The 57,671-nt window shown below is 50.0% G+C and carries 49 protein-coding genes and 1 pseudogene (1 of these 50 running past the window's edge); 27 read left to right on the forward strand and 23 right to left on the reverse strand.

Annotation, left to right across the window (positions count from 1 at the left end; translation table 11 throughout):
- Window positions 1-252 precede the first annotated feature (252 nt).
- Both COW20_00130 and COW20_00135 read left to right on the forward strand, forming a co-directional pair.
- Window positions 253-1,182: a hypothetical protein gene (locus tag COW20_00130; GenBank protein PIW51086.1), complete on the forward strand. Its 930-nt coding sequence runs from the start codon at window positions 253-255 to the stop codon at window positions 1,180-1,182.
- On the forward strand, window positions 1,034-1,612 hold the full coding sequence (locus COW20_00135) for an acyl-CoA thioesterase (protein PIW51087.1): 579 nt from the start codon (window positions 1,034-1,036) through the stop codon (window positions 1,610-1,612). The genes COW20_00130 and COW20_00135 overlap by 149 nt, the downstream gene beginning before the upstream one ends.
- 5 nt (window positions 1,613-1,617) lie before the next feature.
- Here the strand turns inward: COW20_00135 and COW20_00140 are convergent, their stop codons facing one another.
- From COW20_00140 to COW20_00155, 4 genes are read right to left on the reverse strand one after another with little or no spacing between them, the layout of a single operon-like run.
- Complete coding sequence (locus tag COW20_00140) at window positions 1,618-1,842, reverse strand: type II toxin-antitoxin system HicB family antitoxin (protein PIW51088.1); 225 nt, start codon at window positions 1,840-1,842, stop codon at window positions 1,618-1,620.
- Window positions 1,839-2,078, reverse strand: coding sequence for a hypothetical protein (locus COW20_00145; GenBank protein PIW51089.1), 240 nt, complete (start codon window positions 2,076-2,078; stop codon window positions 1,839-1,841). The genes COW20_00140 and COW20_00145 overlap by 4 nt, the downstream gene beginning before the upstream one ends.
- Window positions 2,075-4,276, reverse strand: a complete 2,202-nt coding sequence (locus COW20_00150; GenBank protein ID PIW51090.1) for a methylmalonyl-CoA mutase — start codon at window positions 4,274-4,276, stop codon at window positions 2,075-2,077. The genes COW20_00145 and COW20_00150 overlap by 4 nt, the downstream gene beginning before the upstream one ends.
- On the reverse strand, window positions 4,273-6,303 hold the full coding sequence (locus COW20_00155) for a hypothetical protein (protein ID PIW51091.1): 2,031 nt from the start codon (window positions 6,301-6,303) through the stop codon (window positions 4,273-4,275). The genes COW20_00150 and COW20_00155 overlap by 4 nt, the downstream gene beginning before the upstream one ends.
- Window positions 6,304-6,409: 106 nt before the next feature.
- Here COW20_00155 and COW20_00160 point away from each other — a divergent pair, with 106 nt between their 5' ends.
- The 9 genes from COW20_00160 to COW20_00200 all read left to right on the forward strand — a co-directional run bounded on the left by COW20_00160 (window position 6,410) and on the right by COW20_00200 (window position 14,506).
- Complete coding sequence (locus COW20_00160; GenBank protein PIW51092.1) at window positions 6,410-7,351, forward strand: hypothetical protein; 942 nt, start codon at window positions 6,410-6,412, stop codon at window positions 7,349-7,351.
- A 73-nt stretch (window positions 7,352-7,424) separates the two neighbouring features.
- Complete coding sequence (locus tag COW20_00165; protein ID PIW51093.1) at window positions 7,425-7,766, forward strand: hypothetical protein; 342 nt, start codon at window positions 7,425-7,427, stop codon at window positions 7,764-7,766.
- Between the two features lie 19 nt (window positions 7,767-7,785).
- Window positions 7,786-8,220: a hypothetical protein gene (locus COW20_00170; GenBank protein ID PIW51094.1), complete on the forward strand. Its 435-nt coding sequence runs from the start codon at window positions 7,786-7,788 to the stop codon at window positions 8,218-8,220.
- 84 nt (window positions 8,221-8,304) lie between these two features.
- Window positions 8,305-9,024, forward strand: coding sequence for a hypothetical protein (locus tag COW20_00175; protein PIW51095.1), 720 nt, complete (start codon window positions 8,305-8,307; stop codon window positions 9,022-9,024).
- A 37-nt stretch (window positions 9,025-9,061) separates the two neighbouring features.
- Window positions 9,062-9,415 carry a hypothetical protein gene (locus tag COW20_00180; GenBank protein PIW51096.1) on the forward strand — a complete coding sequence of 118 codons (354 nt, stop codon included), beginning with the start codon at window positions 9,062-9,064 and terminating at the stop codon, window positions 9,413-9,415.
- A gap of 4 nt (window positions 9,416-9,419) precedes the next feature.
- A complete protein-coding gene (locus COW20_00185; GenBank protein ID PIW51097.1) occupies window positions 9,420-11,642 on the forward strand; it encodes a formate dehydrogenase in 2,223 nt (740 codons plus the stop codon).
- A 147-nt stretch (window positions 11,643-11,789) separates the two neighbouring features.
- A complete protein-coding gene (locus COW20_00190; protein ID PIW51098.1) occupies window positions 11,790-12,650 on the forward strand; it encodes a formate dehydrogenase family accessory protein FdhD in 861 nt (286 codons plus the stop codon).
- A gap of 48 nt (window positions 12,651-12,698) precedes the next feature.
- A complete protein-coding gene (locus COW20_00195; protein ID PIW51099.1) occupies window positions 12,699-13,346 on the forward strand; it encodes a hypothetical protein in 648 nt (215 codons plus the stop codon).
- Window positions 13,346-14,506: a hypothetical protein gene (locus COW20_00200; protein PIW51100.1), complete on the forward strand. Its 1,161-nt coding sequence runs from the start codon at window positions 13,346-13,348 to the stop codon at window positions 14,504-14,506. The genes COW20_00195 and COW20_00200 overlap by 1 nt, the downstream gene beginning before the upstream one ends.
- Before the next feature lie 15 nt (window positions 14,507-14,521).
- On the opposite strand, the gene COW20_00205 is transcribed toward COW20_00200, so the two are convergent.
- Together COW20_00205 and COW20_00210 are read right to left on the reverse strand one after the other, a co-directional pair.
- Window positions 14,522-14,947 carry a hypothetical protein gene (locus COW20_00205; protein PIW51101.1) on the reverse strand — a complete coding sequence of 142 codons (426 nt, stop codon included), beginning with the start codon at window positions 14,945-14,947 and terminating at the stop codon, window positions 14,522-14,524.
- The gene (locus tag COW20_00210) at window positions 14,947-16,569 is read right to left on the reverse strand and encodes a glucose-6-phosphate isomerase (protein ID PIW51140.1); all 1,623 of its coding nucleotides are present in this window, start codon (window positions 16,567-16,569) and stop codon (window positions 14,947-14,949) included. The genes COW20_00205 and COW20_00210 overlap by 1 nt, the downstream gene beginning before the upstream one ends.
- Before the next feature lie 1,536 nt (window positions 16,570-18,105).
- On the opposite strand from COW20_00210, the pseudogene COW20_00215 reads away from it, so the two are divergent.
- From COW20_00215 to COW20_00245, 7 genes and pseudogenes are all read left to right on the forward strand, one after another.
- Window positions 18,106-18,189 (forward strand): annotated as a pseudogene (locus tag COW20_00215) (PEP-CTERM sorting domain-containing protein).
- Window positions 18,190-18,884: 695 nt separating this feature from the next.
- Window positions 18,885-19,550 (forward strand): hypothetical protein, encoded by a 666-nt coding sequence (locus COW20_00220; GenBank protein PIW51102.1) that lies wholly within the window; start codon window positions 18,885-18,887, stop codon window positions 19,548-19,550.
- A 21-nt stretch (window positions 19,551-19,571) separates the two neighbouring features.
- Window positions 19,572-20,018 carry a hypothetical protein gene (locus COW20_00225; protein ID PIW51103.1) on the forward strand — a complete coding sequence of 149 codons (447 nt, stop codon included), beginning with the start codon at window positions 19,572-19,574 and terminating at the stop codon, window positions 20,016-20,018.
- Window positions 20,019-20,256: 238 nt separating this feature from the next.
- Window positions 20,257-20,796 (forward strand): hypothetical protein, encoded by a 540-nt coding sequence (locus COW20_00230; protein PIW51104.1) that lies wholly within the window; start codon window positions 20,257-20,259, stop codon window positions 20,794-20,796.
- Window positions 20,797-21,203: 407 nt separating this feature from the next.
- Window positions 21,204-22,520 (forward strand): hypothetical protein, encoded by a 1,317-nt coding sequence (locus tag COW20_00235; GenBank protein ID PIW51105.1) that lies wholly within the window; start codon window positions 21,204-21,206, stop codon window positions 22,518-22,520.
- On the forward strand, window positions 22,521-25,721 hold the full coding sequence (locus COW20_00240; GenBank protein PIW51106.1) for a hypothetical protein: 3,201 nt from the start codon (window positions 22,521-22,523) through the stop codon (window positions 25,719-25,721).
- 75 nt (window positions 25,722-25,796) lie between these two features.
- Complete coding sequence (locus COW20_00245; GenBank protein PIW51107.1) at window positions 25,797-27,917, forward strand: elongation factor G; 2,121 nt, start codon at window positions 25,797-25,799, stop codon at window positions 27,915-27,917.
- 58 nt (window positions 27,918-27,975) lie between these two features.
- Here COW20_00245 and COW20_00250 read toward each other — a convergent pair whose 3' ends face one another.
- The 5 genes from COW20_00250 to COW20_00270 form a co-directional block, all read right to left on the reverse strand.
- Window positions 27,976-29,988: a hypothetical protein gene (locus COW20_00250; GenBank protein PIW51108.1), complete on the reverse strand. Its 2,013-nt coding sequence runs from the start codon at window positions 29,986-29,988 to the stop codon at window positions 27,976-27,978.
- Between the two features lie 47 nt (window positions 29,989-30,035).
- Complete coding sequence (locus tag COW20_00255; protein PIW51109.1) at window positions 30,036-31,172, reverse strand: hypothetical protein; 1,137 nt, start codon at window positions 31,170-31,172, stop codon at window positions 30,036-30,038.
- A 3-nt stretch (window positions 31,173-31,175) separates the two neighbouring features.
- Entirely contained in the window at window positions 31,176-32,381 is a 1,206-nt protein-coding gene (locus COW20_00260; protein PIW51110.1) for a hypothetical protein, read from the reverse strand.
- Entirely contained in the window at window positions 32,378-33,535 is a 1,158-nt protein-coding gene (gene rpoD, locus COW20_00265) for an RNA polymerase sigma factor RpoD (GenBank protein PIW51141.1), read from the reverse strand. Before rpoD ends, COW20_00260 begins: the two co-directional genes overlap by 4 nt.
- Window positions 33,536-33,837: 302 nt before the next feature.
- The gene (locus COW20_00270; protein ID PIW51111.1) at window positions 33,838-35,688 is read right to left on the reverse strand and encodes a DNA primase; all 1,851 of its coding nucleotides are present in this window, start codon (window positions 35,686-35,688) and stop codon (window positions 33,838-33,840) included.
- Window positions 35,689-35,772: 84 nt separating this feature from the next.
- Here COW20_00270 and COW20_00275 point away from each other — a divergent pair, with 84 nt between their 5' ends.
- Window positions 35,773-36,519 carry a 2,3-diphosphoglycerate-dependent phosphoglycerate mutase gene (locus tag COW20_00275; protein ID PIW51112.1) on the forward strand — a complete coding sequence of 249 codons (747 nt, stop codon included), beginning with the start codon at window positions 35,773-35,775 and terminating at the stop codon, window positions 36,517-36,519.
- Window position 36,520: 1 nt separating this feature from the next.
- Here the strand turns inward: COW20_00275 and COW20_00280 are convergent, their stop codons facing one another.
- From COW20_00280 to COW20_00320, 9 genes are all read right to left on the reverse strand, one after another.
- Window positions 36,521-38,113: a hypothetical protein gene (locus COW20_00280; GenBank protein ID PIW51113.1), complete on the reverse strand. Its 1,593-nt coding sequence runs from the start codon at window positions 38,111-38,113 to the stop codon at window positions 36,521-36,523.
- A 65-nt stretch (window positions 38,114-38,178) separates the two neighbouring features.
- Window positions 38,179-39,318: an aminotransferase gene (locus COW20_00285; protein ID PIW51114.1), complete on the reverse strand. Its 1,140-nt coding sequence runs from the start codon at window positions 39,316-39,318 to the stop codon at window positions 38,179-38,181.
- A 65-nt stretch (window positions 39,319-39,383) separates the two neighbouring features.
- A complete protein-coding gene (locus tag COW20_00290) occupies window positions 39,384-39,854 on the reverse strand; it encodes a 50S ribosomal protein L17 (protein ID PIW51115.1) in 471 nt (156 codons plus the stop codon).
- A gap of 8 nt (window positions 39,855-39,862) precedes the next feature.
- Window positions 39,863-40,852 (reverse strand): DNA-directed RNA polymerase subunit alpha, encoded by a 990-nt coding sequence (locus tag COW20_00295; GenBank protein ID PIW51116.1) that lies wholly within the window; start codon window positions 40,850-40,852, stop codon window positions 39,863-39,865.
- Window positions 40,853-40,900: 48 nt separating this feature from the next.
- Window positions 40,901-41,299, reverse strand: coding sequence for a 30S ribosomal protein S11 (locus COW20_00300; GenBank protein PIW51117.1), 399 nt, complete (start codon window positions 41,297-41,299; stop codon window positions 40,901-40,903).
- 15 nt (window positions 41,300-41,314) lie between these two features.
- Complete coding sequence (locus tag COW20_00305; GenBank protein PIW51118.1) at window positions 41,315-41,683, reverse strand: 30S ribosomal protein S13; 369 nt, start codon at window positions 41,681-41,683, stop codon at window positions 41,315-41,317.
- 41 nt (window positions 41,684-41,724) lie between these two features.
- Window positions 41,725-41,838 carry a 50S ribosomal protein L36 gene (locus COW20_00310; GenBank protein ID PIW51119.1) on the reverse strand — a complete coding sequence of 38 codons (114 nt, stop codon included), beginning with the start codon at window positions 41,836-41,838 and terminating at the stop codon, window positions 41,725-41,727.
- A 14-nt stretch (window positions 41,839-41,852) separates the two neighbouring features.
- Window positions 41,853-42,071: a translation initiation factor IF-1 gene (locus tag COW20_00315; GenBank protein PIW51120.1), complete on the reverse strand. Its 219-nt coding sequence runs from the start codon at window positions 42,069-42,071 to the stop codon at window positions 41,853-41,855.
- Window positions 42,072-42,301: 230 nt separating this feature from the next.
- Window positions 42,302-43,162, reverse strand: a complete 861-nt coding sequence (locus COW20_00320; GenBank protein PIW51121.1) for a hypothetical protein — start codon at window positions 43,160-43,162, stop codon at window positions 42,302-42,304.
- Window positions 43,163-43,209: 47 nt separating this feature from the next.
- Between COW20_00320 and COW20_00325 the strand changes: the two genes are divergently transcribed.
- The 5 genes from COW20_00325 to COW20_00345 all read left to right on the forward strand — a co-directional run bounded on the left by COW20_00325 (window position 43,210) and on the right by COW20_00345 (window position 49,979).
- A complete protein-coding gene (locus COW20_00325) occupies window positions 43,210-44,673 on the forward strand; it encodes a hypothetical protein (protein PIW51122.1) in 1,464 nt (487 codons plus the stop codon).
- Window positions 44,674-44,761: 88 nt separating this feature from the next.
- Window positions 44,762-47,053 (forward strand): hypothetical protein, encoded by a 2,292-nt coding sequence (locus tag COW20_00330; protein PIW51123.1) that lies wholly within the window; start codon window positions 44,762-44,764, stop codon window positions 47,051-47,053.
- 50 nt (window positions 47,054-47,103) lie between these two features.
- Window positions 47,104-48,567 carry a glutamate--tRNA ligase gene (locus COW20_00335; GenBank protein PIW51124.1) on the forward strand — a complete coding sequence of 488 codons (1,464 nt, stop codon included), beginning with the start codon at window positions 47,104-47,106 and terminating at the stop codon, window positions 48,565-48,567.
- A gap of 15 nt (window positions 48,568-48,582) precedes the next feature.
- The gene (locus COW20_00340; protein ID PIW51125.1) at window positions 48,583-49,533 is read left to right on the forward strand and encodes a peptide ABC transporter permease; all 951 of its coding nucleotides are present in this window, start codon (window positions 48,583-48,585) and stop codon (window positions 49,531-49,533) included.
- Window positions 49,534-49,544: 11 nt separating this feature from the next.
- Window positions 49,545-49,979, forward strand: coding sequence for a hypothetical protein (locus tag COW20_00345; GenBank protein ID PIW51126.1), 435 nt, complete (start codon window positions 49,545-49,547; stop codon window positions 49,977-49,979).
- A gap of 258 nt (window positions 49,980-50,237) precedes the next feature.
- Here the strand turns inward: COW20_00345 and COW20_00350 are convergent, their stop codons facing one another.
- Together COW20_00350 and COW20_00355 are read right to left on the reverse strand one after the other, a co-directional pair.
- Window positions 50,238-53,096, reverse strand: coding sequence for a hypothetical protein (locus COW20_00350; protein PIW51127.1), 2,859 nt, complete (start codon window positions 53,094-53,096; stop codon window positions 50,238-50,240).
- 163 nt (window positions 53,097-53,259) lie between these two features.
- Entirely contained in the window at window positions 53,260-53,631 is a 372-nt protein-coding gene (locus COW20_00355) for a hypothetical protein (GenBank protein PIW51128.1), read from the reverse strand.
- A gap of 112 nt (window positions 53,632-53,743) precedes the next feature.
- Here COW20_00355 and COW20_00360 point away from each other — a divergent pair, with 112 nt between their 5' ends.
- Genes COW20_00360 through COW20_00370 form a run of 3 tightly spaced genes read left to right on the forward strand, consistent with a single transcriptional unit; the run spans window position 53,744 to window position 57,108 of the window.
- Entirely contained in the window at window positions 53,744-54,004 is a 261-nt protein-coding gene (locus COW20_00360) for a hypothetical protein (GenBank protein ID PIW51129.1), read from the forward strand.
- A gap of 34 nt (window positions 54,005-54,038) precedes the next feature.
- Window positions 54,039-55,499 (forward strand): Asp-tRNA(Asn)/Glu-tRNA(Gln) amidotransferase GatCAB subunit B, encoded by a 1,461-nt coding sequence (locus COW20_00365; protein PIW51130.1) that lies wholly within the window; start codon window positions 54,039-54,041, stop codon window positions 55,497-55,499.
- Between the two features lies 1 nt (window position 55,500).
- Window positions 55,501-57,108 carry a hypothetical protein gene (locus COW20_00370; protein PIW51131.1) on the forward strand — a complete coding sequence of 536 codons (1,608 nt, stop codon included), beginning with the start codon at window positions 55,501-55,503 and terminating at the stop codon, window positions 57,106-57,108.
- Here COW20_00370 and COW20_00375 read toward each other — a convergent pair.
- On the reverse strand, window positions 57,085-57,671 hold the 3' portion of the coding sequence (locus tag COW20_00375) for a hypothetical protein (protein PIW51132.1). It continues 223 nt past the right edge of the window; only the last 587 of its 810 coding nucleotides appear in the window; the start codon falls outside the window, past its right edge — the gene reads right to left on this strand; its stop codon occupies window positions 57,085-57,087. The genes COW20_00370 and COW20_00375 overlap by 24 nt on opposite strands.

Genomic DNA, 57,671 nt, shown 5'->3' on the forward strand with positions numbered 1-57,671 from the left:
TTAAAGGGCTGTATGTCAACCAGCCTATTGTAGCGACTCAAGGGAACATCTCCTTTGGTTAGTTACAAGCTCTGGCCTTTAGGCCGGGGTCGTTGACTCTATGCCCCCCAAAAACTCAATTCCATTGAAAATCCCGAGGAGACCCCTTTTCTGGGTAAAGTTTAGCCCAGCCCTCTGCAAAACGCAAAACCCTGTAATAAAATCCCGGCCAGCACGTATAATAAGAGCTGAAATCCGTGCCCAGGAAAAGCCATGGTTCAAGTCAACCGCGTTCAGCAGACACAACCCACCCAAGCACCCGGCAGGGTTCAGGGCAAGCATCGCCAGGACAGCCCCGAGCCAGGGGTGATCTATGGACAGGTTCATCGCTCAGAGGGTGATCCCGAAGAGACGATTCAGGCCATTTTGCATTTTGCCCGTGAAAAGGTTCAGGAAAAACGGGGCGGTAAAGAGGGCAAGCAAGGCAAGAAAAAAAAGCAAGCGCAGAAAAAGAAACAGGCTGCCCGTTTTGATCCTGAAAAGACGTATATGATTGCCAGCCCTGTGCAGGAAACGCTGGTGCAACCCCGCCAGAATGGCTGTGCGCCGACCTGTCTGGCCATGTTGCTGCGCAAATACGGTCTGGTTCAGTCTGCCCGTGAGGGTTATGCCCGGATCGAAGCCCTGCGCACAGAAGGGGCTGAGCATCTCAACGATGTTGGGCTCAGTCTGGAGGCGATTTCAGATTATGCCCAGCAGGCCGGGCTGAAATCACGGGTGCAAAGGGGCTATAGTTTTCTCTCGCAGTTGGAAGGGCTTTTGCGCAGTCTGAACCGGGGGGCCACGCCGATTGCTTCGATTCAGTTGCCCGGCATGGGCAGCATGCGCCATGCGGTGCTGATTGTGGGCCTAACCCAGCACCAGGTCACGATTGTTGACCCGGCCCGCAGCGAGATTCAGCAGATGGCGATTGAAGATTTTCAGATTGCCTGGCAAAAAGAAGACAAAACCCAAGCCGGGGTGGGGCTTGCGTATATCGAAGTCTGGGGTGAGAATGCCCGCGGCGAGGTGCTGGAGCAGGTCATGGGCTGGGACAGTCTGCTCGAAGAATTTACCCGTGACGCCACGCTTTTTTCTGAAATCGCGACAGGCCGTAAAGACAGCCGTTTTGCGCCAGCGGTGGTACAATTCTTTGATGACTGAAGCCCTGCATACCGTTGAATTCTTAATTTATGAAACTTGGCTGGATACCTTCGGCCATGTCAACCATGCCAAATACCTCGAACTCTATGAACAGGCCCGTTGGGACTGGCTCAGTGTTTACAATATCAGCACCGAAACGATTCAGCGCACGGCGATTGGCCCTGTGATTCTTGAGGTCAAGGTGCGCTATCTGCGAGAACTCAAAGCCCGTGAGCATATTCGCATTACCACCCGCCTGGATCGCTTTCAAAAGAAAACCTTTCAAATCAGCCAGCAGATGCACCGCCTTGAAGATCAGGCTTTGGCCTCTGAGCTGGAGCTGACGGGTGGGATTCTCGACCTCAAAGCCCGCAAGCTGATAACCCCACCACCGGAATGGCGTGAGGCTTTGCGTTTGAAATTAGAAGACGACGAAAATAGCGCCTTTTAATCCGCTTAATCTACCCTGAAGTCTGCTTTGGCAGGTCGGGGTTCTGGAATCGGTTTGCCTTCGACCCGTGCGGCTTCCAGCCAGGCTGCCATGGCCCGTTCGACTTCATCCAGTGCTTCGCGGGGGGTGCTGCCAAAGGCCGAGCAAAAGGCCAAATCGGGCACTTGGGCAATATAGCCGTGGTCGGCCTCACTGTAAACAATCGTAATCGTATAGCGCTGTGCTTTCATACTTCCTCCAACTGGTATTTTTGCACCAGATAGAGAATCTGGCGAAGTTGCCAGGACTTGACCTTGCCATCGGCATTTTGCAGGCTGAGCAGTTCACGCACCTTGTCGTGGGCATAAATAAAATGCAGGCGGCTGAGGCTGACCTGACGAAAACCCAATTGGCCGATCAGGCGTTGAACTTCATTAAAGCTCAGCTCCTGCCCATGCTGAAGCTGTTGAAAAATAGGCTGACTCATGCTTCTTCCTCTGTGGGCCCAAAACGGGCCTGAATAATTTCCATCATCTGGGCGGCGGCTTCAGGAATCGAGGTGCCCGGGCCAAAAATAGCCGCTGCTCCCTGTTCATACAGCGTGGCATAGTCCTGAGCGGGTATCACGCCCCCACATACCACGATAATATCATCCCGGCCCAATTTTTCAAGTTCGGCGATCAATTGGGGCAGCAGGGTTTTGTGTCCGCCGGCCAGCGAACTCATGCCCACCACATGCACATCATTGTCCACAGCCTGACGGGCGGTTTCTTCGGGCGTTTGAAAGAGGGGGCCGACATCCACATCAAAGCCCATATCGGCATAGGCTGTGGCGATGACTTTGGCGCCCCGGTCGTGGCCATCCTGCCCCAGTTTGGCCACCAGAATCCGAGGTTGCCTGCCTTCGCCGGCGGCAAAGGCCTGGGTGAGGGCACGTACCGAGGCCACGCTGGCATTGCCTTCCTGGGCGTATTCCTTGCCATAAACCCCTGAAATCAGGCGGTTGCGGGCCTGAAAACGGCCCCAGACCTTTTCCAGGGCCTCTGAAATTTCGCCCAGGGTGGCGCGGGCGCGGGCGGCTTCAACTGCCAGGGCGAGCAGATTGCCCTGGCCTGTTTCGGCACTTTGGGTTAAGGCTGCCAAACAGTTTTCCACCCGTGCGGGATCCCGGTTTGCTTTGACCTGGGCCAGGCGTTGAAGCTGGGCTTCGCGTACGGCGCTATTGTCTACTTCCAGAATCGCGAGGCTGGCTTCTTTTTCCAGACGCCAACGGTTCACGCCGACAATCGTTTCCTGACCGGAGTCTATCCGGGCCTGGCGACGGGCGGCGGCTTCTTCAATCCGCATTTTGGGAATGCCCTCTTCCAGGGCGCGGGTCATGCCGCCATAGGATTCTACCTCTTTGAGATGTTCCCAGCCTTTTTCAATCAGGGCAGTTGTCAAATGCTCAAGCAGCCAGGAGCCCCCCAGGGGATCAATCACGCGGCAGATGCCGGTTTCTTCCTGCAGATAGAGCTGGGTATTGCGGGCAATCCGGGCTGAGAAATCGGTGGGCAGGGCTATCGCCTCATCAAGGGAATTGGTGTGCAGCGACTGGGTATGCCCCAATGCTGCTGCCAGGGCCTCCATGCAGGTGCGCACGACATTGTTGAAGGGGTCTTGTTCTGTCAGGGTCCAGCCTGAAGTCTGGGAATGGGTGCGCAGTGCCAGCGATTTGGGGTTTTGCGGCTGAAAGGGTTTGAGCAGACTGGCCCAAAGCACGCGGGCGGCGCGCATTTTGGCGATTTCCATAAAGGTATTCATGCCCTGGGCCCAGAAAAAGGAGAGACGGGGGGCAAAGGCATCAATCTGCATACCGGCTGCGATGCCTGTGCGCACGTATTCCAACCCATCGGCCAGGGTATAGGCCATCTCCAGATCGGCTGTCGCTCCCGCTTCCTGCATATGGTAGCCCGAAATGCTGATGCTGTTGAATTTGGGCATATATTCAGAGGTGTGTTTGAAAATGTCCGCAATGATGCGCATCGAGGGTTGGGGCGGATAGATATAGGTATTGCGTACCATGTATTCTTTCAAAATATCGTTCTGAATCGTGCCACTGAGCTGTTCCTGGCTCACGCCCTGCTCTTCAGCCGCCACGATATAAAAGGCCATGATCGGCAGCACGGCCCCGTTCATGGTCATCGAAACCGACATCTGATCGAGGGGAATTTCAGCAAAGAGGATTTTCATATCCTCTACGCTGTCAATGGCGACCCCCGCCTTGCCAACATCGCCCACCACGCGGGGGTGATCGGAATCGTAACCCCGGTGGGTGGCCAGGTCAAAGGCGACCGAAAGCCCTTTTTGGCCAGCGGCCAGATTGCGGCGGTAAAAGGCATTGCTCTCTTCAGCGGTGGAAAAACCGGCATATTGGCGCACGGTCCAGGGCCGCAGGGTATACATCGAGCCATAGGGCCCGCGCAGATAGGGGGGCAGGCCGGAAAGATAGCCCAAATGCTGGCAATTTTGCAGATCGGCTTGGGTATAGAGGGGCTTGAGGGGAATCTGTTCGAGGGTTTCCCAGGTTTTTTCAGCGGGGCTTTGGCCCGTTTCCGCCTGAAACTGTGCAGCCCAGTCTTCAGACGGGGTTGTGGCCCCAAAGAGGGGTATTTGCGTGAAATCAGGGTGTTGAAAGCGGCTCATGCGGGAACCCCCAAAAGATCAAGAATCGCGTTGAGTGTGGCGGGTAAATCTGCGCCCAGATAAATAAATTCTCGAATTCCGCTGGCCTGGTGGGCTGCCACCTGCTCCTTGGGATAGCCTGCCAGCAGAAGTGGCTGAGACCATCCCGCTTCGACACAGGCCGCGAAAACAGCGGGTACGATTTCGGGATAATCGGCATCAGCAGAACAGAGGACGGCCGCTGCAACCGGGGCCTGGCTCCAGGCTTGAACGGCTTCCTGGGCACTGGCAAAGGCCTCGGCCAGAATCACCTTCAACCCAGCCACCTCTAAAAAGCCTTGGGCGAAGTCTGCACGGGGTTTCCAGGCTTTGAGCGGGCCGAAGGGCAAGAGCAGAATCTGTGGGGGCTCGGGCAGGGCCTCAACCCGGGCGCGTAGTTTTTCAAAAGCTGCTGCGGCACGGTAAACGGGCAAGGCTTCAATTGCTGGCTCCTGAGCTGTTTCAGTCTGCATCAGCACGTTGCTGAGGGTGGCGATATCGGCTCCCCTGCGAATCGATTGTTTTAATGCTTGGGCGAAATCTTTGGTCTCAGGTTGAAAACCAGCGGGCATCCAGGCCGGAGCCCGAGGGGGGCGCGGCCCAGGCTCGGGGGGCGCAGGCAGCAGATGCAGCTCTGTTTCTGTTGCCAGGGGGGCGTATTGACTGGTCCCCACTAGGCTTTTTTTGCGTTTGGCAAAATCCTGCTGGCGTTGGCTGCGGGTTTCGGCGATCCAGCTTTGGGGCAGGCCTGTGGCCAAGGCTGGCATCAGACCGCCTTTTTGCTCCAGGGTTTGGAACAGGCCCCAGGCCTTTTCGGCCAGTTCTGTACTCAGGCTTTCCAGGGCATAGGCTCCCCCTGCGGGATCGATCAGGCGGGCCAGATTGCTTTCTTCACGCAGAATCAACTGCAGATTGCGGGCCTGGCGGCGGGCAAAGCTATCGGGCAGGCCCAGGGGCGCGTTGAAGCAGGCGGTGGATAAACTGTTAACACCGCCCAAAACGGCGCAGAAGGCCTGGCTGGTTACGCGCAGCATATTGACATACGGATCTGTTTTGCTCAGGCTGAGCTGTGAGCTGCTGGCGTGCAGCCAGAGCTGACCACTCAGGCCATAGGCCTGTAAAACCCGCTGCCAAAGCAGACGCAGCGCCCGGATTTTGGCCAGTTCGATTAAGAAGTCCGAGCCCGTTTCAAGGGTCCAGTGCAGGTGGGGAACCAGGCTTTCAGGGGAAATACCACGCTGATCCATCTCGCGCAGATAGGTCACGGCACTGCCGATCAGGCAGGCCAACTCCTGGCTGGCGGAGGCGCCTGCGCGGTGCCAGACCCGGCCATCGAGAGCCAGACTTTTGAGTTGCGGGGCGGTTTGCATCAGTTCCCGTATGCCCCAGGCGCTGCGATCGAGAATGCTGCTCAGGGGGGCACTCAGCTGGCCTTGGGCTGCCCAATCGGCGAGCGGGTCTTCGAGCAGGCCGCCGCGTAAGCTTTGGGGCTCTATGCCTTCTGCTTCCCAATAGCCCAGAAACAGACTTAAATTTGCCAGCGCAGGTGCTTGGCTGCGCACAAACAGTGGGGTTTGCGCGATGGGCAAATCGCGAAAGGCGGTTTGCAGGTCGCTGAGTTCTTCAAGTACCAGGCTGGGGCGTGTCGCATTCGGGCTGATTTCCAGCCAGAGGGCATCCAGCCCTTGGGGCAAATCTTCACGGGCAGAAGCGTTCCAGGTTTCAGGGCTGGGGTGAGGAATTTCCTGGCAGACCCACCAAGGCTGCAGCAGATAGCCGGCAGCCCGCTCACCTCGGCGGTGCAGGCCACTGGCGGGGGTCTGTTCAAGTTGGGGGGGGAGATCTGCGGCCCGGTAGATTGGCTTGATCGTCAGATCTTCATAGGTTTTTTTATGCAGTTTTTCAAAGGCCAGACCTTTGAGTTCTTTTTCGACCAGGGCTTGCCAGGCGCTGAATTCATGCCGGGGAAAAAGGGCGGGCAGATCGAGGTTCTCGCTGAGAGCTGTCATGGCGGATTCCCTTTCGGTGGACTTCTTTCCCAGTATAGCGAAATTGGCTTGAAATTGTACGCAAAACCATTGTACAAGAGGGGCCGAGGCTGTTAAACTCCCTGAATTGGAAAGGTGGCTTTTCGTGTCTGAAATCTATTCATGTCCTCAGTGTCAGCGTGTGGTTTTACCGGGTGATCAATTCTGTGCCGGTTGTGGCTGTGCCTTGACCTCAGAAGCCCCAGAACAGATTCAACCCAGCGAAACCCCCGAAGAAAGTTTTTGGAAACGTTTTCCTCTCTCCCCGCTGCAATCAGCCTTGAATCGGCCCTGGCTGATTATTTCTGTTTCTGCCTTGGGCGTCTTGATCTTGGGCTATCTGGCTGTTTTTCGCCCCTGGCAGGCGGTTGAGCCTTTGCCTCTTGCCAGTGCCTCTGCTTCACCCAGTGTTTCTGAAAGTCCTGTGGTTGCAGATGCTGCGGCTTTGCTGACAGCGGTTCCATCCCCTGCTCCAGAGTTGTGGCGCATCAAAGAAGGATTGGTGAATATCCGTTCGACGCCTTCTCTACAGGGCGAGGTCTTGGCTCGTGTCAAACAGGGAGCAAGCTATCCTGCGACAGGTCAAACCGCAGATCAGCAAGGCCATCATTGGATCGAACTGAAACTGGAACAGGGCACGGGTTGGGTCAGCTCCACGCTTCTAGAGGCGGTGCCTCGTGTCGCGGTCTCTGCCAGCCCCTTGAAAGCTCAAGCTTCTGCCTTGCCTGAAAAAATTACCCCCCCTGGGCGCTTGCTGAACCATGAGAAACTGGGAGGCTGGATGCTCGCCAAACCTGAGGATCGGCAGCGCACAGCTTTGGCCATGACCCGTCTGATGTTCCCGGATGAAGTGGCAGAAAGACAGAAAAAAAGAGCACTTTTATTGGAAACCTGTATTTCAGGCAGTGGCGAAGATACCAAGATCAACCACCATGATGTGGCTGAAATTGCTGCAATTTGTGCCCTGCTTTTGGGCTGGCAGGAAGAAAGCAAAGCGGCAGGCAGCGCTTCCTCTAAAAATCCCCAATAAAAGATCGTGTAGCCCGCATAAAAAAAGATTGACTTGGGTATAACTGAAGTATGACGCGTGAGGGAGTAATCACATGCTGGACTTTCAGGCCTTGGCCTCAGCCCGACAGGAAGTCGGAGTGCGTGACGAAGAACGTCAACGCCGTTCAGCAGAGCTGTATCAAAAGGCTTTGCTGATTTTAGCTGATTTTCAGCGCAAACAGGGAATTCAGAAATCTTTGCTCAAGCAAGCGGCCAATCTGCTGCATGAGTCATTGCTTTTGAATAACCAAAATCCTTATGCCTATTTGTGCATGAGTTATATTTTCTTTGTTCTCAATGATTTGCCCCGTACTCGCCGTTATTTGAATGCCGCCCGTAAACTCAGCCCCCATTTGCCCGAAGCGGGACTCTTACAAAAATGTCTTGCATCCTGAAGGAGACCTTAATTTTACAATGCTAAATTTTCCAAAATTTAATAGTATCAATCCCTTTAACAGTACTCCATCTACTTCGCCGCTTGCTGGTGCGGAGAAACCTCGCACAGAGAGCGGCTCTGTTCCTGCCTCGGGTGCCTCGAAACCTGCTGTCCCTGCAGAACTGCCGGGTTTGCCCGATACCTTAACCCTTGGCAGCGATGTCAAAGCGATTGATTCACTTCAGATTCAGCCTGAAAATGTTCAAGCCGGTGCTCCCTTTCTGAATTATTTAACCCAGACGGCCCCCAATGGGGAAGTTTTGGGTGGCCCCCAAGGGGGCGGTATTCAACGGCCTGAGGGCCCTGCTGTCGATACGCCCCCTGTCATTATTGGCTCGGTGCCCGGTGAAGGAAAAGACGCTTTGCGCGATATGATTGAAGCCATGAAAGCCTCTCTGCGCCAGGTTGAATAGGTTTTTTCATCCTTCAGGATTTTTTATTTGCTTCGGGCTTGCTTGGAGACTTTGCCTCCCCTGTTATAATGCAGGCGGAGGCTTTTGCTTGTGAACCTGCACCGCCTGATTGGCTTTGTCTACCGTAAAACCGACCAATGGACCCGCCCCTTTATCTTCAACCGGCAAAAAAAGCAGGTTCTGGCGGCCTATCCCCAACTCCGGCCCGTGATGGAGGCCTTTGAGCGGCGCTATATCCGTGTGGAATATGGGGCCCATGACCTCTCGCTAATGGAACGAATTCAACGCAAAATTGCCCAGGATGAACGCTATATTTATGGCGCCACCCCTTGGGTCGCTCTGTTGCGTTTGAGCCAGGAAATCGAGATTCGCCCCGATGAAGTTTTTGTAGAGTTGGGTTGTGGCACAGGCCATTTCTGTTTTTTCATGCAGCAGGTTTTTGGGGTTCAGGCGATTGGCATAGAAGCTTTAAATACCTTTGTGCTCAATGCCAAAGAAATGATGCAGGAACTTTCCGAGCCGCCGTCCTCACTTCATTTTGAGGGCTTGCAATTTCTCAACCTGGATTTTATGCATTTCAATTTTTCACGGGCCTCGCTGTTTTACGCGGCTTGGACCTGTTTCCCTGAAGCGGTGCGGGCCGCGATCCTTGAAAAATTTTTCAGGGAGTGTAAACCCGGTACCCGTTTGCTGGTTTTGACCCATGCTTTGGATGATCCCCGCTTGGAACTCAAACATGCATTTGAAACCTTTTTTTCCTGGGGACGTGATGTGGTGCGCCTTTACGAACTCAAACCCGCTTGAAAAAATCAGGGGCCTATCAGCGGTTTAAAGTTAAATTTTGATTAATAAAAACAGAGTTTTGCTCTTGAAATGGTTAAAAATCACAAATTTCTGTTATAATCAAGGCACAAAAATGCGGGGGGAGGGTCAGGTATTGGTTTGGGAACAATTAGAACTTTATGCTGAGAATTATCACCGTTTTACCCTCGAAGTCATGCCTTTATTAGAAGAAAGCTGCGATCAGGAAACCCTTTTGCAGATTTACAAAACAGCACGTCATTACCAGCGGGCTTTTGCCGAATTGGCGCGTGAAGAAACTGAAATCAGCCCCCTTTATCTGCGCCTGAGTATTACCTTGGCAGATACCTTGCAAAAAATTATCGGTTTGCCCGAAATGCCCTCCACGTATTAAGTTGATGGCCTGGCATCTGAACCCCCGTCACTGGGCTGGCTTGTCTCCCCAGGGGCTGGGTGAAATCAAACCCCATCATTTACTCGAAACCCTGCAGATTACCTGGCAGAACCGCGATCAATTGAGTTATGCCTGGCGGATTCTCAACAAAGGTGTCTGCGATGGCTGTGCCTTGGGCACAACCGGCATGAAAGACTTTACCCTCAAGGGCTTGCACCTGTGCACAGTGCGCCTCAATCTGCTGCGCCTGAATACCATGCCTGCACTTGACCCCACTCTCTTGGCGGATATTTCAGCGCTGAAGCACAAAACCAGCAAGGAATTGCGTGATTTGGGCCGGCTTTCGACGCCCGCTCTGCGTTTTCGGGGGGAGCAGGGCTTTAAACCCATCTCCTGGGATTTTGCCCTGGACTTATTGGCCCGTAAAATTCGCGGCCTGGATCCCCGGCGTCTGGCCTTTTTTCTGACTTCGCGCGGCATTCTCAATGAAAACTATTATGTGGCGCAAAAGGTGGCTCGCTTTTTAGGCACAAACCATATCGACAACGCAGCCCGAATCTGCCATTCACCCAGTTCGGTGGCGCTCAAGCAGGCCATTGGAGAAGGGGCCTCCACTTGTTCCTATCGGGATTGGATCGGCACGGATCTCTTGATTCTGATTGGCAGCAATGTGGCCAATAATCAACCCGTGACCACAAAGTATATGTACCATGCCAAGCAGGCAGGAACCAAAATTGTGGTCGTGAATCCCTATCAAGAGCCTGGCCTGGTGCGCTATTGGGTGCCTTCTGTGCCCGAAAGCGCCATGTTTGGCACCAAGCTGATGGACACCTTCTTTCAGGTGCAGACTGGCGGCGATTTGGCCTTTCTCAATGGGGTACTCAAGGCCTTGATTGCCCTCGGTGCCGTCGATCATGATTTTATTGCCGCACGCACCACGGGGTATGCTGAACTTCGCCAGCACCTTGAAACCCAGGTCTGGCAGGATTTAGAAAAACATTCCGGCAGTTCCCAAGCCGAAATGGAGCGCTTGGCAAACATGCTGGCAGGGGCCAAATCGGCAGTATTTGTCTGGAGCATGGGCATTACCCAACATACCCACGGGGTGGAAAATGTTCAGGCGATTATTAACCTGGCCCTGGCGCGAGGCTTTGTCGGGCGTGAACACTGTGGCTTAATGCCGATTCGCGGTCACAGCGGTGTGCAGGGCGGGGGAGAGATGGGCTGTCTGCCGGGACATTTGCCGGGGGGCAAGCCGCTGAACTCTGAAAATGCAGAAACCCTCTCGCGTTATTGGGGCTTTGAAATACCCGTTTGGTCGGGTTTAATGGCGGGCAATATGCTCGATGCTGCCCATCGCCGCGAATTGGATTTGCTGTGGTGTATTGGAGGCAATTTCTTAGAAACCTTGCCCGACCCCGCTTGGGTAGAAGAAGCTTTGGACCGTCTGCCGATTCGCGTGCACCAGGATATTTGCCTGAGTTCGCAAATGTTGGTCGATAGTGGCGAAATGACCCTGTTGCTGCCTGCCACCACGCGCTATGAAATGCGGGGCGGGGGCACAGAAACCAGCACCGAACGCCAGGTGATTTTCAGCCCTGAAATACCAGGGCCTCGGGTCGCGCTGGCCCGTACCGAATGGGAGGTGCTTGTGGATTTGGCCAAGCGGGTGCGCCCTGAGCAGGCCCATTTGATTGACTTTGCCGATACTGCTTCGATTCGGGCAGAGATTGCCCGTACCTGCCCCGATTATAAGGGCATAGAGCTGCTCAAGCAGGCCGGTGAAGCACTGCAATGGGGCGGGCGTCTGCTCTGCCGTGAGCGCTTTCGCACCCCCGATGGCAAAGCCACTTTTGCCTGTTTAACCCCGCCAGAGGCCGATTTACCCCCAGGTTTTTTCCGCTTGAGCACACGCCGGGGCAAACAGTTTAACAGCATGGTGCAAAAACCTGTCGACCCGCTGACGGGGGCGGCCCGTTTGGATATCCTGATTTCGGCCTCAGATTGTCAGGCCTTGGGGCTGACAGAGGGAGCCCCGCTCACACTGCTGTCTGAATTTGGGCATTTGCAAGCCTTTGCCAAAATCGCGCCGATTATTCCTGGCAATTTGCAGGTTCATTGGCCAGAGGGCAATGTGCTCTTGCCGCCCGATCGGCGCTCGGGGCCGGCGGGGGTGCCCGATTATAACGTGCTGGTAAGGATTGAAACCTCGCTTGCCAAGGGATAAGGCTTGGCCTTTGCTTTTGAACGGGCAAGCGCAGCATGCTGAACAAGTGAGAGAGAAAAAACGCGAGGGTTTTATGCCGAATCTGATCACACCCGAAGCACTCAAGCAGTGCCTGACCCATGTTTTTACTGAACCCCTGCCTCAGAAATGAAGCCCAGAGGTGCCTTGCGAAAGACCGCTGTGCTGCGCTGGCAAGCGGGAAAATTCTCGCGTTCACGACCGGATTCACTTGCCGTAGAAGAACCCCTTGAACTGCGCTTGAGCTGGGGCCCACCTGAACAGGCCCAAACCCGTTCTTTGATCACCACCCTGCGTACCCCTGGCGCAGATTATGAATTGGCTTTGGGTTGGCTTTTCAGTGAAGGGCTGATTCAATCGGCCCAAGATGTTGTCAAAATGACCTACTGTCTGGGAAAAAACAAGCTCGAACAGCAGTACAATATTTTGCAGATTCGGCTTCAACCGGGACTGCTTCCAGATTTAAGCCGAATGGAACGCAGCAGCGTGAGCCATGGCGGCTGCGGGCTGTGTGGCAAGCGAGAGATAGAGCAGTTGCAACAGCATCTCAAGCCAGATTTTACTTCGGATTTTCCTGCTGTACAGCCTGAACTGATTCTGAATCTTCCGCTTCAGGCTCGCCCCTTGCAGGCCTTATTCGAACGCAGTGGAGGCGTGCATGCTGCCGCACTTTTTAATCTTTCTGGTGAATTGCTCAGTCTTCAGGAGGATATCGGGCGCCACAATGCCGTGGATAAACTCATCGGTGCCGCCCTGATTGCAGGGCAGGTGCCCCTGCGCGAGCAGATCCTCTTTCTCAGTGGGCGGGCTGGCTTTGAGCTGATTCAAAAATCTTTACAGGCTTCTTTGCCGATTGTGGTTTCGGTCGGTGCGCCTTCCAGCTTGGCTTTGGAATTGGCGCAAAGCTATGGGCAAACCTTGATAGGGTTTCTGCGTGAAGAAGGCTTTAATCTCTACAGTGGTCAAGAGCGTTTGCAATTGATTGAATAAAACCGCGTCTGGTCATTGGGCTTTGAAAGCGTTAAAATAGTGCTGTGGATGGGCTCTCAGTCTTTTACTGAGGCTGATAAAACTCTGCATTATGCTAGAAAAAGGATGGACTTCATGCTGAAGCGTTCCCGTCGGGTCACCCCCGCGATTATTGGATCGGTCATGTCTTTGACCTTGATGACAGCCTGTGGCGAAAAAAAAGAAGATGCCTCGGTTTTTGAATCGATTGAACAGTGCGTACAAACTGGCCAGTACAACCAGGTACAGTGCCAGCAGCTCTATGAACAGGCCAAGGTTGAGCACAAGGATGTGGCACCTAAATTTGACTCTTTAGCAGATTGCGAAGCCGAGTTTGGCGTGGGCCGCTGTGAAGAGCCCGGTGGCGGCGAGGTCGCCAGCGCCGATACAGGTGGCGGCTCCGATCTCAGCCATACCACAGTGGTACATCACCACCATTCCTTTATGCCGATGATGGCGGGGATTATGATTGGCCAGTCGATGTCTCAACCCCTTTACCGCCCTTATACCAATGGCAGTTATGGGGCCTTTATGACCAACCGGGGCATGCCTGTCGCCACCACGGTGGGCCGTCAGAAAATCTCCCGTTCGATTGTCACCAGCCGACCCACACGCAGTACCACCACTTTGCGCCGCGGTGGTTTTGGGGCCATGTCCCGCTCCAGCATTTCCAGCTGATGGAAGCCCGGGAGTTTCAGCCCCGGCCCTATGCCCTGGAACTGGCTGATGAAACAGGCTTTACCTTTCATACCATTGATGGGGAGCCCTATTGGCATGAGGGGCGGGCCTATTGTTTCAGCATGGCCCAAGTCGAACAGGATTTGGAAGCCCCCACCAATGAATTGGTGGACATGTGCTATGAGCTGGTGGACGAGGCGCTCAAACGTGATGAGTGGTTGGATAAACTGGCGATCCCAGCCTATTGCCGTGATTGGATTCGGCACAGTTGGGACAGAGACGAACCCACGCTCTATGGCCGTTTTGACCTGAGCTACAATGGCGCAGGTCCGGCCAAGATGCTGGAGTTCAATGCAGATACGCCCACTTCACTGTATGAATCGGCGGTCTTTCAATGGATTTGGCTTGAAGACCTGCTCTCTCAGGGACTTTTACCGATTGATTCCGATCAGTTCAATTCGATTGAAGAAAAGCTGCTGGCCGGCATTCCCGAAATGGGGCTCGACAGCCTTGTGCATTTTGCAGGTATCACCGAGAGTGATGAAGACAGCGGCACCATTCGCTATCTCGAAGGCCTGTTTCAGCAGGTCGGGTTTCCGACCCGTTTTATGGATATGACCGAGATTGGCATTGACAGTGCGGGCCGTCTTACCGATTTACAGGATGAGGTGATTGAAGCGATCTTCAAGCTTTATCCCTGGGAGATGATGGTGCGCGAAGAATTTGGTAAGGCCTTGCCCTATGCCGGGGTGCGTTGGATTGAACCGCCCTGGAAAATGCTGCTTTCAAACAAGGGCATTTTGCCTCTGCTCTGGGAAATGTATCCCGACCATCCCAATCTGCTTCCTGCCTATTTTGCGGATGATCCGCAAGCGGGCCTGAAATTGGGTTCGCGTTATGTGAAAAAGCCGCTGTTCAGCCGTGAAGGGGCCAATATTACCCTTTACCAGGAAGGCGATCTGATTGAGCTGGGGGGCGAGTATGGCGCAGAAGGCTATATTCTTCAGGCCTACCACCCTCTGCCTGTCTTTGATGGCTGGAGTGCAGTTCTGGGTTCCTGGGTGATTCGCGGCGAGGCCGCTGGCATCGGCATTCGTGAGGATTTGGGCCCGATCACCACCAATGCTTCACGTTTTGTTCCCCATTATATCTGGGGTTAGAATCTCTTTTGAATGCTAGGGCACTTCCACTTGACCGAGGATGGGGGATTGAACTCCAGAATCATCAAGGTAGCGGATTTCATAATTTCCGGCCTGTAGGCGTTTTATTTTGAGAAACAGAGGGGCAGGTGGCGTTTCGGGGCAAAGCCCTTTTTTTAAGTGGATCAAAATACGGTTTTTCACCACTTGCCCTGTGACCTCTGAGAAACAGAGGGCAGAGTCAAAGGTGGGAATCACTTCAAGTGGGATTTGAATTTCTTGTGGACTGATCAAGGCGGGCTTTAATTTGATTCCTGAGGTTTTGGTCTGAAGATAGTCCCAGGATACGTTTTCCTGGCTCAACCAGACAAAGACTGCGGCACAGGAAGAGAATCCCACCAGGAATAAGGCACATAACCCACCCGAGAGCATGAACCGCAGCCAGAACAGTATTTTGGGCATTATACTTTTTTAAAGCGCTGAATCAGGGCATTGGTAGAGGGGTCATGCCGCAATTCAATTTCCGAGCTGTTTTCTAATTCTGGAATAATTTTCACTGCCAAGGCCTTGCCCAATTCCACGCCCCATTGGTCAAAGGAATCAATGCCCCAAATAATACCTTGCACAAAGACACTGTGTTCGTAGAGTGCAATCAGGTGGCCCAAGGCCATGGGGGTCAGCTTTTCCAGCAAGAGGGTTGTGGAGGGGCGGTTGCCTTCAAACACACGGTGTGGCACCAGCCATTCGGCGGTTCCTTCGGCACGTACTTCTTCGGCGGTTTTGCCAAAAGCCAGGGCCTCGGCCTGGGCGAACATATTGGCCATCAATTGCGTATGGTGGGGGCCGATTGGGTTGAGCGATTTGACAAAGCCAATAAAATCACAGGGAATCAGCTTGGTGCCCTGGTGAATCATCTGGTAAAAGGAATGCTGACCATTGGTGCCTGGTTCGCCCCAATAGATTCCCCCGGTTTGGTAATCCACGGGCTGGCCTTCGGCGGTGACCCGTTTGCCATTGCTTTCCATCGTCAATTGCTGCAAATAGGCGGGGAAGCGCTTGAGGTATTGTTCATAGGGCAAAACCGCAGTGGTTTCGGTCCCAAAGAAATTATTGTACCAAAGGTTGAGCAGGCTCATCAGCACGGGCATATTCTCGGCAAAGGGCGCATTGCGGAAATGCTGATCCATTTCATGAAAACCCGCCAGTAAATCTTGAAAATTCTCTGCACCAATTGCGATCATCGTGGCCAGTCCAATCGCTGAATCCATTGAATAGCGGCCTCCGACCCAATCCCAGAATTCAAACATATTGGCGGTATCAATCCCAAATTTCTGAACGGCTCCGGCATTGGTTGATACCGCGACAAAATGACGGGCGATGGCGGCTGAATCCTGCAGTTTGTTCAAGACCCAATCGCGGGCTGTGTGGGCGTTGGTCATGGTTTCTAGCGTGGTAAAGGTCTTGGAGGAAATAATAAACAGGGTTTCTTCGGGGTCGAGATCCTGGCTGGCTTCAGCAAAATCTGTGCCGTCGATATTGGAAACAAAGCGGAAGTTTAAATTACGCTGGCTGTAGTGCTTTAAGGCTTCATAGGCCATAACAGGCCCCAAATCTGAGCCGCCAATGCCAATATTGACCACCGTGCGAATGGGTTTGCCGGTATAGCCGGTCCATGTGCCACTGCGTACTTTTTCGCTGAAGTTTTTCATTTTGGCGAGTACGGCCTGTACTTCGGGTACGACATTCTGCCCTTCATAGAGCAGCTCTTGGTCGGCAGGGGTGCGCAGGGCCACGTGCAAGACCGCGCGGTTCTCTGTGTGATTGATGCGTTGGCCTTGAAACATGGCCTCAATTTTTTCTTTGAGCCCGGATTCTTCTGCCAGTTGTACCAGCAGGCTGAGGGTTTCGGCGGTCACCCGGTGTTTGGAATAGTCAAAATAAATGCCCAAGGCATCCAGCGAAAGTTTTTCTACCCGTTGGGGGTCGTCAGCGAAGAGTTGGCGCAGATGCAGCCCCTGAATTTCGCTGTAATGTTTTTGCAGGGCCAGCCAGGCGGGGCGTTGGGTTAAGGGTTGGGTGCTCATGGAGGGTTCCTTTTCTATCGCTGCTTCTGGTATTTTGCCTTGCTGCTGCGGCAATGGCAACTGTGGGAGGGCATAACCCTGCTCTGAGAGGGATTTTTGAAAGGTGTTTCCTGACTCACCCTTGGGTCTGGCGGGCCGCATGTGGCGCACATCGTGTGCGTCACATGCTTTTTTCATTCCGCCGTTTGTTCCATCTTGGTTTATGCCCTTTGGGTGAACGGCTTCATTGCAGGTGCCCGCTGCGCCCCAGGATGAAGCCTGGAATTAGTTGGGGTTTTGTGGGTATAGCGCTTACGACAGGCAGGGGTTCTTGTTTCAAGTGCGAATTTAAGTTTATAAAGGAATATTCTTCAGCAGATTATTTTGAAAGAAGCATTTATTGTTAAAAATTCTAAAGAATTTAGACAGTATTTTGAGTAAATACTTTTATTGTAAAGAAATAGGGTGAGTTAGTTCTTGATTTTGTTTGCGGCTTTTAGACTTTGATCTGCATGATTTATGTATGACAAATGTATAAAGAAAATTCTACAAATACAATAATTTGTTGACACAATCTTTAAAATCTTTTGCTAAACTATTCGGCAACCTACTTGATGCCTTGATGGAGTCTGACCTATGCAATACAATCGTTCTCGCCTCTCGCCTCTCGCCTCTCGCCTCTCGCCTCTCGCCTCTGGGCGTGCTCTGCGCTTAACCAAAGCGATTAAACCCTTTACGGCCAGTGTTCTGGCCAGTCTACTGCTTTTTTCTTGTATAGCTCAGACGCCTGTTTTAAATGGCCGTTCGCCAAGTGGCAATCAAACTCAATTCAAGCAAAATCATTTAAAACTACCCAAAGATACGTTTTATTACAGTCCAGGTTTTCAGGGTGAGATTTTTGAGAAACGTTTTGCCGTTCAAAATCTTCCTATTGATTCAGGCTGTACTTCAGGTTGTGTTGATGAGTTGAGTGCCTCGATGGCCTGGCCAGCTCCCTCCTGGCAGCCTCAGGCAGGAAGTATTAGTCTGGCTTCTTTCGGCTCAGCCGCACCAGGCTCAAGCTATGGTTATGGGTTCAATGTTCTTGAAACAGGTGTCTATAACGGAGAAACGATTGCAACTAAAGTGAAAGTTGGCATTAGTGCGGTTTTGAACAGTTATCTTTCAGGCGGTTCAATCCCTGTGAGTTTTGTTCAATCCGTCAAAATTGCAGAATTGATCTTTACGAGTGTCGATGGTTTGAGTTTCAGTTTAGAAAGTGCCCGCTCAGGCTATGCTCCCATATACTATAACTGGTCAGATCCCAATGCAGAAGGAACATGTCAGGGCGCGGGTTGGGGACAAGGAGAAACAGATCTGCCTGTGACGGCTCAATTCTCACTCAATCCGACTACTGGAAAAGGAATTTTGAGTGCCAGTCTGAATGGGTTAATGAATTACGCATATTATAATGCAAAGTACCCAGGCAATCCCTATTCTTGTGCTTATATCAGTGGCGTAACCGGGCAAAGTAGTGCTTCTGTGAATATGACCTTTACTGTCAATTTTGAACAGAATCCCCAGCCTACCCCCACTCCCACCTCTTCGCCCACGCCAATCCCTACCCCAACCCCTGTTCCCACGCCTACGCCAACTCCTGATCTGTGCGATTGCGGTGGTTTTCAGACTTTAGCAGCAGGAAAGAAAAACTGCCATCCAAGTTGTAAGTCCAGAAAAATACGCCCTGTTTACTCACCTATTAAACAAAATAAAACTTGCTCATTTAGTGGACCTTTTATAAGTGAAAATACTATTCTTGAAGTAGCTAAGGTTCATGATTTTGACCGTGATCAAAGCGTTCCGACTCATGATGTTGAGATAATAATTCGAAACAGAGGAAAGTTTCCTTCTGCTGCAGGTTTTGATCCTGAATTAGATTTTATGCGTACTTTACGTATTGAAGCGAAGCAGAAACGACTTAATAATGGGCAATTAGTAAATATTACTTCTTCAGGTAACTTAGCCGTAAAAGATAAAAATCCAGTTCAGTATATAGATCAAATAATGAGTGATTTCCTTGCAAATGATTTATTAACAGATGTGTTCTATCGTCATAATTTTTCTAGCCCTAATATTCAAAAATACCCAACACTTAAAAACCTATTTTCAGATTTAATAACGGATGATACTGCCCAAGTAGCTGTAATATCAGCAAATCTCAATTCTGTGCAAAGTCAAATTTCTGAAGGTGAAAGTTTGGTTTTAATAATTGAATTTACAGTGGGGCTTCGAAGTTTTGTAACTGCATTAGAATTGACTAAATCTTCTGATAAGAAAGGCAATTGGAGTGAGATAAAATGTTATTAATAATTCGCAAAGTAGTCAAAAAAATCCTTATTTTATCTGTTTTTATATCTTTGTTTAGCTCTTTGAGTATTTCTGTTTTGGCTGAGCCAGTTGCATTTGATCGGATTCTGGGAAAAACAAATCCAGACTCATCTGTTACAGATCTTTTGACCAACAGAGCAATTTTTCCAAGAGGACTGAAACAGCCTATCAAAAGTGTTGAAATTTATATGGGTGGATCTTTTAAAGATTATCAAAAAAGAAAGATAAAAATCAATAATCGAAGTTATTTATGGGTTATTGAAGATTTGAAATTTAATTCACCCAAGGCAATCTATTTTGTGAAAGATGATGTAATAAAGGGATATTGTCTTATTGAAGATTTTTTAGTTTACGATCGTTTTTCAAATGACCCAGAATTACAGCAGATTTATGCTGTTTCTGAATCAACCACGTATTTTTCTAATAAATTAAAGATGTTTTCGAATGTGAATGTTTTGGTTCGCTCTCAGTTTAATGAACAATCAGAAGAAACCTATGTATTTGTAAGTGTTCTTGGATTAAACTTTCTATTTATTGATGCATATTTCCCTATGGAAATCAAAGCGATGGTGTATCCCTTAATGGTGGATGCCCTTAATTCGGCTATTGTTAGATTTCACGCTGGTGCAAAATAATTTTCTTCTCCCTTATCCCGATTGGGGTTTGAAAAAGAACGATTAAATGAATTGGCTTATAGATATGAGCCCCTTCTCGGTTCTCTGGGTTATGAGCTTGTTCAAGAGATGAGCGCTTTGATTGCACGCGCCCATGATGAAATATTTGATAAGTGGCAGGCTGATATTCAATTGGCTTTTCATTTGTTTCAAAAAAAGGCTTGTGCTTTTGAAACCGCTCCAAAAACTCATCCCTGTAATTTAAGCACCCCTTTAGGGATTTATGAGCCAGCAGGATATCATCCCCGATATCCAGGAGATCCCGTCAAAAGTAAAGAACCTGATAATGGCCAAGCGGCTTTAGCAAATTCTCTGTATTATTCTGGTATTAATGATCCTGGTCGGGAAAGAAGAATTGGGATTGGGGCTGGTGAATTTGTTGTGTTGGATAGAGATCAAAATGCTTTCCCTGGTCAAGCAGCTCGGTGACATGGGCATGTAAGAGAATGGGAGACGTTGGAGCAGAAAATGAAAAATATTTTGATAAAAAATGGCTATGTAGGCTTTAAGAAAAAAGGAAAAAAGCCAACAATAGTAAAGGATAATTGTTGAATATATGAGTTTGGGAGATTTGGAGCTAAATCAAAATTTTCTTAGATTTAATATTGATTCGTGTAATTACCTTGAGTTTGTACTGGATGATCCTCTATCAAATATCTATAGATGGATGAATACTGAGGGGTTTTTGATCACTCCCCAAAAAAAATGGAAAATTTTTTATTATGATCATCTAGATTGGGCTATGTATCACATGGTAAATGCATTGACTCGTGCTCTTTCTGGTAAAGATCCGATCAAACCGGAAATGTTTGAAAAAGGAGTGGGATATTTTCAAGATCTGAAATGGTTTTTTGAACCAGATGATGATTCTCCTTTTCGAAATTCTCCATTTCAAGAGGTTTATGATAAATATCTTCAACCGTCAATGAGTAATGAATTACTTAATTTTTTAGGTAATAATGATTGGCTCTATCACCATGAAGGTAAAATTTATCTTGAGCTTGCTGAACTGTTCGAACCAGATGAGTTTGATGATGATTATAAGCAAAAATTTGAAGTCTTTATGCAAAACTACAGTTTTAAACGCTTTGAAATTACCCGAGAAACAGCTCAACAATGGATCTCTATCGGGGAAACCATCATGGAGGCCATACATGCAGCAGGTAAAGCTGGTAAGCTTTGGGGGCCAGAGCCTGATATGCCTTGATAAAGTCTTGTGGCTTATTGAAGAGTATTCCCCAGCAGTTTAAAAGACTGGCAAACTGAAACCGAACAACGCTTGACGCAGATCCAGACCCTCAGCCAGGAACTGACCACACCTGCGATTTTGGCTGCGACAGAGCAATATGTGTTCAACGTCAATTACTTTTTTCGCTCATCATTAGATTTCCTCATTACGAGCTTTTTGCTTCTAATCTTATCTTAACCGTTTCCTAATTCCTGAGGCCTACGAGATTCAATTTCTAAGCGCGAAGAAAACCACTTTCTTGCGAATTTTCATGCAATTTCAATTTGAATCTACTCACAGGACCCGTCCACTGTGCTAATCTATTTTAGATAGTAAAATATTTATTAACTAAAATAGTTCTTAGCAAGATTGAAAAAGATACAGCCATGAAAAAAAAATGGATTCTGATCACAGGAATATGTGTGGTGGTGCTTGCCTTTGCGGCTTTGGTGGGCTCACGTGTACAACAGAAAAAAGCCCGTGCAGAAGCACTTAAACAGCAGGTTCCGCCTCCCACAGCCGTGGCCGTGGCAGCCCCCCGGCAAGGCCGGATGGTAGATGCTCTCAACCTGACCGGCAATGTGGTCGCACAGCAGGAAGTTCAGTTGGTGCCCAAAGCCAGCGGCCGTCTCAACAGCCTGTGGGTTCAAGAGGGCAGTCCTGTCGTCAGGGGGCAGCAACTCGGTGAAATTGACCATGCTGAACTCGATGCGCAAATTTTGCAGGCCCAGGCCTCTGCCCAGACTGCCAAAGCCAATCTTGCACAAATGCAGAATGGACCCCTGAAAACCCAGATTGCCCAGGCCCGTGCTTCGGTACGCCAGCTGGAGGCCACCCTTCAGCAATTGCAAACCAGTTCTGCGCAAACCGAGCGCGATCTGCAGCGTCAGCAAGCCCTGGCTGCTGAAGGGGTAATTACCCCGCAGCAATTGGAGCTTTCACGCACCCAATTGCAAAGCAGCAAACAGCAGATTCTGGCCATGGAACAGCAGATTGTGGGGGCCCGCGCCAATTTACAGCAATTATTGGATGGCACGCGCCCTGAACAGATTGAATCAGCCCGCGCCCAATACCATCAGGCCCTGGCCACGATCCGGCTTTACCAGGCCCAGTTGCAGAATTACCGCCTGATTTCTCCTCTGACGGGGATTGTGACCCAGAAACATGTTGATCCAGGCAATTTGGTGGGGTCTTCGGGCCCGGTTCTGAGCCTGGCCCAAAACCAACGCCCTGAAGTTGAAATCTTTTTACCCGAGCGCGAAATTGAAAAGGTACACACCGGTCAACAGGTTGAACTGCGTGCGGCGGGTTTTGCCAACCAGGTGTTTATCGCCCATCTCACCCAAATTTCGCCGATCGTCAATCCCCAAACCCGTCTGGTCAAGCTGACAGCACGTTTGGACAGTTCCCGCAGTCTGCCATCAGGTATGCTGGTCGATTGCCAGATTGTGCTGCAGGAAAAACAAAAAACCTGGGTGGTGCCTGCTGAATCGGTGATTCATGAAAAAACAGGGGATCTGGTGTATACCGTGAAGAACAAGACCGTCACGGCCAAACCCGTCAAAACGGGCTTGCGCACCCCCGAAGAAATCGAAGTGCTGCAAGGCCTGGTTGCTGCCGATCAGGTGATTGTCAAAGGCAATAGCTTTGTGCGCCCCGGCGATAAAGTACAGGTTCAAGCCGCCGTGCAGGAGGCTCAGTAAGTGGAGCCTGAAGTGAAGTCTGAACAAAAACCCGAACAAAAACCTGAAAACCAGGGATTTAATATCTCTGAATGGGCGATTCGGCGGCCCGTTAGCACCGTTATGCTGATTGTCTGCCTCTTGGTTTTGGGGTTTATGTCCTATACCAACTTGCCTGTTGAGCTTTTCCCCGATGTCAGTTTCCCGATTGTCTCGATTTCCACCACCTATCCGGGGGCTTCTGCGCGAGAAATGGAGACCCTGGTTTCCAAACCCTTGGAAGATGCCGTCAGTGCCCTGAATGGGATTGAGCATATTACCTCTACCTCCAGCAATGGCATTTCAACCGTGCTGATTCAGTTTCAGCTTGAAAAGAATATCAAAGACGCCTCCAATGAGGTCAATGAAAAGGTCGCACTGGTGCGCAAAAAATTGCCCCAAGATGCCGATGAGCCGATCATTGCCCGCGTCGACCCCAATGCCGCACCTGTGCTCTTTTATGCCATGACAGGCCGGCAGTCTTTGTCTGAAATCACAGATTTTGCCCGTGACGAGCTTAAAAGCCGCTTGCAGAAGATCAGTGGTGTGGCCGAGGTTAGTATTTTGGGGGGGCAAGAGCGCGAAGTTCAGATTCTGCTGGAGCCCGCTTTGCTCAGCCAGTACCGCCTGACCCCCGCCCAGGTCAGTGCCCGCTTGCAACAGGAAAACCTCGATTTTCCCAGCGGCCAGATAGATACTGGCCGTTCGGTGATTATTATGCGTACCGTCAATTCCTATAAAACCGCAGCCCAGGTAGGTCAGACCCCGATTGCCATACAGGGGGGCAAGGTCTTGACGCTGAATGATCTGGGCACGGTGCGCGATGGCTTTAAAGACCTCACCACCCGTACCTGGTGGAATGGCAAGCCTTCGGTGGTTTTGTCGATTCAGAAACAGTCAGGAACCAATACGGTTGAAATGGCGCACCGCCTGGAAGCTGAAGTCGAGAAAATCCGCGAAGAACTGCCTTCGGGCATGAAAATTGACCTCTCCTTTGATACCGCTAAATTTATTGAAGAATCCAAAGATGGCGCCATGGAAGAGCTGATCGTGGGCTCGCTGTTGGCGGTGGTCGTGATTTTTCTCTTTCTGCGCACCGTGCGCGGGACGATTATCGCTGCGATTGCGATTCCTACCTCGGTGATCTCGACCTATACCTTTATGGCCATGCTGGGTTTTTCGCTCAATTTTATGAGCCTGATGGGGCTTTCGCTGGTGGTCGGTATTCTCGTTGATGACGCAGTTGTGGATTTGGAGAATATCTTCCGCCATATTGAAATGGGCGAAGATCCCTTCCGAGCTGCGATTCGGGCCACCAATGAAATCGGTCTGGCGGTGGTAGCCACCACCTTTTCGATTGTGGCGGTTTTTGCTCCGGTCGGGTTTATGGGCGGTATGATTGGGCGCTTTTTCAGACAGTTTGGTCTGACCGTGTCCTGTGCGGTACTGGTCTCTCTGCTGGTGGCCCGTACCCTGACGCCCACCCTTGCCGCTTATTTTCTCAAACCCATGCCTGCCAAGCACGTTGATGAACACGAGGCTGCTGTCGAAGGGATTGGCGGCGTGTACCAGGAGATGTTGCGCTGGGCCTTGAATCACCGTTTCTGGACCTTGGGCATAGCGACCCTGACCTTTATTGTGGCGATTCCGATTGCGGGGCTTTTGCCCACAGGTTTTGCGCCTAAAAATGACCGCGATGAATTTTCGATTGGCGTGGACATGCCCTCGGGCAGCAGTCTGAACCAGACCACGGCCCTGCTGCAGGAAATTGCCCGCAGGGTAAAAACCGAGCCGTTGGTTAAAAGTTTGCTGATCACCTCGGGCTCCAGTCGGGGCAGCACCGATTCTGGTTCGGTAGCGGTGACGCTTAAGTCAAAAAAAGACGGACGGCGGGAGAGTGCCGCCCAGGTACAGACCCGCTTACAAAAATTGACTGAGAATATTCCCGGTGCGATTATTTCCTACCGTGAAACCCAAGGGGTGGATGATGGCACGGGCAATACCTATGATATGAACCTCTCTTTGCAGGGGGACAATCTCGAAGATTTGCAATCGGTCGCGGATAAACTGGTGGCCCGTCTGCACCAGATGCCGGTGGTCAAGGTTTCGAAAACCTCAACCGGGACGCCCCGCCAGGAGATTTATCTCAAGGTGGATCGCCGCCGGGCGATGGAATTGGGCATTACCCCTGCGGTTTTGGCCAGCACGATTCGTGCCGCCTCTTTGGGGGATATGGTTACCCAGATGCGCCTTGACAATACCAATGTGGATATTCGCGTGCGCCTCAAGGATTTGGAACGCTATGCCTATGAGCGTCTGCGTTCGCTGCCAGTGCAGAGCAGTACGGGGGCTCAGATTCCGCTGGCAGCCCTGGCCGATATTCAGTTTGAAATTGGCCCCACGAATATTAACCGCTATGACCGTGAACGCCAGGTGATGGTCTATGCCAATGCCACGCCAGGGGCTTCGCTCAGTGAAATTATCGGCCCTGTGACCGAAGAACTCAAGAAAATGAAACTGCCGCCTGGGGTCAATTACAAGTTTCAAGGCCAAGCCGAACGGATGAAGGATTCTTTCAAGAATATGGGCCAGGCCATGATTTTAGCCGTGATCTTTATTTACCTGATTCTGGCCTCGCAGTTTGAGCATTTTCTGCATCCGCTGACGATCATGGTGGCCTTGCCGCTTTCCTTTGCTGGGGCCTTTATGGGCCTGTTTCTGGCCAATCAGGAATTGGGGCTGATGACCCTGATCGGGATTGTCATGTTGCTGGGTCTGGTGGTGAAGAACTCGATTCTTTTGGTGGATTACAGCATTACCCTGATCAAAGAGGGTTTGCCCCGCAACAATGCCTTGCTGGTGGCGGGGCCGGTGCGACTGCGCCCGATTCTGATGACCACCATTGCGATGATTGCGGGCATGTTGCCCGTGGCCATGAAACTTACAGCGGGATCAGAAACACGTGCGCCGATGGCTGTGGCGGTGATTGGGGGCTTGATTACCTCTACGCTTTTGACCCTTTTGGTCGTGCCTGTGGTCTTTACGCTGATGGACGATTTTGTCCGTTTTCTTGGGAAGTTTACGGGCTTTCATGTGAACCATGAACACCCCTTGAAAGAGGCTGAAGAAGGCGCTCTGGAAGCGCTTCAGGCGGCTGAGGCTTTGCCTGAAAATTTGACCTAAGCAAGAAGAATTTTAGCATGTAAGCCATATGTTGTACATGACGTAAATATTAGAAATGGGCTATAGCTTAAGAGTATGATACTTGTAGATCAAGGACAAGGAGCATCTCTTATGAGCGAAGATTCTAAAAAACGAAATATTGCGGTTTTGGGGACTTTCGGCAGTGGTAAAACCACCCTGCTGGAGTCCCTTTTGCATTATTTAGGCGCTATTTCTCAAAAAGGAACGATTGAAGCGGGAACAACAGTTTCAGATTATGATGCTGATGAAATTCGTCGGCATATGTCGTTGGGCAGCAGCCTCTGTCAGGTTCGCACCGAAGATGGCTGGCTGTTTAATTTTATCGACACCCCTGGCTTTCAGGATTTTCTGCATGAAAGTTTAGACAGCTTAAACGTGGTCGAGGGTGTAATTTTGGTTTTGGATCCCCTCAAAGGCTTGGATATTACCACCCAGAAACTGATGGCTGCCATTCGTGAACGCCACTTGCCCTGCATGCTCTTTGTGAATAAATTGGATCATGATCAGGCAGATTTTGAAAGTTTTGCCGCCCAGCTTGAAGAAACCCCTGATTTCCAGAACCTCTATCACCTGACCCTGCCAATTGGGCACGGCCATGATTTGAGTGGTGCGGTTGAGGTGCTGGAAGAAGAAGCCTGGGTCACAGATGAATCCCGTGAAGGCCATTCTGAACAGATTCCGTCTGATCTGGACGCTGCCCATGGTTTAGAAACCCTGGTCGAAGAAGTGTCTGAAGAAGATGCCCATTTACTTGATACTTATCTTGAAACCGGCCATTTGCCGGTGGATGAAGTTCGCCATGTAATCCATGACAGTTTCAAAGCAGGGCACCGTCATCTGCTGCTTTCGGGCTCTGGTAAAACAGGGGCGGGTCTGCACAGTCTGGTCAGTGCCTTGAAATATCTGGCGATTCACCCCGAAGAACGTGGTTCTGTGGTTTGCCAAGAGGTTGAAAACCCCGAAAAAACCTGGGAAGTAGATTTGAACCAGGAAAAACTCTTCAGTGCCTATGTGTTTAAAACGGTGACGGATCCCTATTTGGGCAAGATTTCGTTTTTCCGGGTCTTTTCAGGCGTACTTCAAAACGGTCAGAATGTCTTGAATGCCAATGGTCACAATGAACGCATGGGCAAGTTGATGCGCATGCAGGGCAAAACGACAGAAGCTGTAGAAGAATTGGTGGCCGGAGATATTGGCGCGGTGGCCAAACTGGCACATACCCAAACCGGAGATACCCTGCTGGCCACTCAGCTCGCGGGACAGGCCTTTGTACTGTATCCGCTGAAAAAACCAGAGCCCATTTATTCTGTGGCCATTTCTCCCAAACACCGTCAGGATGAAAACAAGCTGGCCAATGGGCTGCATAAGCTCAAGGAAGAAGACCCTTATTTCACCCTTTCGGTGGACCCGGCGACTCATCAGTCGGTTTTGGGCGGTGTGGGTCAGGCCCATGTGGAATTGCTGATTGAACGTTTGGCCTCTCGTTTCCATGTTGAAGTTGAGCTTTCTGAGCCCCGAATTCCTTACCGTGAAACGATTACCTGCATGGCTGAAGCCCAGGGCAAGCATAAAAAGCAAACTGGGGGCCATGGTCAGTATGGCGATGTCTGGCTGCGCCTGGAACCCCTGCCCCGGGGGGCGGGTTTTGTCTTTGAAACCCAGATTGTAGGCGGTGTGGTGCCGCGTAACTATTGGTCTGCAGTTGAAAAAGGCGTTCAGGAAATTATGCAGGAAGGTATTCTGGCCCGTCAGCCGATTACCGACCTGAAGGTCACACTTTATGACGGTTCCAGCCACAATGTGGACTCTTCAGATCTGGCGTTTCAATTGGCGGCCAAGTTGGCTTTCCGCAATGCCTATGAAAATGCTCAACCCATACTGCTTGAGCCAATTATGCAGCTTGAAATCACCGTTGCTGAAGACCAGACGGGTGCCATTCTGAGCGATTTGGGCAGCCGCCGTGGCCACCCACTGGGCATGGAACTGCAACGCGGTGTGCAGGTAATTCAGGCCGAATTGCCCATGGCTGAAGTTTTGCATTACCCGCCTGTTTTGACCTCGCTGACCCATGGTCAGGGCAGTTTCAGCGCTCGCTTTTCACATTATGCAGAAATGCACGAGTTGCAAAAGCGGGAACTGATTGCACAGGTGCGTGAACTGGTCAGCCAAAGCTAATTGGGATTGAGTCTTTCATGCCTAAGCCGCCCCCACAGGAGCGGCTTTTTTCAGTGCTTTAATCGGGTTCAGTCGGAAGTGAGCGCTGTTCTATATGGGCTTGAAGTCGAGCGACCAGCCAGGCCTGATCGGTTTTGCTCAGGGTTTCACCCAGGCTATATTTCTTTTGGTCTTTTGCCTGAATGAGCACTCCGTCCTTTTGGGTTTCAAAATTGGCGCTCCAGGGATCGTTTCTCAGTCGAATCGTTTTAATTTCGGAGAGCGGCAGATGTTCCTGTTTGGGGGCATCAAGCGGAGAATAGGTTTCAATGAAAAGGCTGTCAGCTGTCATTTTGAGATGTTTACGGCTTCGTGTCAGGCGCAGCAGTGCCTGGCGTTCAGCGAAAAGATACCAGGCGATCGAAGGCAGATAGGTGAGTAAAAAGAGCAGAGCTACCCAGTCTGAGGTTAGAGCGTGCATACGCATCAGGGCGACCAGCAGAGAGAGATAACTGGCTCCCAGGCCCAGGGCCTGTATGCTTTGGCGGAGCACATGTTTCTGTTTTTGCTTGGTGTTCAGATCTTGAGGAGGAACGATAATTTCTGTTTGTTCCTCCTGTTCAGTGATGTGCAGTGCCGATTGATTCGGTAAGGATAAGACGTTCTCCGTATGGACGGGTTGAAAAGATTGGGCGGCACTCAGCTTATGGTCTGTGTGTTTGATGAGAGTGTCTTTTTTTTCTTCCAGAGCTTGCCTAAATTGAGCTTGAAGCAGTCTGAATAAATAGGCGCGATCTTGATCGTTTAAGGCGTGTCCAAAGCGATAAACCCTGTATTTTCCTGAACTGATCGATTGCCCGGAGAGGGTGGGTTGATGCTCTATGAGCTGTAGTTCTATCTGTTCTCCTCGATTTTCTAAGTTCCAACTTTTGCGTTTTTCTTCAATCCGGGCCAAACGATTCCAGGGGATTTCAAATGTTTCGCGAGGTTTTTGGGGGGGGGTTTGGGAAATAAAAATAGACTCTGCTGTGAGTTTGAGTTCGGTTTCCATCTGGAGCAGATGTTTGAATTTGTTTTTTTCGTAATAAAAGGATCCAAGCAGTAAAAACAGTAGGGGAGAAAAAAGACTGGCAAATAAAACGGGATTTGGAATGGTTACTAAAAAAATAATGCTGATGGCACTGAAACGGGCTCCCAGCAAAATAAGCTGGTGGCGTTCTTTTTTCTTTAGTTCATCGGAATGTGGATGGGCTGGAATTTGAATTTGGAGAAAATCACTTTCCTGTCTGACTTGTAATTGAGATTCAAGGGGAGGGCGCAAAAAGGCTCGTTCAGGAACTTTTGAATTGACTGGGACAGGGCGATTTTCTATTTGCTTTAGGGTTTCCAAGGCTTTTTCGGCACTCGGGCAGCGATCTTCAGGCAGTGGATCGAGCAGGCTGTGCAGCCAGGTGATCAGTGCTGGGCTGCAGTGGGCATAGGGTTCAAAATCCAGACGCAGGCGTTTTTGGGGCAATTCAGAGGGGACACGGCCTGTCAATAAATGCACCAGGGTGGCCGCCAGACCATAGAGATCACTGGTGGGAACGGCTTTGCCCGCAAACTGTTCGGGGGCCATATAGCCAAAGGTGCCTGCGACAGTCGAACTGCCTTCAGGGGTTAAGAGCTGGCTGACTGCGCCGAAATCGATCAGAAAAAGTTGACCTTCTTGATTCAGCACCAAATTTTTGGGTTTGATATCGCGGTGAATCAAAGGGGGATGGTGACCGTGTAAAAAGATCAGAATTTGAAGCAATTGCTCAGCCAGTTCCCGAATTTCTTGTTCGCTGGGTCGCCAACCATCGCCCAGTTTTTCGGCCAGGGTTTGACCTGGGATATAGGCGGTGATCAGGTAAATGCCATTTTCGCCCTGGCCCCAATCCAAGAAGCGGGGCAGTGCGGGATGCTCCAAATTTTTGAGGGTTTGGGCCTCGCGCTCAAAGAGTTCGAGGTTTTTCCAGGTGGGCATTTCGCTGAAATTCAGGGTTTTGACCACCACCTGCTGGTTCTGCCATTCGCCCAAAAGCGTTTTTTGCCCCGGGCGTTCCGCCAAGGGGCGAATGATGGTCAGATTTTCAGGCAGAAGGTTGGGAAGCGCGCTCAGGGCAAGACTTCTACTTTCTCAGGCGGGAAAGTTTCGTCCATCAGGCGTTCCATGGCATAGAGGGCAATCCCATAGGCATTGGAGGCCTCATGCAGGCGATGGGGCAGCTTGTCGGCAAAGTGCACAAAACGCTCTTTGATCAGTTGGTTGCGCCGGAAGGCATGTTCCATCATATGCTTACCGGCCACGCCGGTTGAAACCAATTGCAGCTGTTCCTGCTGACGTCCCAAGGGTTTCATGACCTCTTGCAGAGAATGGCCCAGATAATCGCAGAAATCTGTATAAATGACCTGGGCCAGTTCGTGCAGTTCTTTGGGGGAAATCGTTTTTAAATCCAAACCAATCGCACGGGCCAGCAGGATATAGGCGTCGTTTTCCTGAAGCAGGGGGAAATCGTGTTCCCGCGCAATTTCAGGGTGAATATACTTGAGCAGACTGGCAATCACCACCATGCGGCAAACCCGTGCGGTAAAAGGATACTCCTGGTCTTTCAGCTGGGCAGATTGCTTGATTTGATTTACCGAAGTATACAGCGCACCATGGGGCATAAACTGGTGGTGGGTCAGGCGGTGGCGCAGGTAACGCGCCAAACGGGCCCGACCTTCGGGATCTATCCGGCTTTTCAGAATCGGGGTAATATGGGTTTCGCGCGAGCCCACATCGACCACCATGGCATTTTTATACATGCGTGAGGCCAGATAGGCGCTGCCATAAAATTGCGTGGCCACAAAGGCCGAGGCATTTTCCCCCTTGACCGAGAAGAGCTCGCGGGGGGTAAAGGGTTTACCGTCGGCTCTTACTATCCCGACTTTTTCAGGGTCAAACAGCGATTGAATAAAGACATTGGCAGTATAGTGCAGACCTTCTTCATAGCTGCCAAAGGCAGAATAGGGCATGCCTGAGAGAAAATAAATCTTATTCAATTGTTGGGGGTCGATTTTTTTGACATAGAGAAACTGGGCGATGGTTTCCATCAGGGCCCCACCAAACTCACAGTAATAATCTGGGCCGAAATGAAAGGGCACACGGAAAATCAACCAATCGACATAGGGCACCTTTTGGGGACCTTCAACGTGAATCAAACACAGTTTAACCTGATCGATATCGAGATCGATGCCAAGGGTATAGGCCATCTCTTAATACACCGTTGAACTCAGCAACTTGCCCTTTTCATCGAAACTGAAATGGGAATAATCCAGATACCACCAAGTCGTGGTGGTACTGCCGTCATCGCGTTTAGAGGTGGTCACGCCTTCTGGGCCATGTTGGCGGCGTAACCAGACAGAACGCTGGTCAGAGCTGAGATGGGCGGGTGGATTGACCGGGCCGAGCTTGATTTTGTTCTCGTCCAGTTCTTGTTTCCACTCTTCCTGTTTGGCCTGGGCTTCACGGGCATAGTTGCTGTCTGCGGGAATATACTGCATCTGGCGATAGGCGCCACGCAGATTGCCATTGACTGCTTTTTCCATCGCCCGTTCGAAAATGGTGCGTACCCGTGTTTGGTTGAAAAGTGCTTGGGCTTCTTGCGCATATTCAGAAGTGGGGTTGATATTGGCAAGGGTCAGCAGGGCTTCATGCAGACTGTGTGAGGCGACCAAGCGTTTGCCATAGTTCAGCTCAATCAAATTCCATTTGCGCTGGGCTTCAGCATAGTAGGGCTGGCCAGGACGCACATAGCGCAGGTATTGCAGGGCCAGATCGACCCGTGAGCGTTCGTTATCGAGCACTTCCTGCTTAACGGGAACATTCCAGAGCAGAAGCAGGGTTTGGTTATTGGCCATGATCCAGTCGGCAATCTGAAGATAGCTGGTGGAGTCATGTTTGGCGCTGACGCGTGCGCTGAGATAGGGGTGCGGATATTCCCGCAGGGTATAGGCTGCGCTGAAATGCTCACTGGAACCCGCTACCATTTGGGCATAGGGTTCAATCGAGAAACGGCGAACCGGTTTTTGTTCGGGGTCGAGCAGCTCGATTTCGAGCTGAACTCCCCGTACCGCCAAAGGGGAGATGTTTTTAACAATTCCAGAAACTTCAACTTCGGTAATGTTTTGCTCTGTCAGCCGCACATTGACTTGAAGAACCTGCGCCAAGACTTCGGCTTTGCTGGGGGCTGCCGATTCTGTTCTTTTGAGGGGCATTGAAGCCGGTTTGGCAGGTTGAGGAGATGATTTGGGAGCTTGTGGTTTTGATGCTGGGGCCTGTGAACTTCCTTCTTCAGGCAATTCCAGGTTTAAATCATCTAAATCAAGATCCTCATCGGCAGAAAAGGCAGGTATGCCCGGCGCAAATAAGGCCAGAATAACGGCTGTGCAAAGGCTGGTTTTCCAGAGCTGATGTTTCATTCGATATACTCCCTTAAACGTCTGTTGCGGTTGGGATGGCGTAGCTTGCGCAGAGCCTTGGCCTCGATCTGGCGAATGCGTTCACGGGTGACATTAAAGTACTGGCCCACTTCTTCAAGGGTACGGGGGTTGCCATCGCCCAAACCAAAACGCAGGGCCAAAACCTCGCGTTCCCGATCAGAGAGGGTTTTGAGTACTTCGTCCAAGTCATCCCGTAGCAATTCCTGGGTGACAGATTCTACTGGGGTTTCACCATCTGTGCCCTCAATAAAATCACTCAGGCGACTGTCTTCTTCTTTGCCGATTGGGGTCTCCAGTGAGATGGGTTCCTGCGCGACTTTGATAATCTCGCGCAGTTTATCTACGCTGACTTCCATGGCTTCAGCAATCTCATCTTCTGTGGGTTTGCGTCCGTGTTTTTGAGAGAGCTTGCGCGTGACTTTTTTGAGGCGGTTAATGGTTTCTACCATATGCACGGGAATACGGATCGTGCGCGCTTGGTCTGCAATTGCGCGGGTAATCGCCTGACGAATCCACCAGGTGGCATAGGTACTGAACTTATAACCTTTTTGGTAATCGAATTTTTCAACGGCGCGAATCAAGCCCAAATTGCCTTCCTGAATCAAATCCAGAAAGAGCATGCCCCGCCCCACGTATTTCTTGGCGATACTGACCACCAAGCGCAGATTGGCTTTGGTGAGCATGCGTTTGGCTTCATTGGCGCTTTTGGCAAGATTGCGCAAATCTTCAGTGCTGGTGGCCTTGCCTGCTGCTGTGCGTTCTTCAGCGACTTGAATTTCAGCCTTTTCAAGATAGGCCTGAATTTCTTCCAGCGAAAGGCTTTGAATCTTGGAGATTTCCATTTCCTCTTCTTCGTTGTCGGAGAAGAGGCTGGCATCTTCAATAATTGTTTTTTTCAATTCGTCTTCATCGAGCACTTCTTCGTCTGAGGCATCCAAGGTATCCTGCATACCGCTGGTATTGTAGCTTTTGGCAATGGTTTTGGCTAAAACCTTGGTTAAACCAGGGGTTTGGGTTTGAATGACTTCGCTTAAATCATTTTGAAGAAATTTACCTGCTTCAATCCGTTTGGCCAGTTCGACTTCTTCCGCACTTTTCAAGAGCGGAATCGAACCAATCTCTTTGAGATACATGCGCACGGGATCATCGCTGGAGACGGCACTGGGAGTATCCAGATCCAGGGTGACATCTTCGTCTTTTGTTTCGTCTTCGCTGTCATCTTCAGTTGAAATTTCATCTTCTGTTTCAACATAGCGACTGTCTGCAACGGCCAGACCGGCACCTACCACGACCTGCTCACCCACACCGGGCAAATCATCTTCGTCTTCGCGGTGGCGGGGCGCATCATAATCTTGATTGCTTGACTTCTTGCGTTTACTGTGACCCTGTGTCAAATCCTGTATCTCTCCTTCAGGCTGAATCTATTTTCAGACGCTTACAGACCTGTCTGTCGCAGTTGCGCCAGCACTTTCATCTGCTCCATATAATCTTTCATCAGCAGCAAATAACTCTCTTGATCCTGCTCGGCTTCCGCTTGCTGGATCTGCTGACTGAGTTGACTGATTTGACGGTTCTGGCACTCAAGTTTAACATTTCTGATAAAATCAGCCAACGATTTATCAAAGTTAAGACTTTTAAGCTGCTCACTCTCCATCATTTCAACCAGACGCCGATGAATTTCTACTTCTGGAAAGACCGTAAACAGCTGCTGCCATTCAAAGGCATAGCCCTGTTCATGCAGGTCGACCAGATACTGGCGCAGATATTCATGCAGGGTGTCTACAAAGACCAGCTCCCGAACAGCGGCAACCACTTGCTCCCGACGTTCTGGATACTGGAGTATCAGATACAACAGGCCTGATTCTGACCCATACAGTTTATCACGGGCTTCGGCAGAAATAAAAGCAGACCTTGGGTTTTTGCCACTTGCCTCAGCAGAAGCTGACCGATTTTTTTTGGAACGTCCCGGTTTCTTGATTTCCTGGGTCAGTTGTTCTCGCAGCACGCCTTCGTCTACTTGCAGGCGCGCTGCGACCTGGCGAATTGATTCATCGCGGTAAACCGGTTCGCGGATGGTTTTTAAAATGGTGATCGCTGCTTTGGCGGCCAGGGCCTTGTCGAGCGTGCTGTCAAGCTGAAAGCCTTCCAAGGCTTTGTTTAAACGGTATTCAATCAGGGGCAGGGCTTGATCCAGAACCGCTTGAAAAGCCTCCGCCCCGCGTTGGTGGAGAAAGGTGTCAGGGTCTTCGCGGTCGGGAATTTCAATCACCTTGATTTGCATATGCATGTCTGCGCTGACTTCATGGAGAATATCCGCGCCCCGATCGGTGGCTTTTTGGCCGGCTGGGTCGGCATCGTAGCACATCACGATTTGCTGGCTGTCGGTAAAGCGCAGCACCTGTCGGGCCTGCATGGGGGTCAGGGCCGTTCCCAAACCTGCGACCGCATGTTCAAAACCGTATTGGTGGGCGGTGATAACATCCAGATAACCTTCCATCAGCAGCACCTGATCCCGCTCACGAATAGCTTTCTTGGCCAGATTCAGGCCATAGACATGCTGGCCCTTCTGGTAAATTTCTGTTTCAGGCGAGTTGATATACTTGGCGGCTACGTCCGGGCTCAGGGCCCTTCCGCCAAAGCCCAAAACTTCACCATTGACACTCACGATTGGAAAGATCAGGCGGTGGCGAAAGAGGTCATAATGCCCTTCCTTGTGGTCGTATTTGCCAAACAGACCACTTTTTTCAAGTTCTTCCTGGCTGAAATGCTTGCCGCGCAAGTGGTCATAGAGAGCGTTCCAGTGGTTGATTGCAAAACCCAATTGAAAGCGTTTCTGCATTTCTTCGCTGATTTTTCGGGTTTGCAGATAGGCCCGGCCTTCTGCGCCATATTCGGGGTGGTTCAGGGCCCATTCAAAATACAGGCTGGCTTCCTGGTTGATGCGGCGCAGGGTATTGCGAAAGATTTCTTCTTCTTCGGCGGTTTCAGAGAAAACCAGATGCACGCCCGTGACTTGGGCCAGATCCTTGATGGCTTCCATAAAGGACTGGTTATTGTGGCTCATCAGAAACGAGATCACATTGCCAGCGGCCCCACAACCAAAACATTTGTAAATCTGTTTTTCGGGGCTGACCACAAAGGAAGGCGTTTTTTCATTGTGAAAGGGACACAGACCTTTGTAGCGATGGCCTGTGCGTTTCAGGCTTACATATTGCCCTATGATATCCACAATATCCGCACGTTGGCGGATTTCTTCAATAATGGCGGGGTCTAGCTTGGAACTCATGGCGTTTTCAATCGCTCAAATAGAAATAGGGTCTTTGTATTATAATGCCCTCTGGACTGTGATTAACAGAGAAAGGGTCCTCTCATGTATAAACTTGTACTTCTGCGCCATGGCGAAAGTGAATGGAACCGTGAAAACCGCTTTACGGGCTGGACAGACGTGGATTTGTCTGAAAAAGGCCGGGCCGAAGCCGCTGAAGCTGGGCGCTTGCTCAAAGCTGAAGGTTTTGCCTTTGATTTGGCCTTTACCTCGGTTTTAAAGCGCGCGATTCGCACGCTTTGGATGGCCTTGGATGAAATGGACCGTGTCTGGATTGAGGTCCGCAAGGTTTGGCAGCTCAATGAACGCCATTATGGGGCTTTGCAGGGCTTGAACAAGGCCGAAACCGCAGCCCAGCATGGCGAAGATCAGGTCAAAGTCTGGCGGCGCAGTTATGATGTGCCCCCTCCTGAGCTTGAAAAAAGCGACGCGCGCTACCCAGGGCATGACCCCCGCTATGCGGGTTTGTCTGAAGCTGAATTGCCGCTGACAGAAAGTCTGGCCACTACCGTGGAGCGAGTCGTTCCCTATTGGGAAAAAGAAATTGCTCCTGCCATCAAAGCGGGCCGTCAGGTCTTGATTGCGGCCCATGGCAACAGTCTGCGTGCCTTGGTGAAATATCTCGATGGGGTGCCTGAAGCTGAAATCGTGGGCCTGAATATTCCCACGGGGATTCCTTTGGTCTACGAGCTAGATGCAGATTTAAAACCCCTGCGCCATTATTATCTGGGAGATCCTGAAAAAGTTCAGGCTGCGATCAGCGGTGTGGCCAATCAGGGCAAAGCCAAATAGCTTAAAATTCCCAGCGGAAACCTACACGCACTTCGGTGGCTGGGGGTGTATTGACCCCGGCCATCCAGTTTTGGCGCACTTCGGCGTTGAAATGGTGATAATCTACACCCAGACCGGCATAGCCGCCTGCGCCTGCAGAAACTTTCGCGCCCAACATGCCGGCCTGGGCGACAGCCCCCACCGTGGCATAGACACCGGCAGGGCTGTCGCTTGGTTTCCAGGCGGCTTTCAGCCCCAGTGAAGCTCGTGCCAGACCGGATTGATCTCCCCCCAGCAGCTGCAATTCCTGGGTGACACCGCCTTCAAAATGGCGCACAGAAAAGAGATCACTTTCACGGGAAATACCCACACCCGCCAAAATACGCCCTCCTTGGCTGGAGGCCACCAGGTGGATCCGTTCGGGGTCGGTGAAAAGGTTGCCATCTGAACCTGAATGGGTTTTACCGGGCGCCAAAAGCTGGTCAATCAGGGCATAGAGGGCGGCGTCTTTGCGTTGCAAAAGGGTTTTATCCCCGGTCAGATAGGTTTCCATGCCCTCAGCGAAATATTCGTAAGGATTGGTTTTGGCGTAGGAGGTAATAAAGCCCTCTTTGCCTTGGGTTTTCTTGTCTTTTTGCCAGGCCTGGCTGTAGAGGTTTTTCACGGCATCCCGTTGATCATCGTTGAGCAGATTGAGGTGAATGACGTGGGCGAATTCATGGCTGAAAACGCCGTGGGGGATATAGTCCCGCAACATGCCGCCACGGTCGAGCATGCGCAGTGAAATTTTACGGGCGACCAGTCCCAGCAGGGGATCTTTGACCACATGGGCCCCTGGCATGATCACCCCAGCCGTGCCCTTGGGCAGCACCGTATCAAAGCGGGCATTGGTTTCGCCTGTGACGAAGAAAAACTGAAAACCAGCGCCGTAGTTGTCATTGGCGATGGCATTCAGGCTGGGCAAGAGGCTGGGAAAATGCTGAAGGTAAACCTTGAGCTCATCCAGCACCTGGCGTTGTTCGGCACGGTTCAGCACTGTAAAGTTTGAAAAGATCAGTTTGAATTCAGCTGAATCGAGCAGAGCGAATTCTGCGGGAGAGAAGTCTGCTGCATAATCTGCGGGGTTGAGATCCAGATCGCGTAAAATCGGCGTGACTTCGCTGTCGAGTTTCAGGGCTGCCAGTTGGGGGCGGTATTTATCGCGCTCAGGGCGGGGCAATTGCAGGAGCAGACCGCGCAATTCAAGTGCTTCACCAATTTCGAGCTTGCCATCTTTGAGGGCCAGGGCCAAAGCCGTGCGGATCATATGGTGGGGTGAGCGCTCTTCGCCGGGGCTGAAAAGCCCCTGACTGCCCATCAGGGGCATGGCTTTGAGTAGGGCTTGAATCTCAGCAGGGCTGGCTTTGCGGCTCTGTTCGAGCAGAGAGGCGCTCAGGGGGCCAGGGGGGCTGGTTGGCCAGGGGAAGCGTGAATCGCTCTGGTATTGATCTTTGTGGCTCAGGATCTCGGCCTGAGTAGGGCTGAGGGGCGGGCGGCTCAGGCGAGTGGGGGACGGTTGGGGGAGACTTTGGGCTTGAGGTTGAATGGCTTGCATAAATCGAGAGGCTCCCCGCATGAAAAATTAAATAGACTTAATTATTATTTAATCAAAATTTAATTTTAAAGTCAAGTTAAACCTATCTATTCAAGCGCCGCCTTGAGAATCTCAAGCACCCGCTCCAGTTCGGTCTGGGTATTGTAAAAATGGGGTGAAAAACGCAGATAGCGTTCCTCACGCAGAGAACATTCCACCTTGTTCTGGGTCAGAATTTCATACAGGTGGGTGGCCTGTGCCGGAGGCAGATCGAGGGTTAAAATTCCCAGGCGTTCTGAAGAATGGGCGGGGGTAATCACTTTGAGACCGAGATCTTCACAGGCGTCCCGCAGCCAGGCCGTTAAAAACAGAATATGGGTTTCAATCGTGTGCATGCCGATTTCTTCAAACAAACCGAGTGCGGCATGCAGACCCGCAATGCCCAGAAAATTGAGCGTGCCTGTTTCAAAACGGCAGGCATCGCCACGGAATTTCAGTTCATAATCCAAAAGATCCCATTCGTTCTCCACACTCAGCCAGCCTGCAAAAACGGGTTTGAGTTCTGCTTGCAGGCGTTTGGAAATATATAAAAAGCCTGCACCAGCAGGGCCCATCAACCATTTGTGTCCACCGCAGGAGACAAAATCAATGCCGAGGGTTTCGACATTCAAATCGGTAGCTCCCAGGGCTTGGATACTGTCGACACTCAACCAGGTGCCGTGTGCATGGCAAAGTTCGCTTAAACCTTCCAAATTTATGCGTTGGCCGCTTAAAAACTGAACTTGGCTGACCGAAAGCAGACGGGTGCGAGGGGTCATGGCGGCGGCAAAATCTTCAAGTGCCAGATAGTGGCCACGGGGGGTGACATAATCAATTTCAACACCGAGATGGCGCAGGTTTTCAAAGGGATAGACATTGGCGGGAAATTCCAGACGGTTGAGCAGGATGCGGTCACCGGGCTGCCAGGGAAAACTGGCAGCTAAAATATTGAAGCCACCGGAGGTATTTTGAGAAAAGGCAATCCGGTCGGCATGGGTATGCAAGAGGCGGGCCAGTCGCTCACGGGCTTCCTGCAGTTTGGGCTGAAAGGAAAAATAGTTCTCGATTTCTGTGAGGTGCCGTTGGGCAATATACTCATTCAAAGTTTCAACCACACGGGTGGAAAAAGGACTGATCGCCGCGTGGTTGAGATAAATCTGGGTTTGAGTATGCGGAAAGAGTTCACGATAGGGGGCCGGAAAATTCATGGTTTTGTTCTCCAAATTAAAACAGGCAGCCCAGAGGCTGCCTGTTCAAACATCTGCTTTAAGTATCAGACCAGCTCAACCAGAGCCATGGGAGCGCCATCACCACGACGGGGGGGCAGGTGCAATACACGCACATAACCACCGTTGCGATCGGCATAACCAGGGGCAATGGTTTCAAACAGGCGCTGGGCGATTGTTTTTTCGCGTGCCTTTACCTGTTTGGACTTCTCATCACGCTTGACCACGCGATATTTGGTTTCGTCTACAATATCTTTCTTCTCCACGGTCAAAACCACGGGTTTGCTGGAACGGTTTTCCAGCAGGTAGGAAGATACCAAACGACGGGCATTCAGATCTTCTTTGCCACGTTTGGCAAGGGTGATCATCCGCTCAACTTCAGCTTTCACAGCTTTTGCTTTGGCTTCGGTGGTTTCCACACGGCCATGCTTCAAAACCTGGGTGGTCAGACTGCGCAGGAGGGCCCGGCGCTGATCGGCCGGCAGGCCAAGTTTATGACGTTTTTTCTTGTGTCTCATGGATCAGTTTACTCCTCGTCTGCGTCTTCATCATCATCGTCTTTTTTACGCCCACCGCTGCGGAGCAGATAACCCATACTTTTGACTTTATCAATGACTTCTTCAGCAGATTTCTTACCGAAGTTCTTGATATCCATCAGTTCACGCTCAGATTTCTTGAGCAGATCTGACAGGTTAAAGATATTGGCACGCTTCAAGCAGTTATAGGCACGGATAGAGAGTTCCAGCTCTTCAATGCTGATCTCTTCTTCCTTGGATTTTTTGGGCTCATCTTCCTGTTCAGCCATCAGGCTGCCCACCATAGACATGCCTTCACCAGAAAGAACCGTAAAATGACGGAACTTTTCAGAAAGGATGGCGGCACTGGTGCTGATAGCTTTATCGGGAGCGATGCTGCCATCGGTCCAGACTTCCAGGATCAGTTTGTCAAAATTGGTGATCTGACCCACGCGGGTATTTTCAACCTTGTAATTGACACGGTGCACGGGCATGTAAATGGCGTCAATGGGGAGCCAGCCCAGAGGAAGTTCCTCACGGCGAACTTGTTCAGCAGGCACGAAGCCTTTGCCTTTTTCAACACGCATTTCCATTTCCAATTGGGCACCATCCTGAAGGGTGGCCAAACGAGCCGCTTTGTTAACCACTTCTACTTCACTGTCACAGACAATATCCGCAGCGGTCACATTCGCGGGCCCTTTGATGGACAAAGTCACAATTTTAGGACCTTCTCCATAGGATTTAAAGGCAACTTTTTTGAGGTTCATGATCACGTCAAGAACATCTTCAACCATGCCTTCAATCACAGAAAATTCATGCAAAACACCGTCAATTTTGACGGCAGTAATTGCTGCGCCTTCCAAATCGGAAAGCAAGACCCGACGCAGGGAGTTACCAAGGGTGGTACCATAACCCTGATCCAGAGGCTCGGCTACAAATTTGCCGTAGAGACCATCGGTCGTCTCAAAGGATTCCACACACTCAATGGTTGGGTTTTCCATAGGTATTCAGCGTTTAACCTTTCATTCCAGAGGTAATGAGTCTATCTCTTAGACTCTGCGCCGTTTGGGCGGGCGGCAACCGTTGTGGGGGATAGGAGTTACGTCACGGATACGGGAAATTCCCAGACCCACTGACTGTAAGGCACGGATGGCGGTTTCGCGACCTGAACCAGGACCCTTCACATAAATATCTACTTCTTGCAGGCCATGATCCATGGCGGTGCGGGCTGCATTTTCAGCAGCAGACTGGGCGGCAAAGGGAGTACCCTTCTTTGCGCCTTTGAAACCGACGGTGCCGGCACTTGCCCAGGAAATGGTATTCCCCTGGCTATCGCTGATCGTAACGATGGTGTTGTTGAAGGTGGATTGAATATGAACCACACCTTTGCTGACACTGCGTTTGATTTTGCGACGGGGCTTAGCGGTTGATTTGGCTTTGCGTGACATCTGCTCTTTCTCTCCTTATTTCCGTCCACGTCCGGCAACGGTCTTACGAACGCCGCGACGGGTTCTAGCATTGGTCCGAGTTCTTTGGCCGCGCACGGGTAGACCGCGACGGTGACGGATGCCTCGAAAAGTGCCGATTTCAATCAGGCGTTTAATATTCAATTGAACTTCCCGGCGAAGATCACCTTCTACCCGGATATTGTCGATTTCTTCGCGCAGACGAGCGACTTCGTCATCGGATAACTGATGTGTACGGGTATCAGGGTTGATACCTGTTCTCGTCAGAATTCCCTGACTTGTTTTCAGTCCAATACCAAAGATATAAGTCAGCGCAATTTCAATGCGTTTGTTGCGTGGCAAATCCACACCTGCAATACGTGCCATAAATACGTCCAGTTAACTCCTTTTCATTCTGTTCGCAAAGATTATCCTTGGCGCTGCTTGTGTTTTGGATTTTCACAAATCACCATCACACGGCCTTTGCGTTTAATTACACGACATTTGTTACAAATCGGTTTGACAGATGAGCGTACTTTCATAATCTTCTTCTCTCTTATTTCAATCGATACGTGATCCGCCCGCGGGTCAGGTCGTAGGGAGACAACTCGACCTTTACCCGATCCCCTGGCAGGATCTTAATAAAGTTTTTGCGCATCCGCCCGGAGATATGGGCGAGAATTTCATGGCCGTTTTCCAGCTTCACAGTAAACATGGCGTTCGGAAGCGATTGCTGGATCGCGCCTTCCATTTCAATAACGTCTTCTTTTCCCATAAATTAATCTTTCTCTTAACCTGAATTATACGTTCTCACCCAGACAGTGGCAAGTACAAGCATAGATGCCAGTACAGGTACAGATCGGCTTTGAACGGGGTCAAAACACAGGCTAACCACAGGCAAACCACGGGGTATAACCGATGACTCGGATTATAAGGTTGGGTGTATTTAGACAAAGAAGTATCTTAGCGCAATGCATAGCAAAAAGCCAGATGATTCAGCAGAGATCATCGCAAAAAATAATATTTTTCGTATCTGTGCTGTGTGCCGGTGATCAGTTTGCTCCAATAGTCACATAGACGGCCTCTGGCATTTTTGTCTTGACAGCCATATTGCGCCAGTTGCAAACCGGCATAGCGTGCCCAGAGCAAGAGCAGGGTCTGGTGCACCGCTCCCAGGGGGCTGATATCTCCTTGTGGGCTTGGCAGCGTAAGCGTATTCTCGTGCAGTTGGGCTTGAGCATTCGGGAGACAGAACGCTTGAAATTGGGGGGGGATTCCTTCAAGCGCTAGATCGGGAAGCAGGTTGTGCAGATCGGGAGGGGCTTGGGCTGTTCCTGCCAAAGCCAGGGTGCTGGGACCCAGACTTTGTGTCCAGACCAACAAGCGATTTCCTTGAAAAAATTCAAGCATCCCCGGCGCTATCAGCGCGGCTTCTGTTTGCCAAAACCAGTAGCCCGCTTCAATTTTGTCTGTTGGACGCAGATCCAGGATCAGTGTGGAAGGTTGAGCTTCTGAAATAAATTCCTGGTCTTTGCTGAAGTTTACACCCCAACCCTGTGCATCAGCGCGCATCTGCCGCTGAACTTTTGTAAAGTCCAAAATATGGGTGGGCCAGGCTGTGAGTAAGGTTTCACCGCTTTCAAGATAGCTGACAAGGCCTGTGCATTTTTCCTGCAGCCAGCTTTCAGGCCAAGCGGCTGGTGTTTCGCCAAACCAATCATAGGGAGATTCTGCCAGTGCCCAAAGTGAAACAGGAACCGTGGGCCCTGCGACTGTCACTTTTTGACCCGAGCGCGCGACCAAGAGTGCCAAGAGGCTGCTGGCGGGAGTTTCTCCCAAAATGATCAAATCGTTTGAAATTTGCACGTGACTCTCCTTTATTTCACGGGGCGCTATCCTATACAATAACAGGTATGCGCATTGATATCCGTGGTTCTGAATCTGATTTTTCTGGCTATCAGCCTGCTCGGGCGGGTCAGAATCAAGACTCTCCTGCTTTTCAGGCCTTGCTTGAACAGGCCTTGGGCTCTGCTGTGCTTGCCACACCTCAACCCTCTCCATCTTCTGCTGTTCCTGTGATGCTCAGCATGAACCCTGTAAATTTGACTGAAGATGAGTTAGATGCCCAAGAGGATCTTGAAATTCAAGAAGAAGAGTCTGAGCTGCTTGAGATTCGCGAAGAGTCCTATGAAGAAGATTTGCTTGAAAATGAAGAGGTCATGGAAGACCTTGTTGAGCAATGGGAGGAGGCCGCTCCCGGAGAAGAGGATAAGGTGTCGGAGCGGGAGCTTGACGATCTTTCAGATCAAATGGACTTGCAGGATTTAGGCCTGGATCTTGCCGATGATTTACCCGAATTGGGCTTGGAGCCTGAATCAGCGATTTTAGACGGAGATTCTGATTCTTCGAATTCCCGCGATTCCTCAGAAGAAAAACAAGGCAAGGCCTCTGGCAAATCAGGGCAGGCTTACTCCGCCGAATCGGCTGCTGTGCAGGAACGCGAAATGACCTATACCGAGATCCAGCATCTGGTGGATACGGTTTTGCATGGCAGCAGTACGTTGCCCTATAAACTTCACCGTGTTTTGGGCAAAGTGCTCGATAGCCTGATCTCTGGGCAGCGCTACCCTTTGGATCAACATACGCTTTTGGATCTTGATGTTTCTGAATGGAAAACTCTGTTTGAACTTTTTCCTCCCCGTTTTTTTCACGGTTTGATTCGACCTTTACAGCTCAATGCAGGGAATGATTTTCAGCAGATCAAGGCGGGTTATGCATTATTTGACAAGGTCTTTTATCAGCGTGGCTTGGAACCCCAGGATTTGGATTTACTTGAAGAACTCTGGGGGGCTTTGGTACCTTTGCCGAGCATGTTTACCAGCTGGTTACGTCAGCCTGAATTGCCCACCTTGTCTTTGACAGATTTACAATATCCGCTTGAGATGTTACAACAGCATCAGGGACTTTTACCTGGGGCCAGTGGCAGAATTCAGGGCCTGGCTTTGCAATATCTGCATCACCCTGAAACGGCGGTTGAATTGCTGAGTATCAGCCGACAAATTTTGCACGGACTGCCCTTAAACGAAGCCCAGAACCAATTGTTGAGTGAGAAACTTGCAGACTATTGTTTTTCAAATGCACTTCAATCATCAACCCAGATTGTGCCTATTTTAAGCAAGGCACTGGCAGGGCAAGATCTCAGTCAGGAAGAAATTTTGCAGATTTTGCAGGGGGCCTCTCAAAAAATTCTCAGCCATTTGCCCTATGCGCAGTTGCCAGCTTCTCTTCAGGAGATTATCGACTTTATTCATACGGATCCTGACCACAGTGAAGACAATATCCTGGCACTCTTTCTTGAGAATGAATCCCAGAGCTGAGTAGAGTCCTGGTATAATAGAGCGTCCTTTCAGGTCACACGCATTGCTAACCCTTGCATTCTGGCTGCAAACAATATAGGAATCAACTATGCTCACTCGCCTCGGAACCTTTGTGGTCCGCTTCCGTTTGTATATTATTCTGTTCTGGATTCTCCTGCTGATTCCAGCTTTTTATGCCAGTACCCATCTTCACAATGTTTTGCAGGGAGAAGTGACCAGTGCCAAAGGTGGGGAAATGTACCGTCAGGAAGCTTTGCTCAATAAGGAGTTTCCTGAACAATATCTTTACAATATCCTGATTGTCTTAAAAAGCACGCAAAACAAAGTTGAAGACCCCGTCTACAGCCAATTGATAGAGCGCTATATCAAAGTTGCTCAGAGCGTAAAAGGGGCGGCCCCTCCCGTTTCTTTCCAGCAGGATCCCAGCATGCTCAGCCAAGACCATCGCAATACCTTTGTCTATATTGGGCTTGAAGCCCGCAATTACAAAGACGCCGATGTCTTGGCCCTGCATTTGACCGAGGCCTTGCGAAAAGTGGAACTGCCCAAAGGTTTTGAAATGCGTTTGACCGGAGGGCCTCTGTTTGGGCGTGAAATTACCACGGTCAGCGCCAAGGATGGGTTCAATACCGAAAAGCGGATTTTGCCGATTGTCGGCGTGGTGCTGATTTTTGCCTTTGGCGGTTTGGTGGCTGCGGGCCTGCCGCTTTTGATGGGCATGATGAGTACCCTTCTGACCCTGGGTATTTTGTTTATTCTGGCTCATTTTTTAGAAATCACTTCCCTCTCCCAGAATATTGTTTCCATGCTCGGCTTGGGTGTTGGCATCGATTATTCCCTGCTGATGGTCAATCGCTTCCGTGAAGAGCTTTTTGATAAGGGCTATGGCAAAGAGGAAGCTGCGATCCGCACGGTAGAATCTGCGGGGCGCACGATTCTCTATTCGGGCACTGTGGTGAGCATTGGCCTGATTGCACTTTTGATTCCGAATGTGGTGTTTATGCATTCTCTGGGCCTGAGCGGTTTGTTGGTGGTCTTTGTAACGATTCTGTTGGGGTTGACGCTTTTACCTGCTGTGCTCTCGCTTTTGGGAGACCGTATCAATACGCCTCGCCGTTTGGTGCGTATGGCCAAAGAGGCTTGGGGCCAAAAGCGGTTCTGGTATCAATGGGCCCGTTATATTATGTCCCGTCCGCTCTTCTTTGGAATTGTTTCGATTGGCATGTTGGTCTGTTTAAGCCTGTTTACACTTGAAATGAAACTCTGGAACACCACGATTCGGATTATGCCCGACTCCATGGAAACCAAGCAGGGCTTTGAGCGCCTTTTGGATATCGATGGCAAGTATAAGTTTGCGCCGATTATTGTCACTTTTTCAACCAAAGACAAATCACCGATCTGGCTCGAAAAAAATCTGCGGGATGCATATTCGTTTATGCAGGCCGTTCAAAACCAGGAACCGATTATCAGTATGGTGGGGCTGGTCAATACCTCCCAACCGCTGGATGCCCATTTGCCGCTTTACAATACGATTGCGGGATACGGGGGCATTGCCAATATGCGCTTTTTCCAGCCTGCTGTCAGTCTGCCCTATATCAGCCAGGATGAATCCCAAGGGGCCTTGGTGATGTACCATGCTTTTGACGGCTATGGTATTACCGAAAGCAGTGCGGATATGAATACGATCCGCGATATCCGTGAATTCAGAGATCAGGTGGCTACACATTTCCCCAATCTTGAAATCATGGTGGGGGGGATGAGCGCGATTCCTGTTGAAATGCAGGATGCAATCTATGATAATTTTCCTTTTATTGTGATTATGACCGTGATTGTAACTTATCTTCTAACCATGTTTTCTTTTGGTTCAATTCTGCTGCCCTTAAAAGCGGTTTTTTTGAATTTGCTTTCGGTTACGGCCACCTATGGCTGTATGGTCTTGGTTTTTCAAAAGGGTTTTGCAGCCCATATTTTGGGCATCGATGTTCTGCCTGAAGCTCTGATGGTGGTTTCTCCCTTGATTTTGTTTTGTATCATTTTCGGTTTGAGCATGGATTATGAAATTTTCCTACTCAATCGGATCCGAGAAGAATATGATGCGGGAGCCGATACCGAAGAGGCGATTGCGATTGGAATGGAAAAAACAGGCGGGATTATTACCAGTGCCGGTTTGATCATGATTCTCGTTTTTCTTGGATTTGCTTTTGCCCGTCTGATTGTGATCAAAGAGTTTGGTTTGGGGTTGGCGATTGCGATTTTTATTGATGCCACGATTATTCGCTTGATGGTGGTGCCGGCCTTGATGAAACTTTTTGGTCGTGCAAATTGGTTTTTGCCCAAATTTTTGGATATTCCCATCCTGCGCAAGGCGCTCAAGGATTAGGAATTTGTTTTTTTCTGGTCTATACTGAATGAAGTAAAAGGTATGCATTCATGAACTTAAATCCCGCTTCGATCCGTGTGCGCATTGCTCCCTCCCCTACCGGGAATCTGCATATCGGCACGGCCCGTGCCACACTTTTTAATTATCTCTTTGCCCGTCGCCATGGCGGCACGCTGATACTGCGTATTGAAGATACCGATCAGCAACGTTCAGAAGCCCGTTATACCGACAATATTTTTGCCGGTTTACGAGGCTTGGGGCTGAGCTGGGACGAAGGTCCAGAGGCTGGGGGGGCCTATGGCCCTTATTTTCAGTCTGAGCGTGGCCCGCTTTATCTCAAGGCTTTGGAGCAACTCGAAGCCACAGAAAAAGTCTATCCCTGTTTTTGTTCGGAAGCTGATCTGCAAGCAGAACGCCAATTGGCCGAGCAGGCAGGAAGCACCTATGTCTACAGTCGAAAATGCAGTCATTTAAGCCCTTCTGAGGCTCATTCCCGTATTCAGGCTGGGGAAACCCCTGTTTGGCGCTTAAAGGTGCCTTCCAAGCCTGTGGTGTTTGAGGATCTGATTCGCGGCAAGATTGAGATTCACAGTGATTTGATTGGCGATATTATTATTGCCAAGCGCGATCGCAGCCCGATTTATAATTTCGCGGTGGTGGTCGATGATGTGGAAATGCGGATTACCCATGTCTTGCGGGGAGAAGATCATATCAGCAATACCCCCAAACAGATTTTGATCTACGAGGCCTTGGGAGCCGATCTGCCAGCCTTTGGGCATTTGCCGATGATTCTGGCTCCTGACCGATCCAAGCTTTCAAAACGCCATGGCGCGACCTCTGTTTCTGAATACCTTGAAAAGGGTTTTCTGGCCGAGGCCCTTGTCAATTACCTGGCGCTCTTGGGTTGGTCTGCGCCTGAAAATCGTGAAGTGCTTTCGCTTCAGGAGCTTTCAGAATTGTTTAATCTTGAAAATGTGACCAAGAGTGGGGCGATCTTCGATATTGAAAAGCTGACTTGGTTGAACAGCCAGTGGCTGCGCCAGCTTTCACCTGCGGTGCTCTTAGAACGCCTCCAGCCCTTTTTCAAGCAAGCTGGATTGGCCACAGAATCCCAAGATCAGGCTTGGCAGGAAAGCGTGATTACACTGGTTCAGGAAAAAGCCAAACTTTTGCCTGACTTGATTGAACAGGCAGATTTTCTCTGGCAAACGTCTCCCCAGTTTGATCCTGAACAGACCGCCAAAGCCTTTTCCCTGGCTTCTGCGCAGGATGTGCTGATGGCTTTTGAGAAAGCTTTCTCAAACTTGATCAACTGGTCAACCGAAGCGATTCATGAGGTTTTTGAAGCGCAAAAAGGCAGTTTGCCCTATAAAATGAAAGACATCATGTGGCCTTTGCGTGCGGCCTTAACAGGGCGTACAGCGGGAGCTGATTTGCAGCAAAGCATTGTTTTGTTGGGGCGGGAGCGCTGCTTGCAGCGTCTCAATCAGGCCCTGACCCAACTGCCCAATTAAACTGAAGGGGAAAATATGCTGGAGTATATCATTAAGCGGCTTTTACTGATTCCCGTAACGCTGATCGGAATTTTCACCATTACCTTTGCGCTTCTGTATATTGTGCCCGGAGACCCGGTGGCTACCATTATGGGAGAAAAAGGGGATGCAAAAACCAAGGCTGCAATTCGTGCGCAATTGAATTTGGACAAGCCGCTTTATGAGCAGTATGGTCTGTATTTGGGCAATGTGGTCAAAGGCGATTTGGGGCAGAGTTTTATTACCCGTAAAAAAGTGACTGATTCGATTGTTGAGGCCTTTCCCCTGACCTTCAATCTTGCACTTTTATCCGTGATTATTATGACGGTGATTGGTATTCCCGTGGGCATTATCTCTTCGATCAAGCAGCGCTCGCTTTTGGATCGGGTTTTGATGGTTGCGGCGATTGGGGGCGTTTCGGCACCGGGTTTTTGGGTGGGTTTGATTGCGCTTTTGCTCTTTGTACATATTTTTCATATCTTTCCTTTGAATACGATTGAAGTCACTTCTTTGGGCTGGCCTGGTTATTTGGGCTATCTGATTTTACCCGCTTCGGTTTTGGGGGTGCGTGGCATTGCGATTGTCGCACGCTTGACCCGTTCTACTCTTTTGGAAGTGATTCGCCAGGATTATATCCGCACAGCCCGTGCCAAGGGCCTGACTGAGAAAGTGGTTATTTTTAAACATGCCCTGCGCAATGCTTTGATTCCCGTGATTACCTATGTGGGCATGGATTTGGCTTTCCTGATGGGGGGAGCCGTTGTGACTGAAACTGTTTTTGCCTGGCCTGGTTTGGGGCGCTTGGCTGTTCAAGCCTTGCGTCAGAAAGATATTCCCGTGGTCTTGGGAACCGTTTTATTTACCTCGGCCTTGATCGTGGTCGCCAATCTTTTGACCGACCTTTCCTATGCTGCAGTCGACCCCCGTGTTAAATTGGGAAATAAATAAGGCATGTGTTCATGTCTGACTTAAGCCCATTGGGCCTGGATGAAGCGCTCTTGAAGCCCTTGGTTCAGGCCGGGTTTGATTCTCCTGAGGCTCTGGCGGCTGTCAGCATTTCTGCTCTACAGACGATGGGTTTGTCTGACGCTGAAATTCAGGTAATTTTTGCGCGTGTGGATTTTTACCTGGATCGCCAGGCCAACGCCTCTCTCTTATGTCCGGCTCTACCAGAACCCTGTGATTTTGTAGAGATTGATTACTTAACGCTTGATTCTGTTTTGCGTGCGAAGCTTAAGCAGCAGGGCTATCGTTTTTTAAATGAGTTGGCCTTTGAAGAGAAGCCGAGTCTGGCCGTACATTTTTCCAATACCGAAATTTTTGAGCTGGAGCGGGCTTTGGTTGATTTTATAGATGCCTACCGCTATGAGAAAATTCGTTTAATCGAAGTTTAGAAAGGAAAAACAATGAGTTCAGCTGAACAGCGCTCTGAAAAACCTGAAAATGATTTAGACACCAAAGAATTGCGTAAAAAATCTGACGCCGAAAAAAAACAGGAAAAAGATTCCCTGATCAATCTTTGGATGCAGGATCTGGGCCAGAATGAAAAAAAAGAAGAGCAAGCCTAGCTATTTGAGCACCCGATTTTTAATAATTGAAATGCAAAAAGGCCCCGGAATTTCCGGGGCCTTTTGATATTGATTGAATGCCCTTTAAAGGGTTCCTCGGAAGGTGGTAGTGACCGTATTGTTATTGGAGTCAAAACCACCAATGACATAAATCCGTGAGCCATAGGCGGCAACGGCGGCTCCTCCACGGGCAGAGGGCAGGCGTTTCAGGGTCCGCCATTTGTCTGCGACGAAGTCATATTCATAAACGGAATCCTGTTCAACACCGTTTTGATCTTCTCCACCAATTAGGTAGGCTTTGCTGTTGATCAGAACGACTTGGGCCTTGGTAACGGGTTTGGGGATGGGGGCCAGTGCGGTGATCCATTCATCCTTATCCACATCGTAGGCATTGACGCGATCTTCTGCGATTTCTCCACCGCCAAAGACGTAGACCTTGCCGTTATAAACGGCAGAACCGGCATTGAAGCGGCGGCTGGGAGAATTGCGTTTGGTGGTCCATTTATTGGTATCGGGATTGTATTCCTCTACCACCCGGCCATTTGAACCGTTGCCGCCAATCACATAGATTTTTCCTCGGTAGGTGACGGCCGTTGCGCCGGAGCGTCCGGTGGTCATGCCTTGAAGATTGAGCCAGGTATTGGTGGCTGGGTCATAGCGATCCAAGCGGTTGGATTCTCCTGAACCCCCAATCACGAAGATACGGTCATCCAGAACCGTGGTTGCGACATCTGCACGGCTGGAGGGCATGGGCAAGAGGGTTGACCAGGTATTGGTGGTGACATCGTAAGCTTCAAGTTTGTCGCTGCGGTCGCTTTGAGCGCCCCCGATTACGTAGACCTTGCCACTGATGGCATTGGCCTGTGCTCCTGAACGGGAGGTGGGAGCCGCCAGACGTTCATCCCAATTGGGCAGGTTGGCACCCGAAACGGTGAACTTCTGGAAATTGCTCAATTGGCCTTTGACGCGAACTGAGACGTCTACTTCGCTGCCGAGATTGCTGGGCACGATGACCTGCATACTTGAACCCGTGACATTTAGCGGAATACTCGCCTTTTGACTGCCAAAGAAAACCGCGTTATGGGCAGGGTTATCGGTAGAGAAGTACTGACCTGTCAAGGTCACAAGTGCGCCTTCAATGCCTTCCTGCGGAATAATATTCTGCAGGGTGGGGCTGATGACATAGGGAATACCATTGCCTTTGCGACCACTTGAGGTAATGCTGACATGGCCGCTGAATGCACCAATAGGAACCGTTACTACGATTTGACTGGGTGTGGAAGAAAGGACGCTTCCCTGAATACGGTTAAAAAAAACCTGATTCTCAGAAGGGTTGGGTGAAAAGCCTTCTCCGCTCAAGGTAATCGTTTGGCCCGGTACCACAGGCGTCGCTGGTGACATGCTGGAGATAAAGGGTACATTGTCTGCGACGGTAATCGGAAAGGTGGCGGTGACATTGGAAAGAATATCGCGAACGCGGATTTCCGTGGTTCCCGGCTTCATGGCACGAAAGGTTGCAGTGGGATTGATTCCACTGATGCTGCTGTCTTGGCTTAAAAATTGGCCAATGCTGCTGTCAAGCACTGAGAATTGAAAGGCAAAAGCCGAAACATTGGTGGCCAAATCCTGTGCCAGAATTTGAATGGCTTGATCTTTTCCTGTCAGAATGACGGGGCTGTTGGGATTCATTTCAAGAAAAAATGAGGAGTTGGACTGAACCGTAATCGCGATTGTGGCTGAAAAACTTCTGGCCCGGGCGGTTAGGTCGACGCGGCCTGCCTGTGTGCCTTTGAATACGCCATTTTCATCTACCGTGCCGACGAAATTATTGCTCAGTTCCCAGGAGGGAGTGACGGTGACTGTATTGCCTGCTTTGTCTTTTCCTTCTGCTTTGAGCTCAAAGGGAACGTTGCTGTCGAGGGTGATATTCGTGTCAGGAATCAGACTTAATGAATCCAGTTCACTGTCAGTGACCGTGATACTGAGTGTTTCTGAGAGATTGCCAGAGGTGGCAGTATAACTATAGGTACCTGCTGCGCGGGGGGTAAAGACGCCTGCTGCAGTGAGATCCGCATTGGCACTGTTGGCGCCGGGCACCCACAGCGGTGTAATGTTCTGGGTGCGCCCAAAATCGTCCATTCCCACCACCCACAGTTTTAAGCTGGTATCTTTGGCGATGGTTACGCTTTTGCCTGGTTTGAGCAGTAATTTGGTCGGCGTAAAGACGCTGGGAGCACTCGGGGCTGTCGTTGGAGTGCCTGAGGGAGCTGCCGTAGGCTCTGTAGAGGGCAGGGTAACAGGTTTTCCACTCAAAATGCTTTCAATTGCGGGCACGGCTTCTTTCAGTTTTGCGACCAGATCAGGATGGCTTTGCAGGGCTTGCATTTGGGCATCGATCGGGGTTTTCATAATATTTTGCAGAACCTGAAGTACGGCTTGGCGCTGGCTGGTCAGCTTTTCATTGGCTTCAAACTGAGCGACAGGCAAAGCCAAGAGTGTGGACATATTTAATTCAGCTGCTTTGGCATAAATTAAATCAGTGGCTGTGCTTTCAAGTGTCAGGTTAAGTGTGGTTTCTTTTTCGCGTTGTTCGGGAGTAATATCCATACGCCCACTGAGAATCACGCGGGGATTATTTTTATATTGCGCTTGAACACGGACCTGTTTGCCGACAGGGACGCTGCCCATTCTGTAGTTTTTATTGGTGGATTCGACCGCTTTGCGAAACGCGCCATCGGTAGTTGAAACTTCAACGATGACCGCCAAGGCATCGAGCGCAATTGAGCCTTTTAAAGTCGTTTCACCGGCAAAAACCGGGGGAGCAGAGGGAGAGGGGGTAGGAACAGTCGTCGGTGAAGGAGAGGGAGTGGGGCTGACAGGCGTATTCTGGCAGCCAGCCAGAAAGACGAGTGATACAGAGAGTGCGAGAAGTGATTTTTTCATGCTAATTTCTCAATCCTAACCGAGTATATTAATACATTCTACCTTGTTTCGATTATTTATGCAGACAGGCTCTTGAGCAAGCTGAGCGGTCACAACTGATAAGCCTGAACTGTAAATAATTATTAAAGTAAAATATTTTCTATCTTAAAAATCTGATTCCTGATTATAATCTTTCTTCAGAAATCATTTTATCAATTTTTGCCTGTAATTTTGGCGCAAGACCTAAAATACGGGCGGGGAAAATCATTTTTTGCTTTACTAATACAGGAACACGATCTTTTGGCTTCAATTTTTCATCCGTGTGATAAAACTGGTAGGGGATCCGAAACTTGTATTGTAATTTTTCTTTTTTAATCACCACTGTGGCGTGGTATTTACACATGCCTTCATGTTGACGCGCACATCTCAAGTCATCGGCTTCAACAAGGGTGACGGTGGCGTCCTGTAATTTTGTTTTGGAGGCACTCGTATCATAAAAATAGGCGCCACCGCCAATGACGATACCCGCAACAATTAATTTGGGTAAAAGACTCACTTTTTGTCTTCTCCACTCTGTATCCAATATAGTAGGCTATTTTCACACAACATCCATAGTGTATCATAGTTGAAGAAATTTCCTGAAAAAAGACGTACAATAAGGTGTTCACTTGTTTGAGCAAATTTTGAACCAGGCCTTACAAAGAGCTGAAACTTCTTATGATCAGGTGATCCGGCGTTGGGGCAATATTCCCTTTGCCCAATCCACTGTTTATGATTGGGTCTGGTCAGAAGAGTTTGTTCAGCTTTGTGAGGATTTGACTGAGCTTGAGACCGGCTGTCTGCGAATCAGGATTTTAGAGATTTTTGGAGTGCGTCCTTGGCCCTGGTATTCCAGTTCGCGTTTACAAGGGCCTCCTCACGAATATTGAAATTGAGTGTGATCTTAATTTAAGGAGTCATTTTGTGACAGATTTTGAAGCCGTAATTGGGTTGGAAGTGCATGCGGAATTATTGACGGATGCAAAGTTATTTTGTGAGTCAGCCGCTCATTTTGGTGCTGCCCCCAATACCCATGTGGGCCCTGTGTCTTTAGGCCTGCCAGGTACTTTGCCTGTTTTGAATCAGCGGGTAGTAGAGATGGGCATTCGTGCCGGTTTGGCGACACATTGTCAAATTCCCGCAAAAACAAAATTCGATCGCAAACACTATTTTTATCCTGATTTACCCAAAGGCTATCAAATTACGCAGTTTGATCAGCCGATTGCTGAAAATGGCTGGTTGGAAGTGCAGGTGGAAGATCAAGTGCGCCATATTCGTCTGAAGCGCATTCATATGGAAGAAGACGCGGGTAAGTTGGTGCATGCTGGAGCCGATCGCATGGCTGGCTCTGTTTACAGTCTGATTGATTTTAACCGGGCTGGTGTGCCTCTCTTGGAAATTGTCAGTGAACCCGATATTCACAGCAGCAACGAAGCGCGTGCTTATCTTGAAGAGTTGCGCAGTATTCTCATGGCGATTGGGGTTTGTGACGGCAAAATGCAGGAGGGCAGTTTGCGTTGTGATGCCAATATTTCAGTGCGTCCTGTGGGGTCTGAGGTCTTGGGCACCCGTGTTGAGATTAAAAATATCAACTCCTTCCGCTTTCTTCAAAGGGCTGTGGATTATGAGATTCAGCGTCAAATCACGGCGATTGAATGTGGTGAAAGTCTGGTTCAGGAAACCCGTTTATGGGATGAACAAAAACACCGTACGATTTCTATGCGCTCGAAAGAAGATGCACATGATTACCGTTATTTCCCAGATCCCGATTTGGTCGACCTCGAAATTGATCCTGCCTGGGTGCTCGAGTTGGCTGAGAGTTTGCCTGAGCTACCTGCTGCGCGTCGCAAACGCTATGTAGAAGTTTTGGGGCTGAGTGAGGCCGATGCCAGCACTTTGGTGGCAGAGCCCAGTTACCTTGCCTTTTTTGAAGCGACACTTGCTGCTGGGGCCGAAGCGAGAGAGGCTTGTAAATGGCTGATCGGAGATATTGCTGCCTATTTAAATGAAAAACATCTGGGTTTAGAAGAAACCCGTTTAAGCTCAAGCAAATTTGCTGAGTTATTGACTCTTTTGCAAAAAGGAACCATCAGTGGAAAAATTGCCAAAACTTTGGTGGCTCCCTTGTTGGAAACAGAACAAACGGCCCAGGAATTAATTGAAGCCTCTGGATTGACCCAAATTTCTGACAGCTCTGCTTTGGAGGGTATTATTTTGCAGGTGCTTGAAAAAAATCCTGAACAAGTTCAGCAGTTTCTGGAAGGCAAAGAAAAGGTGATTGGCTTTTTGGTGGGGCAAGTGATGAAATTGTCCCAGGGGCGGGCAGAACCGGCACAAACCAACCAATTGCTGAGGGAACTGCTCTTAAAGAAAAAACAAGGCTGAAATGATACTTCGGGCAGGCCGTTTTTTATTGCTTGCTTGGCTTTTACTTGTTTTAAAGGCAGCGGTTTCACCAGAACAGCAATTATATGAGCAAGGCTTACTGCTTCTGCAGAAAGGCTACTACCAGGAAGCCAGAAGCTATTTTGAACAGGCGAATCAAAAAGATCCTGGAAACCCGGATATTCTCTTCAGTTTGGGTGTGGCTTTTTACCAATTAAAGGATTATCAGCAGGCTTATCGGGTCTATCGTCTGGCCATGAAACAATTGCCAGCGTTGGAACTGAAGGGGCATCTTCAAGGGGCCATCGGGGATATATTTTACCAGCTAGAAGACTTTGCCGAGGCAGTAGGCTACTATCAACAGGCCTTGTTTGTGCATTCGCGCAGCAAGGGGTTGCGTTTGCGATTGGCCCTGTCTTATCTGAAGCTTCAAAACTATGCGGCTGCAAATGTAGAAACTGAGCGTTTAATTAAAGACTATCCCCTTCTGAATGAGGCCTGGCGTCTACGCAGTTTGATTCGTTTGGCGCAGGCTGATTATGGAGAGGCCCTGAAAGACTTTGAAAAGTCACTTTTGAATCAACCCGTTCAGGACTTTGAGAGCCTGGCACAACTTAATTGGCTCTATCGGCTCAACCATGATTTTGATTCTGCAAAAAAAATTGCTTTTCAATTGGTTAATCTACAGGCCAAGATGCACCCTGAAGCGTATTTGATCGCGGGGGATACGCTTTTTGAAAATTTGACGCGTTGCCAGTCCGGACAAATCTGTGATCAGGCTGCATTGGCAGAAGCTTCTGTTTCCTTTTATCAAAAATATACCTTGGCAGAACCTCAACAGGCCTTGGGGCATTACAAGCTGGGGAAACTTTATTTATGGCTGATGGAGCCCCAAACGGCGCGTACTTTTTTTCGCCAGGCAGCGCTGCTTTTTCCAGAACATCGTAACTATCAATTTGCTTGGATTGAAGCTGAAATGGCTTGTGGAGATTGGTTTGAGGCTGATAAACAATTTAAAAATTTTGTTTTTGAAAACAATCGTTCAGAAGATCTTGAGTTTTTGGTGAAAATGGAAGAGACGGGCTTCTCTTTTTCCTTGCCACAGCTTTCTGAGGGAACAGATTTGCAGAACAAGGTTGATCTTCAGGGGGTGTATTTTCTCAGGGGGTATCTGAAATATCTCAAAACACGACAATTGAATCTTGCCCAGCACGACTGGCTTTTGGCTGAACAAAAAAATCCACAATCGGCAATGACCGATCTGATTCGTGCCCTGCGGATGTCTGCACATGGTCAGGATCTTTGGGCTGGAGACTTCCTGAAACAGGCGATTCGGAAGCAGCCGGAATGGTGGTTGCCTTATCAGTTAATGGGTCAATTGATGAGGCGTCAGCAAAAACACCAAGATGCTTTATGGTATTTAGAACAAAGTCTGCACTGGAACCCACTTGCCCGTTCAGTTTTTTTTGAGGTTTTGGATCTCTCGCTGCAATTGAAAGATGAAGTCAGTTTTAAAAAAACACTGAATTATGCCCTGCGCATATTTCCAAATGAGCCGAAATTTCAAACCTATTATTGGAAAAGCTTAGAAAAGGATTCCAGCCTTTAAACTTAGAAAATGGGTATAATCGTTGCTTTGGTTGATATCCCAGTTCCAAAATGAATATTCAAGACCCAATAAGCCGCGTGAAAACAGATAATAATCGAGGCCTGCTGAAAAGGAGAGGCCCAAGCGGGGAGCCGCTTGAAAGATGCGTTGTTTGACTGTGCTTGTGTTGTTTGTTGGGGTCGTTGTGCTGGACTTTGGTTCCACACCTTCAACCAAAGCCGATTTATCGAGAAAATTGCCAAAGCTGAAACTCACAGAACTGTAAGGAACAAAGGGAAAAAAACCGTAGTATCGGCTATAGCCTCCCAGCATCCCGCCCATAAATTGAGCATCCTGCTGAGCAGGATTGTTTTTGGGTTGTGCAATCTGGCTGGGCTGTATTTCAGGGTAATCTGAAAACAGACTGCCGAACCCCGTGCTCTTGTCCTTGGTTTTTTGAGGCTCTTTAAAGGTGACTTTCGCCAGAGTAAAACCGCCGGTCCAACCCAGTTCAATGTCCTGTTCCCGGCTCCATTCATAAAAGACAGGAGATTCAAACCCCAAACTGAAAAATTGATGGTGCA

The organism is bacterium (Candidatus Blackallbacteria) CG13_big_fil_rev_8_21_14_2_50_49_14 (assembly GCA_002783405.1).
Taxonomy (GTDB): domain Bacteria; phylum Cyanobacteriota; class Sericytochromatia; order UBA7694; family UBA7694.

Coding starts and splice junctions, on each gene's coding strand:
- COW20_00130 (PIW51086.1), top strand. CDS start 253: ATGGTTCAAGTCAACCGCGTTCAGCAGACACAACCCACCCAAGCACCC.
- COW20_00135 (PIW51087.1), top strand. CDS start 1,034: ATGCCCGCGGCGAGGTGCTGGAGCAGGTCATGGGCTGGGACAGTCTGC.
- COW20_00140 (PIW51088.1), bottom strand. CDS start 1,842: ATGAAAGCACAGCGCTATACGATTACGATTGTTTACAGTGAGGCCGAC.
- COW20_00145 (PIW51089.1), bottom strand. CDS start 2,078: ATGAGTCAGCCTATTTTTCAACAGCTTCAGCATGGGCAGGAGCTGAGC.
- COW20_00150 (PIW51090.1), bottom strand. CDS start 4,276: ATGAGCCGCTTTCAACACCCTGATTTCACGCAAATACCCCTCTTTGGG.
- COW20_00155 (PIW51091.1), bottom strand. CDS start 6,303: ATGACAGCTCTCAGCGAGAACCTCGATCTGCCCGCCCTTTTTCCCCGG.
- COW20_00165 (PIW51093.1), top strand. CDS start 7,425: ATGCTGGACTTTCAGGCCTTGGCCTCAGCCCGACAGGAAGTCGGAGTG.
- COW20_00170 (PIW51094.1), top strand. CDS start 7,786: ATGCTAAATTTTCCAAAATTTAATAGTATCAATCCCTTTAACAGTACT.
- COW20_00185 (PIW51097.1), top strand. CDS start 9,420: ATGGCCTGGCATCTGAACCCCCGTCACTGGGCTGGCTTGTCTCCCCAG.
- COW20_00190 (PIW51098.1), top strand. CDS start 11,790: ATGAAGCCCAGAGGTGCCTTGCGAAAGACCGCTGTGCTGCGCTGGCAA.
- COW20_00195 (PIW51099.1), top strand. CDS start 12,699: ATGGGCTCTCAGTCTTTTACTGAGGCTGATAAAACTCTGCATTATGCT.
- COW20_00200 (PIW51100.1), top strand. CDS start 13,346: ATGGAAGCCCGGGAGTTTCAGCCCCGGCCCTATGCCCTGGAACTGGCT.
- COW20_00205 (PIW51101.1), bottom strand. CDS start 14,947: ATGCCCAAAATACTGTTCTGGCTGCGGTTCATGCTCTCGGGTGGGTTA.
- COW20_00210 (PIW51140.1), bottom strand. CDS start 16,569: ATGAGCACCCAACCCTTAACCCAACGCCCCGCCTGGCTGGCCCTGCAA.
- COW20_00220 (PIW51102.1), top strand. CDS start 18,885: ATGTTATTAATAATTCGCAAAGTAGTCAAAAAAATCCTTATTTTATCT.
- COW20_00230 (PIW51104.1), top strand. CDS start 20,257: ATGAATACTGAGGGGTTTTTGATCACTCCCCAAAAAAAATGGAAAATT.
- COW20_00235 (PIW51105.1), top strand. CDS start 21,204: ATGAAAAAAAAATGGATTCTGATCACAGGAATATGTGTGGTGGTGCTT.
- COW20_00245 (PIW51107.1), top strand. CDS start 25,797: ATGATACTTGTAGATCAAGGACAAGGAGCATCTCTTATGAGCGAAGAT.
- COW20_00255 (PIW51109.1), bottom strand. CDS start 31,172: ATGGCCTATACCCTTGGCATCGATCTCGATATCGATCAGGTTAAACTG.
- COW20_00260 (PIW51110.1), bottom strand. CDS start 32,381: ATGAAACATCAGCTCTGGAAAACCAGCCTTTGCACAGCCGTTATTCTG.
- rpoD (PIW51141.1), bottom strand. CDS start 33,535: ATGTATCTCAAAGAGATTGGTTCGATTCCGCTCTTGAAAAGTGCGGAA.
- COW20_00270 (PIW51111.1), bottom strand. CDS start 35,688: ATGAGTTCCAAGCTAGACCCCGCCATTATTGAAGAAATCCGCCAACGT.
- COW20_00275 (PIW51112.1), top strand. CDS start 35,773: ATGTATAAACTTGTACTTCTGCGCCATGGCGAAAGTGAATGGAACCGT.
- COW20_00280 (PIW51113.1), bottom strand. CDS start 38,113: ATGCGGGGAGCCTCTCGATTTATGCAAGCCATTCAACCTCAAGCCCAA.
- COW20_00285 (PIW51114.1), bottom strand. CDS start 39,318: ATGAATTTTCCGGCCCCCTATCGTGAACTCTTTCCGCATACTCAAACC.
- COW20_00290 (PIW51115.1), bottom strand. CDS start 39,854: ATGAGACACAAGAAAAAACGTCATAAACTTGGCCTGCCGGCCGATCAG.
- COW20_00295 (PIW51116.1), bottom strand. CDS start 40,852: ATGGAAAACCCAACCATTGAGTGTGTGGAATCCTTTGAGACGACCGAT.
- COW20_00300 (PIW51117.1), bottom strand. CDS start 41,299: ATGTCACGCAAAGCCAAATCAACCGCTAAGCCCCGTCGCAAAATCAAA.
- COW20_00305 (PIW51118.1), bottom strand. CDS start 41,683: ATGGCACGTATTGCAGGTGTGGATTTGCCACGCAACAAACGCATTGAA.
- COW20_00310 (PIW51119.1), bottom strand. CDS start 41,838: ATGAAAGTACGCTCATCTGTCAAACCGATTTGTAACAAATGTCGTGTA.
- COW20_00315 (PIW51120.1), bottom strand. CDS start 42,071: ATGGGAAAAGAAGACGTTATTGAAATGGAAGGCGCGATCCAGCAATCG.
- COW20_00325 (PIW51122.1), top strand. CDS start 43,210: ATGCGCATTGATATCCGTGGTTCTGAATCTGATTTTTCTGGCTATCAG.
- COW20_00330 (PIW51123.1), top strand. CDS start 44,762: ATGCTCACTCGCCTCGGAACCTTTGTGGTCCGCTTCCGTTTGTATATT.
- COW20_00335 (PIW51124.1), top strand. CDS start 47,104: ATGAACTTAAATCCCGCTTCGATCCGTGTGCGCATTGCTCCCTCCCCT.
- COW20_00340 (PIW51125.1), top strand. CDS start 48,583: ATGCTGGAGTATATCATTAAGCGGCTTTTACTGATTCCCGTAACGCTG.
- COW20_00345 (PIW51126.1), top strand. CDS start 49,545: ATGTCTGACTTAAGCCCATTGGGCCTGGATGAAGCGCTCTTGAAGCCC.
- COW20_00350 (PIW51127.1), bottom strand. CDS start 53,096: ATGAAAAAATCACTTCTCGCACTCTCTGTATCACTCGTCTTTCTGGCT.
- COW20_00370 (PIW51131.1), top strand. CDS start 55,501: ATGATACTTCGGGCAGGCCGTTTTTTATTGCTTGCTTGGCTTTTACTT.